The sequence below is a fragment of the Flavobacterium sp. KH_035 genome (assembly GCF_057839565.1).
Genome location: NZ_CM174492.1, coordinates 4,670,178 through 4,727,848 on the forward strand (window position 1 = coordinate 4,670,178; position 57,671 = coordinate 4,727,848).

At 35.5% G+C, this 57,671-nt stretch carries 33 protein-coding genes, 2 tRNA genes and 3 rRNA genes (2 of these 38 cut by a window edge); 14 read left to right on the top strand and 24 right to left on the bottom strand.

Going from position 1 to position 57,671, the window contains the following annotated elements:
• Window positions 1-389, top strand: partial view of a hypothetical protein gene (locus AC3IS6_RS19005; RefSeq protein WP_489161688.1) — the 3' portion only. Its footprint begins 160 nt before the window's first position; 389 of the gene's 549 nt are visible here — the last part of the coding sequence; its start codon lies off the left edge, out of view; the stop codon is at window positions 387-389.
• Between the two features lie 95 nt (window positions 390-484).
• Here the strand turns inward: AC3IS6_RS19005 and AC3IS6_RS19010 are convergent, their stop codons facing one another.
• The 5 genes from AC3IS6_RS19010 to AC3IS6_RS19030 form a co-directional block, all read right to left on the bottom strand.
• Window positions 485-1,246, bottom strand: coding sequence for a hypothetical protein (locus tag AC3IS6_RS19010; RefSeq protein WP_489161690.1), 762 nt, complete (start codon window positions 1,244-1,246; stop codon window positions 485-487).
• Window positions 1,247-1,369: 123 nt separating this feature from the next.
• Complete coding sequence (locus AC3IS6_RS19015; RefSeq protein WP_489161692.1) at window positions 1,370-2,401, bottom strand: oxidoreductase; 1,032 nt, start codon at window positions 2,399-2,401, stop codon at window positions 1,370-1,372.
• Window positions 2,402-2,594: 193 nt separating this feature from the next.
• The gene (locus tag AC3IS6_RS19020) at window positions 2,595-3,341 is read right to left on the bottom strand and encodes a hypothetical protein (RefSeq protein ID WP_489161694.1); all 747 of its coding nucleotides are present in this window, start codon (window positions 3,339-3,341) and stop codon (window positions 2,595-2,597) included.
• A 91-nt stretch (window positions 3,342-3,432) separates the two neighbouring features.
• Window positions 3,433-4,512, bottom strand: a complete 1,080-nt coding sequence (locus tag AC3IS6_RS19025; RefSeq protein ID WP_489161696.1) for a hypothetical protein — start codon at window positions 4,510-4,512, stop codon at window positions 3,433-3,435.
• Between the two features lie 89 nt (window positions 4,513-4,601).
• The gene (locus AC3IS6_RS19030) at window positions 4,602-4,910 is read right to left on the bottom strand and encodes a hypothetical protein (RefSeq protein WP_489161698.1); all 309 of its coding nucleotides are present in this window, start codon (window positions 4,908-4,910) and stop codon (window positions 4,602-4,604) included.
• A gap of 391 nt (window positions 4,911-5,301) precedes the next feature.
• Between AC3IS6_RS19030 and AC3IS6_RS19035 the strand changes: the two genes are divergently transcribed.
• Together AC3IS6_RS19035 and AC3IS6_RS19040 are read left to right on the top strand one after the other, a co-directional pair.
• Window positions 5,302-7,023 carry a flavin monoamine oxidase family protein gene (locus AC3IS6_RS19035; RefSeq protein WP_489161700.1) on the top strand — a complete coding sequence of 574 codons (1,722 nt, stop codon included), beginning with the start codon at window positions 5,302-5,304 and terminating at the stop codon, window positions 7,021-7,023.
• Between the two features lies 1 nt (window position 7,024).
• Complete coding sequence (locus AC3IS6_RS19040; RefSeq protein ID WP_489161702.1) at window positions 7,025-8,785, top strand: alpha-keto acid decarboxylase family protein; 1,761 nt, start codon at window positions 7,025-7,027, stop codon at window positions 8,783-8,785.
• 175 nt (window positions 8,786-8,960) lie between these two features.
• On the opposite strand, the gene AC3IS6_RS19045 is transcribed toward AC3IS6_RS19040, so the two are convergent.
• Entirely contained in the window at window positions 8,961-11,774 is a 2,814-nt protein-coding gene (locus AC3IS6_RS19045; protein ID WP_489161704.1) for a Kelch repeat-containing protein, read from the bottom strand.
• Window positions 11,775-11,824: 50 nt separating this feature from the next.
• Window positions 11,825-13,522 carry a fascin domain-containing protein gene (locus tag AC3IS6_RS19050; RefSeq protein ID WP_489161706.1) on the bottom strand — a complete coding sequence of 566 codons (1,698 nt, stop codon included), beginning with the start codon at window positions 13,520-13,522 and terminating at the stop codon, window positions 11,825-11,827.
• A gap of 655 nt (window positions 13,523-14,177) precedes the next feature.
• Between AC3IS6_RS19050 and AC3IS6_RS19055 the strand changes: the two genes are divergently transcribed.
• On the top strand, window positions 14,178-14,936 hold the full coding sequence (locus AC3IS6_RS19055) for a class I SAM-dependent methyltransferase (protein ID WP_489161708.1): 759 nt from the start codon (window positions 14,178-14,180) through the stop codon (window positions 14,934-14,936).
• A 155-nt stretch (window positions 14,937-15,091) separates the two neighbouring features.
• Here the strand turns inward: AC3IS6_RS19055 and AC3IS6_RS19060 are convergent, their stop codons facing one another.
• The 3 genes from AC3IS6_RS19060 to AC3IS6_RS19070 form a co-directional block, all read right to left on the bottom strand.
• Complete coding sequence (locus tag AC3IS6_RS19060; protein ID WP_489161710.1) at window positions 15,092-16,147, bottom strand: hypothetical protein; 1,056 nt, start codon at window positions 16,145-16,147, stop codon at window positions 15,092-15,094.
• A gap of 71 nt (window positions 16,148-16,218) precedes the next feature.
• Window positions 16,219-17,085 carry a helix-turn-helix domain-containing protein gene (locus AC3IS6_RS19065; RefSeq protein ID WP_489161711.1) on the bottom strand — a complete coding sequence of 289 codons (867 nt, stop codon included), beginning with the start codon at window positions 17,083-17,085 and terminating at the stop codon, window positions 16,219-16,221.
• 290 nt (window positions 17,086-17,375) lie between these two features.
• Entirely contained in the window at window positions 17,376-19,376 is a 2,001-nt protein-coding gene (locus AC3IS6_RS19070; protein ID WP_489161713.1) for a S9 family peptidase, read from the bottom strand.
• Between the two features lie 142 nt (window positions 19,377-19,518).
• Between AC3IS6_RS19070 and AC3IS6_RS19075 the strand changes: the two genes are divergently transcribed.
• Entirely contained in the window at window positions 19,519-20,871 is a 1,353-nt protein-coding gene (locus AC3IS6_RS19075; protein WP_489161715.1) for a sensor histidine kinase, read from the top strand.
• Window positions 20,861-21,544 (top strand): response regulator transcription factor, encoded by a 684-nt coding sequence (locus tag AC3IS6_RS19080; protein WP_489161717.1) that lies wholly within the window; start codon window positions 20,861-20,863, stop codon window positions 21,542-21,544. Before AC3IS6_RS19075 ends, AC3IS6_RS19080 begins: the two co-directional genes overlap by 11 nt.
• 224 nt (window positions 21,545-21,768) lie before the next feature.
• Here the strand turns inward: AC3IS6_RS19080 and AC3IS6_RS19085 are convergent, their stop codons facing one another.
• A complete protein-coding gene (locus AC3IS6_RS19085) occupies window positions 21,769-25,353 on the bottom strand; it encodes an ABC transporter permease/M1 family aminopeptidase (RefSeq protein ID WP_489161718.1) in 3,585 nt (1,194 codons plus the stop codon).
• Window positions 25,354-25,452: 99 nt separating this feature from the next.
• Window positions 25,453-26,325, bottom strand: coding sequence for an ABC transporter ATP-binding protein (locus tag AC3IS6_RS19090; protein WP_489161720.1), 873 nt, complete (start codon window positions 26,323-26,325; stop codon window positions 25,453-25,455).
• 155 nt (window positions 26,326-26,480) lie between these two features.
• On the opposite strand from AC3IS6_RS19090, the gene AC3IS6_RS19095 reads away from it, so the two are divergent.
• The 4 genes from AC3IS6_RS19095 (at window position 26,481) to AC3IS6_RS19110 (ending at window position 31,347) form a co-directional block, all read left to right on the top strand.
• Window positions 26,481-26,729: an HD domain-containing protein gene (locus AC3IS6_RS19095; RefSeq protein ID WP_489164930.1), complete on the top strand. Its 249-nt coding sequence runs from the start codon at window positions 26,481-26,483 to the stop codon at window positions 26,727-26,729.
• 122 nt (window positions 26,730-26,851) lie between these two features.
• A complete protein-coding gene (locus AC3IS6_RS19100; protein ID WP_489161721.1) occupies window positions 26,852-28,999 on the top strand; it encodes a TonB-dependent receptor in 2,148 nt (715 codons plus the stop codon).
• 609 nt (window positions 29,000-29,608) lie between these two features.
• Complete coding sequence (locus tag AC3IS6_RS19105; RefSeq protein ID WP_489161723.1) at window positions 29,609-30,910, top strand: hypothetical protein; 1,302 nt, start codon at window positions 29,609-29,611, stop codon at window positions 30,908-30,910.
• Window positions 30,911-30,927: 17 nt separating this feature from the next.
• Complete coding sequence (locus tag AC3IS6_RS19110) at window positions 30,928-31,347, top strand: hypothetical protein (protein ID WP_173968169.1); 420 nt, start codon at window positions 30,928-30,930, stop codon at window positions 31,345-31,347.
• A gap of 201 nt (window positions 31,348-31,548) precedes the next feature.
• Here AC3IS6_RS19110 and AC3IS6_RS19115 read toward each other — a convergent pair whose 3' ends face one another.
• Together AC3IS6_RS19115 and AC3IS6_RS19120 are read right to left on the bottom strand one after the other, a co-directional pair.
• Window positions 31,549-33,945 (bottom strand): TonB-dependent siderophore receptor, encoded by a 2,397-nt coding sequence (locus tag AC3IS6_RS19115; RefSeq protein ID WP_489161725.1) that lies wholly within the window; start codon window positions 33,943-33,945, stop codon window positions 31,549-31,551.
• A 594-nt stretch (window positions 33,946-34,539) separates the two neighbouring features.
• Window positions 34,540-35,016: a hypothetical protein gene (locus AC3IS6_RS19120; RefSeq protein ID WP_489161727.1), complete on the bottom strand. Its 477-nt coding sequence runs from the start codon at window positions 35,014-35,016 to the stop codon at window positions 34,540-34,542.
• A gap of 580 nt (window positions 35,017-35,596) precedes the next feature.
• On the opposite strand from AC3IS6_RS19120, the gene AC3IS6_RS19125 reads away from it, so the two are divergent.
• Window positions 35,597-35,839, top strand: coding sequence for a SymE family type I addiction module toxin (locus AC3IS6_RS19125; RefSeq protein WP_489164931.1), 243 nt, complete (start codon window positions 35,597-35,599; stop codon window positions 35,837-35,839).
• 507 nt (window positions 35,840-36,346) lie between these two features.
• Here AC3IS6_RS19125 and AC3IS6_RS19130 read toward each other — a convergent pair.
• Window positions 36,347-37,177 carry a M57 family metalloprotease gene (locus AC3IS6_RS19130; protein WP_489161729.1) on the bottom strand — a complete coding sequence of 277 codons (831 nt, stop codon included), beginning with the start codon at window positions 37,175-37,177 and terminating at the stop codon, window positions 36,347-36,349.
• Window positions 37,178-37,745: 568 nt separating this feature from the next.
• Here AC3IS6_RS19130 and AC3IS6_RS19135 point away from each other — a divergent pair.
• Entirely contained in the window at window positions 37,746-40,460 is a 2,715-nt protein-coding gene (locus AC3IS6_RS19135) for a S8 family serine peptidase (RefSeq protein WP_489161731.1), read from the top strand.
• Between the two features lie 75 nt (window positions 40,461-40,535).
• Here the strand turns inward: AC3IS6_RS19135 and AC3IS6_RS19140 are convergent, their stop codons facing one another.
• Window positions 40,536-41,558, bottom strand: a complete 1,023-nt coding sequence (locus AC3IS6_RS19140) for a DUF4377 domain-containing protein (protein ID WP_489161733.1) — start codon at window positions 41,556-41,558, stop codon at window positions 40,536-40,538.
• 703 nt (window positions 41,559-42,261) lie between these two features.
• On the opposite strand from AC3IS6_RS19140, the gene AC3IS6_RS19145 reads away from it, so the two are divergent.
• Window positions 42,262-42,621, top strand: coding sequence for a secretion protein (locus AC3IS6_RS19145; protein ID WP_489161735.1), 360 nt, complete (start codon window positions 42,262-42,264; stop codon window positions 42,619-42,621).
• 412 nt (window positions 42,622-43,033) lie between these two features.
• The gene (locus AC3IS6_RS19150) at window positions 43,034-44,113 is read left to right on the top strand and encodes a pentapeptide repeat-containing protein (RefSeq protein WP_489161736.1); all 1,080 of its coding nucleotides are present in this window, start codon (window positions 43,034-43,036) and stop codon (window positions 44,111-44,113) included.
• A 1,010-nt stretch (window positions 44,114-45,123) separates the two neighbouring features.
• Here AC3IS6_RS19150 and rrf read toward each other — a convergent pair.
• From rrf to AC3IS6_RS19190, 8 genes are all read right to left on the bottom strand, one after another.
• A 5S ribosomal RNA gene (gene rrf / locus AC3IS6_RS19155) occupies window positions 45,124-45,233 on the bottom strand.
• Window positions 45,234-45,395: 162 nt separating this feature from the next.
• Window positions 45,396-48,281: ribosomal RNA gene (locus AC3IS6_RS19160) — 23S ribosomal RNA — on the bottom strand.
• A 153-nt stretch (window positions 48,282-48,434) separates the two neighbouring features.
• A tRNA-Ala gene (locus AC3IS6_RS19165) sits at window positions 48,435-48,508 on the bottom strand.
• A gap of 168 nt (window positions 48,509-48,676) precedes the next feature.
• Window positions 48,677-48,750 (bottom strand) — tRNA-Ile (locus tag AC3IS6_RS19170).
• 127 nt (window positions 48,751-48,877) lie between these two features.
• A 16S ribosomal RNA gene (locus AC3IS6_RS19175) occupies window positions 48,878-50,391 on the bottom strand.
• Together the 16S, 23S and 5S rRNA genes with 2 tRNA genes alongside form the textbook arrangement of a ribosomal RNA operon.
• A gap of 977 nt (window positions 50,392-51,368) precedes the next feature.
• Window positions 51,369-52,337 carry a YheT family hydrolase gene (locus AC3IS6_RS19180; RefSeq protein ID WP_489161738.1) on the bottom strand — a complete coding sequence of 323 codons (969 nt, stop codon included), beginning with the start codon at window positions 52,335-52,337 and terminating at the stop codon, window positions 51,369-51,371.
• 306 nt (window positions 52,338-52,643) lie between these two features.
• Window positions 52,644-52,721, bottom strand: coding sequence for a sodium-dependent bicarbonate transport family permease (locus tag AC3IS6_RS19185; protein WP_489164932.1), 78 nt, complete (start codon window positions 52,719-52,721; stop codon window positions 52,644-52,646).
• Between the two features lie 313 nt (window positions 52,722-53,034).
• Window positions 53,035-57,671, bottom strand: partial view of a M43 family zinc metalloprotease gene (locus tag AC3IS6_RS19190; RefSeq protein ID WP_489161739.1) — the 3' portion only. The gene runs 667 nt beyond the window's last position; 4,637 of the gene's 5,304 nt are visible here — the last part of the coding sequence; its start codon lies off the right edge, out of view; the stop codon is at window positions 53,035-53,037.

The following is a 57,671-nucleotide window of genomic DNA, read 5'->3' on the forward strand; positions in this document are numbered from 1 at the left end:
TAGCACGTTTAACATTGCCAATGGCCCTGTTCTTACCTGTAATCCTGACAATGGATATCATCAAACGGGTTATTGTCGCTGCCGAACAAAAATCAATCGAAGTGGCAATAGACCCTAAGCTGAATAAAAACAGATTTATAGCCAAACTATGTCTGATACACGGCATTATAACCAGTTTACTGGTATTAACAGTATTACTCGCTGCACAGCAGAGCCTAACGGTTCACTATAAATTAGATCCTACCCTTATGGCCATTCTTGATGCTATTCTTGCGGGTGTGCTTTCGATATTGTTTACGTATCTTCCCATATACAGGCTGAAAAAACATTTACACGCCCCTTTGCCAAAGGTGCAACTAAAGGAGAATGACCATTACCAGAAAGCTTAATATAGGCGCAGATAACTTACTGCATTGGAAGCAACTTTACAAAGATGGGCAGTGGCTTTTTTATCGTTTATGCTTTAAAATTACTATTGTCCGTATTAATTGGGGCCATCTATTATTGGCTTCGGATCTAATTTAAATTTATTTGTTTTTGCATTAAATGTAATGGTTAAATAACCACCCATTCTTCCAACATCATTCCAGACAATCAACTCTTTTTTCTTATTATCGGCTATTTCAACGTTATCGAAAATTATAGTTCTTATGTTACCGGTTAAGGTTTTTATTTTTGAAAAATCAATTATTTGAAAAACAGTATTGTCTTTTTTATGGATTATTTTCAGTTTGTCCATTTGTGCCTTATCGTGATTGCTCTTTTTGGAATATAAACCAATAAAATAGAATTCTGTTAAGGAACCGGCTTGCAAAATTTCAATATCGTTAAATTCATTTTCTTCTATTTGATCAATTAAAATAGAAGTATTGGTTAATTGTAACGACAAATGCTGATTTGTCGAAAGATTCGTCCAAACTCCAACACATTGCTCTTTAGAGAATCCAAACTCAAATGTAGCAGTGTATTTTTCATTACTGATTTCATATAATAAAATTTTATTCTTTTTAAAATCAATTACACCTTCAAGTCTGATTGGGTTGTTATGGTTGTCGTATTTATAAACACCAATAAGATTGAAGTCTTTTTTCTTTTTTTCTCCAAAATAGCCTTCCTTAATTTGGAAAGAAAGGGAAATAGGATATTTATCAATTTTACCTTTGTAGCTAAAACATTCGTACCAGCCTGCATAAGTTTTTGTTACGGCCATTATAACTATCAAAATTGCAAATATTGGTTTCTTCATATTCATTTTTTTTATTCTCTTTGACTTTATAGATTAGTACATCTGACGCTAAGCCCTACTTATTAGTAATTTTTCTTAATCTCGTCTACACTTCTATTGAAATCGAACATCTCAATACCCTTATTAATGACGATTGTCACATTGAATAAAAATCTCTTCATTTGATTTGTCAATAATTGAAATTTCCGGGCATCCAAAAGAAAAATATTCAAACCCAAAAACAACAGCCGGTTTATTTTTAAAAAGTTTTCCGGTCCACTGATTAATTTCGTTGTCCCCCTCTTCATAATTCAAAGGAGCGGGAGAAGTACCTTCACTTTGACTGTAAAGCTTTTCAATGATGGTGGCTTTCGTTTTAGCATCAGCCACTAAAAGACGTCTGGCATAAATTGTTTTATTAGCATCTAAATAGTCTTGCAAAAAATAGTGATACTCGGCTGTTTTAAACGCGTAAGTAGTACCCGTTAACTTGTTTTTTAACAAAGCACGATCTTCACTTTTTATTGGTTTTGACGGATATTCTTTACTGCTTACTTTTTTCCAGTTCATTGGCTTTAAACCTTCTTTCGAAAATGGGTTTTCTTTACCCACATATACGAATGCAGCTCTAAAATAGTCACTGAATCCGTTTAAATATTTCTTATTGATTTCAAATCCAATCATAAAATCATAGTTGTGATAAGGCCAGTCTCCCTCAGAAGAATATCCATTTAACATAGCAGCGGTTTTCAGGTTTTTCACAACAAACGAAACCAATTTGCGCTTCGCATAATCGAATATAAAAACAGAATCTGTTTCGGATATATTGGTTTTCGATAAAAATCTTTTTCGGTAGTTTTTATCAAAAGTAAAATACTGAGCATCGTATTTTCCCAGTTTTTCGATGTTAGGTAAAATAAGCGTGTCCTTTTCGTCATTCACAGGATAAATATCCGAAAGGGAAACAAAAGCAACATCACTGCTGTCTTTTGGAGTTAAAGTGAACAAATTGATATTTTCCTTTTTGAGAGCTCCTTCTTCTCCTTTTTGTATGGAATCGGTTTCAACCTGGGTATTTTCAGCTAAACCCGATTGGGCACTTTTAGGATTCTCTTTTTTATTGCAGGCAAAAAGTAAAAACAGTAAGCAGGCAGACAGTAGGCGGGTTATTTTCATTTCTAATTTTATTTAGGTGTTTTAAGATGAAATTTATACAAGTTTCAAATCTTGCAAGGTCTTCTTTTAGCCATATAGATGTCAAAGCAGTTTGAAGATCAGACCAACAAAATTTTAAAACCCTTAAAGGATTAAGAAAACCTGGGTTTTACAAATTTTTTATTTTTAAAAATTATCAGAGTGGCAAACGTTTTTATTTAAATTCATTAAGCTTATCGTTTGGCAAATCATATTCGTAAAGTTTATCCGTATCGCCGTCATAATACATCCATTGCATAATCGTAAAACGATTTTCAAACTCATAACCAATTCCCATAACTGTAAAATCCTTGTTTTCTCTTTTTTGATTTTCTATTGAATAACTAATTTGCTCTTTATTTTTGAGATGTAACAGCAGAAGTTCGTTTTTGGAGTTCGCAATGTAATATTCCGTCAGTAAATAAATCTTGTCTAAAAAACCTCTTGAATAGTCATTCTCTTTACTCCAATGGTATTTAAATTCTTTCTTATACTCTTTTCTCATTTTAGAAACATTTCCATCTTTAATTTTCCTAACCGAAATCAACCAATCCTCAAGCATTGGAGTTTCTCCATCACCCGCAACATAAATGGTGTCTTTCTTCCATTGAATTTCACAAATATCGCCTCTCAATAAACTCCTATCCTGATTTTTATCATTGACAAAACTATACAATTCATTTCCTTTTTTTGCAAAGAGAGAGGTGTAATCTCCATCGTCATTGTAATCTGCAAACTCAAAAACATGTTTAAAAACTTCTTCTTTAGCCTGAGCAATTTTAGAGTCCGTTTGTTTGGTATCCGATTTATGCTGATCTGTATTTTTTATCTCCTCTGCATTTTTTGCTTTGTTTTCACAGGATTGCAGAACAAAACTTAAGAAGATTATGATTGATAAAAATAAGCTCTGGTTATTTCTCATTGTTTTTCTTTTGGTTGTTGACGGAAGGTTTTTTTATTATTTCTTATTTGAGTTAAAGTATTGCCTAAGACTCGCGGATTTACTGAAGTTTTTATTTTACAAAAATTCCTGAGAACAGCTTGTCTTTGTCAAAATTCAAAGTTGTTTTGTAAGCTCCATTTTTAATTTCAATATAGTTTGCGAATTTTAATTCTTCATAGTCAATTATTGATTTTTTGTCAAATAATTTGACTACGTCATCGAATTTCATACCTACTTTCAATCCATTTTCAAATGAAATTTCAACTTTTCTGAAATCGTTTATAGCATACCCTGCAATTCGATTTTCTTTTTTATTCTCAGGATTAACTTTGCTGGCGGATAAATAAAAATAAAAATCATGATATTCATCCCGATACATAATTTCATTTACATTTCCGGTACTTCCATCAATTTCTTCCATTCGCTCAAAATTTTTGTTCGTCTGAGATTTTGCAAAATCGTCTTCGGTTGATTTTCCTGTAATTAGATTATTTACATTCCAATTTTTATCAATTTTTATAATGGGTTTGTTTTTAGTATCCTCCGGTTTGGTGCTGTTTTTTGTTAGTTCCATGGTGTATTTTTCACTATCGCAACCACCAAAATCAATGAGTCCGTTGAAAGTGTCCCAATAACAAGTAGTAGATAAATTGGTGTTGTTTAAGATAATCAGTCTGTCATAATCGGGTGCGAAAAAAATATATTTGTTTTCCTTTTTCAGATTCCAATATAAACCATTGTCCGTATTGGTATTTTTTGTGCCCTTACCGTATTTTAACTCTATTTTCTTTAGAATTTCCGATTTTAAACCCGGAGTTTTCATTTCTATTCTCAGTCCGTAAATTTTACTTTCTGCATTAAAATTGAGTAAAGTGTTCTTTAATTCGTCTTCATTTTTGATTGGTTTTAAATCAATATGACCGCCGCCAAATCTTGAAATACTATCTGTTTTGAGTTTTTCGGAGTTTATTTGAAAAAAGACTTTTTGCCCTTCCAGATCAATTCCTTCAAAACTATATTTTTCAGATTCTTCTACTTCAATCAACAAACAAAACGGATATTCAATAGTTTCAACGCCAATAAGCAAATTGTCATTGAAGTTTATTACATCTTTGATGGGTTCGTTTAGATTTAATTTTAGTAAATCCATCTTTTTTTGTCCCTTGCAAGAAATCATAAATGGTAAAATTATGAGCAGTACTAAAAGTTTTTTCATTTTTAATTGGGTTAATCATTGGGTTAAAAAATTCCATTGGCGTAAAATAAAGCAATAACCAAAAGGGTTATGAACAGACTGAAAATTATTGCTGCATTACGTAAATTATATTGTTGTCGTTTGTTAAACAGATAGATTTCTGCGAATAGAAATAGTAAAAATACAATTGAAAAAATCAAACTTAATTCAAAAATTCGATCAATTTCAGCAACAAAACTAAACCTGTCTTCTTGTAAATATGCTGATAAAGTATAATAAGCACCATTGTAAATTATTAGGAAAGCAATCAATACTATCGCAATTCTAATCAATATGAATTTGTGTATGCTCATAGGTTGCTATTTCTTATTCTTTATGGATGCCGATTCGTTTGTTTCGTTTTTAGTATTACTGCAATAGATGTTGGAATACAAATTTTAAAAAAAGATAACGCGAATGTAAGTTGATATAAATTCGTATCAAACAATTGAATATTCGTAAATATTCTTTATAAATCCGTATAAACCATTTCGGCTGTTACCTGTAATTTGGATACAAAACTTTATTACGCTGCTTTTTTGTCGGTTCAATAATGAAGGCTTCTGACCCCGGAGAATTAAAATTTCTGAATTCTACACTATAAAAACAGGTAGAATTACGCTTAAAAATCCCGATTTTACTGAGTTTATTTGTTACAGAATTTCATTCACCAAATGAATAAACCAAAAACTAAACTACCTGATTATGGAAAACTATTTACACGGCTTACTCGACGAAGACAAAGACCTTATTATCAAGAAATACTTAGAATACATTGACGAGGGAATCCCGCATACGGGTAAATCGAAAAATGTACTGATCATTGGCGCCGGAATGGCCGGAATGGTAGCCGCAAGTCTGTTAAAGCAAGCCGGTCATAAGGTTACGATAGTCGAATCAAACACCCGTGTTGGCGGCAGGATCAAGACTTTCAGGAATTCTAAACACAAAAAATATTTTGAAGACGACAATGTTTATGGCGAAGCCGGTGCGATGCGTATCCCGACCATACACAAGATGGTGCTCAAATACATTGATAAACTTGGACTCAAAACCGAGCCTTTTTATTATAAGTCTGTCGATAAAGAACAAGCAATCGCATATCAAGCAGGCTCAACTAAAAAGGAGCCGGATGTTACTAGAAATTCTCTTTTCTATGTTAACCGTAAACGTGTTGTCCAAAATGAATATATCCCAAAAGATACAACTACTAAGGTCGATGTAAACAAACTACTGGACTTTCATCTGGAAACCAGTGAAAACAGGCGTGCCGACGAGTTAATGGCCGATCTCATTAATCCGCTTAAGGATTTTATTGCAGAAAATCCTGAGGAAAACTGGCCTGTACTGATCGAGCGTTACGGAGAATATTCGATGCGTCGTTTCTTAAAGGAAAATTCAAAATATTCAGAGAATGCCATCGAGATGATTGGGGTCATGCAAAATCTGGAGTCCAGAATGGCCTATGATTTTATCCAGAGTTTCATTGAGCAAAATATCATTAAGGATTCTACCACTTTTCTGGAAATTGTTGGTGGAAGCGACTTACTGCCAAATGCCTTCTTTAAAGCGCATCACCTCGAAGAAAACACCTATTTTGATTGCAGAATGACCAAAATGATGCTTGTTAATAACAAGGTAAAGATAGAAGTGGATATTGAAGTAGAGCGTGACTTTCAGTTTTATGAAGACGCAGGATTCAAAGCCTTAAAAACACCTGTTGGTGATCTGGAATTTGATGAAGTGATTGTTACCATCCCCTTTTCCGCATTAAGACATGTGTACGTAACACCACAATTCGATCAGCCCAAACGAAAAGCAATCCGCGAACTACATTACGATTCTGCTACTAAAATATTGCTCGAATTCCGTGAGAAATGGTGGCAGGAAGCACCTTATAATATTGTTGGCGGCGGTACGATTACTGATTTTTCGAATCGTTTCACCTATTATCCAAGCAATGATTTGGGAAGCAAAGGACATGGTCTCATACTGGCTTCTTATTGCTGGTCTGACGAAGCAAGCCGCTGGGATTCAATGGATGATGACGACAGGTATTTTTATGCACTTAAAAACCTGGCCATCATGCACTCCGATGACAAGAAGGAACAGCAGCGTATTATCGACCTAGCCGTAATTACTTCGAGCATCAAGGACTATAAAAAGAAAGGCGGAAAATTAATTGGTGGTGCGACACAAAGCTGGATGCGCGATCCCTATGCCTATGGTGAGGCGGCAATATTTAATCCGGGGCAGTTAAACTTATTGCAGCGTCATATCATCTCAACCGAATGGGAAGGGAAAGCACATTTTGCCGGAGAGCATACTTCGCTGAAACATGCCTGGATTGAAGGCGCCATCGAGTCCGGAATTCGCACCGCACTGGAAGTCAACGAAAATACCGGTAACCTGAATAACCCCATTTAAGATGTCACAGAAAAAAATCACCGTTGCAAAATACCTGCAAATACGTCTGGAACAATTAGGACTTACCCATTTATTTGGAATTGCTGGTAATTATACCGCGCCGTTTCTAAATACAATTCACGAAGACAAAAATGCAAAAATTAAAATCGTTAACGATACGAATGAAATAAATGCCGGGCATTGTACCGATGCCTATGCACGTCAAAACGGTTTCGCCGCAGTAGCGGTAACCTATGGCGTGGGCGCATTTACACTGCTCAATTCGGTTGCAGGTTCGTATGTAGAGCACTGTCCCGTACTTGTCACTAATGGCGCTCCGACGAACAAAGACCAACAACGAAGCCTCGTTCAGGGTATGCTGGCATCGCATATGACGGGTGATATGTACAGCAACATAAATGTATTCCGAAACGTTACGGTTGCGGCAGAACAAATCACAGGTTCATCGGATGCTCCTTATAAAATTGATGCCGTGCTGAATGCCTGTATTTTATATGGAAGACCCGTTTATCTTGAGGTTTTTGAAGATGCTTGGCGAATGGAATGTGATCCGCCTGTCACTCCATTGGTAGAAAGAGAATCCTCTAAATGTCAAACAAGTGCACGCAAGGCTGCTCAAAGAGTAGCTGCAATGGCACGCGGAAAAGAAATTATTTTCTGGGGTGGTATCGAAATCCAGCGTTACGGTATTCAAGACGAATTCCTTGATCTGATCGAAACTACCGATACCGAATTTGTGACCTCTATACTCGGGAAATCAATCGTATCTGAAAACCATCCGAAGTTTAAAGGTGTTTTTAATGGCAAGGCATCGCCAAAAGATGTGAAAGAACAATTCGAAAAAGCTCAGCTAAAAATTGGTCTGGGTGTATGGACCACAGGCAAAAACCTGGGTGGTTTTGACGTTTGGAAAGAAGATACTGTACTTGCCAATCATAGCGGTGTAAGGATTGGTGCTTCTTATGTCGCCAATGTATCGCTAAGAGATTTTATCCTATTCCTGAAAGAAGAACTTACCAAAGTTACCTTTAGCGCTTACGAAATGTATGCTGCAAAGGAACTGTCGGAATCCTTTTTTCTAGCAGATGATAGCAGCACGAAAAGAGGGAAGCCGGCGCTTACTTATGATACTTTTTTCAAGCGAATCAATACTTTTATAGACGAAAGGCATATAGTGGTTGCCGATGCGGGTTTTCCTTTATTGGGTGCCCAGGGCATTCGTATTGCAGAACCTAACGGGTTCGTAGCGCAGGCATCATGGCTTTCGATAGGCTATTCTGTTCCTGCGGCAACCGGAATAAAATGTGCCAGACCTGATAAAAGACCGGTAGTTTTTGTTGGGGACGGTGCTTTTCAGGAAACCTGTCAGGCTATATCTACGCAGAATAAACTGAAACACGACACCATTGTTTTTGTTTTAGATAATGGTATTTATGGTATTGAACAAATGCTTGTTAATCCAAATCCGTTTCGTGGTGCAGACAAGGTAGAATACAGCATTCCCGATTTAAACGACGTTTATAATTACAACGAAATGCACCGTTGGAAATATGCGAAACTCGTTGATGTATTTGGAGGAAAAGGTTTTGAAGTCAGCACTCTTGACGAACTCGAGGAGGTTTTGAAACAGCTTGAGAGCATTACCGAAAATACCATTGTACATGTAAACATACCTAAAACCTCTATTCCCGAAGCAATTGCTTATAAAACAGAGGAGCCCGGAGAGGATGAATTTCTGGATAAAAACTGGAGTTTATGTTAGGTTTAAAATGGGTTAATTTTTAAAACATTCCGTCCGGATAAACCAAAAAGCCATCTCAGTTCTAATTCCTGAGATGGCTTTTTATAAAAGTGCCGAAATTTAAGCAAAGACAGTAATGAAAAAATCAAAGTTTTGTTTTAAACTTTACGTAAATCTTCACATAATTTACGACAATTTAGACTCCTGATATACTATGAGGACCTGAATATTGCCATAACGGATTCCAGTACGAAGTAATCAATTCATTTACAGCATCGATCCCTTCCACAATATAATCAACTTCAGAAAGATAACCAGGATAAAGATTATCTGATCCAACAACATATACCTGATCATCTACGATCATGATTTTAGCATGATTTCCCGGAGCAGACGGGACCTTAGAATAAATATAGCCACTCGCATTTATAACCGATAAAGCGGCACTACCAATCACACCATGTTCTGGTGGTTTTTGAGAAAGTGGTGGCTGTTTTAATGTAGCGGTATATCCTTCCTGACTAAGATCTGGCCACTTGTATGTATCTCCTTCAATTGTTTTATCCGCGGGCACTTTATCCGTATAATATAACGGGGCAACATGTAACCTTTTTAAAGCATTTGCTCTTGCTCCATTACTATCATCTAGTGGTGCATCAGTATTTACATCGTGTGTCATATAATACTTTAATAAATCAAATGTTCTTGAGGCACCTGACCCAAATGAATACTGATCTCCTTCAGCTCCGGCACCTGCATCTAATGGAGATACTACTATCTGAACTTCTAAATTGGGATTTGCAAGTAACGCTTCCAAAACCCACTGACAAACCTTATGATCTGACCAATTTTTTTTCCATGCACTTACAATATCCATTTGTGACATACGAATTGTATTTTTAGCCGCTTTAATAAGGGTTTCTTTCATTATTTCCGAGCCTTTTTTAAAATCTGTAATCTGGTCAGGTCCGTTCCAATATTTACCTAATGTCAGCATACGAGTAGCTTGTTTATATTCTGCAAAACCAGCGTAAGTGTTATACACAATACGTTCCTGAAACACTTCTAACTGCAAATCTGTAAGCGTTTGTAAATCTTGGTCCCTAATACCTGACGCAATTGGCAGTTCTCCACTTGGATAAACAGGATCTGTTCCAGTTTGTACACCTGACCGATGCATCGTTATAAGTGCAGATTGCTTTTCTTTTATATAAGCAAGAACATCAGCCTCTACCAACGGATCACCAGGCATATTACTGTCGCTATTGTAATTAACCCAGGTCAGGTTATCAATTCGCAATGACTCCTTTGCTAACAAATCAGTACCGCATACCCACATCTGGTTTAAAAAAAGCTGTGCCCCATATGCAGCTTCACCATGTACTACTATAGACACATCATGAACAGGAGGATAGCTTTTAAATAAATCCATATTTAAATTATGGCCGCCTACTAATGCCTCAGTTCCATCCATACTTATTATTTTAGTATGGTTCCAGGTCATTTTAGCATCCTCAGATCCAATGACCGCAGTTCCGAAAACTTGTAATTGGATAGCAGATAATATTCCACCGGCCAGGCGAGAAAATTTACCCATCCATATCTCAGGCATAACCTCCCATGAACTTGATCGAACTCTGCATAAACGAATGAGAGCTGCCTTAAAATCAACATAATTTGCAGGGTCTCCTAAAATACCTGTAGGTGTTATACCAAACAAAAATCTAAATTGAACCGGCTGAGTACGCCCCATTCGGGTTGTTAAACAGGTATCAATAGCCCCCATTATAGCTCTTACCCAATCAGGATCAGGACTATTTAGGGATGATATATCACAACGGTATTTTGTTTTTTGCACAATTTCCACAATAGCCCTTTCAAATTCGGCCTGACGAATTATTGCTTGCGACATAATTTCTTTACCAAAAGACATCCCCCAAACATGTGGTGTATCTAACATTCTAATATAAACACTTTCACTAAGATGATTAAAGTAATTTTTAACACCAGCCTGAACCGTATCAATAAATGTTTTCTCCGGTTTGAGTTGTACAACAAAATATTCAGTACCTCTTGTTGGTTCATTATTTACCATCCGTGTATTTCCTCCCATCAAATAAACGATACCCAGTTCGTCCTTTACGGTACAAGCAATACCTTCAAGAGCCTGTGCATAATTCAAATTCCCTCCATTTAATGTCGTCCATTGGTTTGTTGTTGTGTTAAAAAGATAACATTGATTATCATACGCACCCAATGTTTGACAAGCGCCAAATATATATATCCATCCTTCCATACCTATTGCGGCAGTTGTGCATGTCTCATAACTACCTGCAAAAAGAGGAGGACTTGGAACAGTGCTCCAGTTTGCTGTTGCAATATCAAAAACAAAACTTGCTCCGGAGCCTCCTACTGCATACAACTTATTCTCCCAAGCTACGCAAGCATGTTTACCCTTTGCCTGAGGCATCTGAGGAATGACGGACCATGTATTGTCTAAAGTATTTAATACTTCACAAGTTGCTATAGGACCGGCCCCCACACCCTGCGTAAAACTCCTACTGCCTGCCGGAAGATAACTGTTGCCGCCAACAACGTATATAAAATCTCCCACAGCAACACAAGCAGGGCCTACTCGCAATGTAGGCATTGGGCTAATGACACTCCATGTATTCGTTATGGTGTCATAACAGTGTACATCATCAGAAAAAGTCCCCTTTCCATACATCCCACCAAAAACGTATATTTTTTTTCCAACAACTGCACTCCCTACATATACGCTCGGTATTGGTAAATCTGCCAATACTTCCCATTTATCAGAAGATGGGGTAAATTGATCATTTAATTTTAATCGGAAAAAATTAGGAGTCTGCTCTCTTGGCCCCCTTGTCCCTCCTCCAACATAATAAACGTAGTTATCCACTATTGCCCCTGCGCCACAGTAACGAGGTTGTGGAAGTACGGGGGCCGCAAGATGTTGCTTAATTACAGGTGAGTACAGTTGAGACATATTTTATTTTTTTAGTTAAAAAAACTGAATTTTATTTTTTGAATTGTCTTTTATAAAAATTTCGATTTAACCCATCCGGCCTTTTCACGTTCAGAAGTTACCGGATAATTCATTTTATATGGCGGGTCTCCAACTACATCATCCATATAGTAATTGTCTAGCGGATTTATACTGTTAATAGAAGATACTCTTCGCACATAAAGTCTATTCGTAAGTACACTTGTTCTTGTTTCTCCACCTCCCATGACATCAAACTCTCTGTGATCTGTATTAATCTTTTGCCTAAGTGAAAGAACCCTTTCGGTTACTTCACTTTCTACTGGAAAAACAGTTCCCCATTGGGTCAAATAGGCTCTGGCCATTTTATAAATTAATTCAGGTACTGGAGCAACGGTTTCGCTTACATTTGTCGCCACATAATTCCCATCTGATGTTGAGTTACCTGCAACCGTACTATGTCTTCCCCGACATGCATATAGTTCGTAACCTTTGGGCTGCGGATCATTTCCGGGCATCAAAGGATCAGTAAGCTGGGCATTGTCCGCTATCGATTTCCACTTATTCCATGGAAACCAAGGATTATAAGGTGTAAAACTGTTGCTTTTTCCTGTCATCATACCATTAGGTCTTAGCACCAATGCCGTAAAAGGTAAGTCTTTGGGCTGTTTACACATATCCCAGGCATATACACCAACATAGCTTACTACATTTGGAGGTAATTGTGTCAATATTCCATACCATTCACCTGTACCAGGTACAGGGTCAATAGCAAATATATTAATAGGGATGTTCTTTACATTATCTGCCCCATAGAGATAGATAAACCATGCAGCCATTATACATTCAACCGCACCACGACTATGCCCAATAAAATTATATTGTTGTTTGCCACTATCAGCTGCTAAATTTGCAGCATGTAAGGCAAGCGCAGCTGCGGACCATCCATTTAATTGTGTTGCCGTTGAAAATTGATCACCACCCGAATAATTTTTAACATAAGAAAGAAGGTAGGAATCAACATTAAGAGGACTGTTAAATTGAAGAGGTTCACTATTGTTTCTTGGAACCGCCCAATCGTTTTCTCCTACACCCCTTATAGTTACACTTGGTGAAGTTACCGTTAGACTACCTGAAATTTCTTTGTGAATTCTAACGGGTATATACCCCGTTTTAGTGCAGTATATGTTTTTATCACTTTCAGGCCGTGTAACTTCTCCTTCATCTCTGGTACAGCCTGTACCGCTGAAACATACAGTATACACTGTTGGGTTTTCTACTATATTAAGCTTAAATGATTCTTCTAAGCTAGTGATTGAGATGCTGTCATTGGTAATTTTAGCAGGTTCAACTTTTTCCTCTAATGGCACAATCGCAAATGTATTCAGATCTGACAAGTTATCTGCCAGAGCCAGTAACGTATTTGATGACTGAACCAATTGAATGTATTTTTGGCTGGACGCAAATAGTACAATTTTATTATCCTCACCCCAGTCCTGCATAACAAACTTTTCAGTCTCCGTTACAGATTCACTGACAGCTGCAAGCGGACTAGCCCCATTTTGTAGATTAGATACATATTTTCCATTAGAAGCAATAATAGCAATTGTATTATCCTGCTCATAAGCTATTTGAAATTTCTCCGCACCTTCTAAAGTATCGCCTGTTGCCTGAATTATACCGGTCCCCTCAGCAATTGTTAAATATTTTCCATTACTTACTTTAAGAGATACTTTGATGGATGTTGTCATATTTTCTGTTTTTTTGTAGAGCACCAACTGGCAACTTTACTTCTATTTTTTTACTACACTCTAGCACCTAAAACTTCACAACTACATTAAAAAACAATTATGTAGACATTCTTTTTTTAAAGTATTAACTAAAAAAATGTCTTGTAAATATTTTCATTTCTATATAAAATTACTAGAATAGTATAAGACAAATTAAAAAAAGGTACGAGTGTCCGATTTTTATCCATGAGAGACCAAAACAATAGTATAAGATCGTTTTTTCCGATTTGGTATTTCAAAATTAAACTTCAAAAAACATTCTTGTTTTATAATAAAAATACCTGAAACAGCAATTTTATTTAAGATAACACGTACCTAAATGTATCAATCTAACGAATTCCGAACCCTACTTGTACAAAAGAAAATAATACGATTAAATTTTTGTGACTACTGTCATTCCTTTATAATTTCTTGTTATTTTGTAGATGGGCTAAAAACACAAATATTCATTGTTTGGAAACTAAAACATTTAAGGATCTCTACTATTTTTTCTTATATTTATTAAAGCAAAAAAGTATGATTTTGCTCATACTATCTATGTAAAAGCAAGGCTATGTATGACTTTATTATATAAACAAGTTAACGTCAATTGAAGAACAACATACCACGACAAAAAATGGACATTGTAAAACATAACAAATTAGCTTGGGACAATTACGTTGAAAAAAAAGACCGTTGGACAATTCCTGTTTCCGAACAAGAATTAGAAAATGCAAAAAATGGAAACTGGAATATTGTTTTGACACCTAGAAAAAGCGTCCCTCGCAATTGGTTTCCCGAACTGAAAGGTTTCAAAATTTTAGGACTTGCATCTGGTGGCGGACAACAAGGACCAATCCTTGCTACTTTGGGAGCAGACGTTACCATTTTTGATAATTCTAAAAAACAGTTGCAGCAAGACAAAACTTTAAGCGATAGATTTAGCCTTAACATAAAAATAGTCGAAGGTGATATGAAAGATCTATCTGTCTTTGCAGACAATTCTTTTGACCTCATTTTTAACCCCTGTTCAGTAGTCTTTGTTGACAATGTTTTGCCTGTTTGGCAGGAATGTTTCCGAGTTTTGAAACCAAACGGAATTTTAATGACAGGTTTAATCAATCCTATTTCATTTCAACTTGACGAAGAAAGTTTGAAGCTAATTTACAAGCAGCCATTTTCAGACCTGCACTCATTGCCGGCAGAAAAATTAAAAGAACTGAAAAAAAATAAGGAGGCTTTGATATTTGGACATAGTCTGACAGACCAAATTAATGGGCAATTAGAGGCCGGTTTTAGCTTGACCAATCTGTATGAGGACAATTGGGGCGAAGAAAACAAAATAGACGATTTTTTCCCCTCCTTCATAGCAACCAGAGCTGTAAAACTCATATAATAACCGACGCTACAAGTGTTTATACGTCAAACTAGCTGACGTAAAGCCCTTGTAGCGAAAGTTATTTTTGCATTCTCCACTTTACAAAATGATGATGCTGTTCAACTTCCTTGTTGAGATAGTTTCTTTATATTCTAAAACGAACGTTTCAAAGCTTATAGATCCTTTTTGAAAAGCCCTGCTTTTAGGTTTGAACCTATTGAACCTTCTGCTAATTGCAGGTAATTGCGTTTACTCTGATCTTTTTCAATTTTTACAGTTCCGGTAGTTTGTACATTTTCCATCTTTAAAAAGTCTGTTGATGTTGCATCGCTACCACTCAATGGGCCACTTCCATATCCTGCCAGATTGGTATAATCTGCAAAAAGGCAATCTGATGCTTTATACTGGCGCGTGCTTCCTTTTTCTCTTATCCATACCGTACTGCTGTTTGCTATTATGTTATGGTGAAAGTCGAAGTTGTCTCCATTTGTACTTTGTGTAGTCCAGACACCACTAAAATAACAACCATATACCAGTGAATAACGCATGACATTAGGGCTACCCGTTCCTCCATCGGTTTGCCAAAAAACAACCGGATTTTTACAATTGAAGAAAACACAATGATCGATAACCAGGCCATAACCATTGGCTATTACGCCCACATGTAAGGGCAGTACATCAACATTCCCTGCAAACAGACATTGTGTGACAAGCAAATCATCTAAACTTTTTCCATTACGCCATATCGGATAAGAACGACGCAAGTTGTTACCATCAACATAAGAGTAATCCGGACTGCCTGTAAATCGTAAACCTTCAATGGTTACATGACTTACCTCGGGCTGTATGCCTTTTGCTTCTTCCCCTCCCACTCCCGGTAAAAGCGGCACTGCCGTTACTACGACCGGCATTTTTTGAGGAGTCCAGTCAGCGTCGTCAGGCATAACAACCGCACGGATCACAAGACGGTTTTTAAAGCTATACTTGTCGTTTGTGAATACAACTGTTTCGGTTAACAGATGTACACCTTCTGAAAGAAAAATTGTAGTTGCGCCCTGTTCTTTGTTTGAATTTACGCGTCTGGCCGCCTCTGCAAGTGTTTTTAAAGGATGGGTTTTCAATCCGGAATTTGCATCGTGACCCGTCTGAGGATTAACGTAGAGCTGTTCTGCTTGTAAGCACAATACGCTCGCAAAAAACAATAGGAAACTAAGTGTGAATTTTATCATATTCTTTTTTTTTGTAAAATTAGAATATTCTCATCCTGCCAAAATGGTCATTTTATCTTTAAAAAGGTCATTTACATTTTCTTTCGATATTGTTGCGGTGTCGTCCCCGTAAATTTTTTAAAGAAACGGTTAAAATTGGATGGATCTGAAAATCCAAACTCGTACGAAATCTCTTTTACCGATTTGTTCTGACAAAGTTGTTTCTTTATTTCTGAAATTAGCTTGTAGTGAATCATTTGCTGCGCCGATAATCCGCTAAATTGCTTACAAATTTTATTAAGAAATCCTGAACTGACATTAAGCATTTTTGAATAGGCTTCCGTACTATGATTATCTGCAAATTTCTTTTCCAATAAAGATCGAAATCTATAAAAATCTAAATGCACATAAGTATCTCTTTGAACATTGTGAATCTCTGCATAATATCGATTGAGAAGGACCAGTAATTGGTATAGAAGTGACCGAATCAAATGACTGCTATCGTTCTGAAGCTGAACAAACTCCTGTTCGATTCCATATAACAATTCGAGACATTTTTCAAATGACGTCCCGGATAACTGCATCTCGGTTGGACGTGAATATTGGTGGAAATATTGAAAGCGATATAAAAATAGTTCATCCGAGAAAAAAAGGTGAAGAAAATCTTTCTCAAAGAAAAGGGTATAACCTCTTACCTCCTTCTCAATATCCCAACGGCGCACTTCTCCCGGACTTGTAAAAATAATAGTTCTTGGACTTATCAATATCTTATTTTCGTTCAATGTAATAGTACCTGTTCCTTCTTCAATAAAAAGGACTTCGTAAAAACTAAGCTGATGTAATGTATCATCTAATACAAAATTTTCCAATGTTTCGATACGTCCAATATCTAACAACAATTCAGAACCATATTTGTATGGAAGAAAATGATACGTTTTGATTTTGGGTACTACTGTCATTCCTTATATAATTTCCTGTTGTTTTGCAGAGGAGCTAAAAATATAAATTTTCATGGTTAAAGACAATACCTTTTTTGATGCAAAACCTTAAGACTACTTTTTGCTGCTTTTTCAATCCTTTCAAAAACTCATAAAACAAAAAACCTGTGAATCCAAAGACCCACAGATTTTTACTTTATGGCAGTTATGTAATTTTTAAAATCAAACGACTCTGCGTGACAGCATCGTGGCGCATTTGGATACAGCCTGAATTCCTGTAACTATTTTTTGACATTAGGAATGACAATGCTTTATTTATTGAAGTTTTCAGCAAAAAAACCTAACATGCATTTATAAAGTTCAATTCTGTTTTTTTCTTTTTTAAACCCATGTCCTTCGTCATATTTTACCATATAAGGCGTTTCAAATCCTTTGCTTCTGAGCGCTTTCACAATTTGATCCGATTCATTAATGTTGACTCTTGGGTCGTTTGCACCCTGAACAACAAATAATGGTTTTTTAATTTTATCTGTTTGAAATACCGGTGATACTTCTTTCGCTATTTTTGCTTCTTCCGGATCATCTAAATTATACCATATTTCTTTAACCTGTTCTCTTAAAGGTTTCCAATATTCAGGGAACGAGTCAAAAAAGGTAAAGATATTTGAAACTCCAACATAATCTACCCCACAAACGTATAAATCGGGAGTTTTAATAAGCCCCATTAAGGTAGCGTAACCACCATGGCTACCGCCGTAAATGGCAATTTTACTTTTATCTACCCAACCTTGTTCAATTGCATATTTTACTCCATCTTCAACATCATCCATCACTTTTCTCCCAATTTGTTTATAACCAATTTCCTGGAATTTTTTTCCATAACCTCCTGAAATTCTAAAGTTAACTTGTAACGTCGCATAACCTCTACTTGCAAATAATTGGGCCTCTTTATTATATCCCCAGGTATCTCTTATTCCTTGTGGACCACCATGTGGATTAACAATAAGCGGTACCTTTTCACCATTAAGTGCCGATTTTGGTAAAGTAATATATCCATATATAGTCAAACCATCTCTACTAGTGAATTGTATTGGACGCATTTCTGCCATATGTTCTTCTTTCAACTGCGGCATTAGGTCGTACAATAGTTTTATTTTTGTTGTTGCAACATCGTATGTATAATACCTTCCAAACAATTTATCACTGTTTACCAGTATTAGAAATGTTTTTTCATTTTTATCATGTGAAACTATGGAGAATTCTTTATCGCTAAACTCTTTTTTTAGCTTGTCGTGCATTTTTGTGTAAAACTTACTTATAGGAATTATTTCATGCTTAATTCCTTCGTAACCAACAAAATCAAGTTCATAATTTCGTTTTTTTCCTCCTATGCCCATTTCACTTAAATCAAATATAGGATTGCTATAGATCTCTTTTATAATGCTATTTTTTTTAAGATCATATAAAACAATTCTTGTCTTGTCACTGTTAAGATTTGTAGAAACATAAACTTCATCTTTATTAGCAGAATTATAATTAAATTCAATAATGCTAAAATTGCTTTTCCAATCTGTTTCATTCACAAGATTAAACTTTTTTGAATCTAAATCTTTGTAATACAATTGATCGACAACTCCATCTTTCAACTTGTAATATCCCCTTATATTACCGTCTCTGTCGAAAATATAGCTGCTGATAGGATCTTTAAGATCCTTATTTTCCATAAGCAGTGTTAACTCTCCGGTTTTATAGTTAATTTTAAATGGTTCGTTAATTTGTTTATTGTTTTTGTTCATTACAACAATTACATAATCCGATCCCTCTACGATCTCAAAAGACCTTACCTTAACACCATCAAAAGGGGTGATATCCTTAACAGTTCCATTTTTAATGTCTGCCACATTCACGTGCATATTTTCATCTCCACCTTTATCTTTAAAAAAATAAAGATGCTCATTATCAAACCAGTCATAAGCTTGAATTATATCGCCCTTTTCTTCAATTATACGGGACACTTTCTCCGTTTTTAAATTTTTCACATAAATATGATTTTTACCATCCTTATCTCTTTCTTTATAAGATAGAAATTTTCCATCAGGCGAAATTTTAAACGCAGATGCTTTGGGGTTTGCAAAATAATCTTCTACCTGGTATTTAAAACTCCCCTTATCAAAAGCAGTAATTTTTTGAAGATCAGCTTTTGAAGAGGGCAACTCTGAATTACCGCGAACTGTTTCGGTATTGTTTTGGGCATTCATTGCTGCCACTATAAGCAAAATGCCAATCGAGAAAATTTTTGATTTTAGTATCATGTTTTACATATTTTATTGAGCAAATTTCAGCATACTTTAAACCATAATGGGTTATCACAGGGTTACATAATGTTAAATAGTGTTAACCGATTTTATTTAGCCTGTTTTAGTCCGTAATTTTATACCTCACCAAATACAAATTATGCGAAGTTTCTTTTTCCGTTTCGACAAATACTTACTTGTTCTGACAATAGTAATTGTTTTAGCCTTTCAATGGTATTGGCTGCAAAACAGTTATCTCAATAAAAAAACGGAGATTCTTGAACAGACAAAGCTAGAAATACGACAAATTTTAGTAAATCAGTTTGTGAATAATTTATCCTTAAATCCAAAAATAGATTCTCTTTTAAATCACGTAAAAGTAGATTATGACAAAATAACTCAATCTCAGTCAGGTGCTACAGTATTAACTACGACCCCCTATAAAGAAGAGAAGTTTCAGGAAGTAAGTAAAAAAATATTGCTCTCCTACAATAAAGCAGATAGTCTGATTTACCATTCATTGAAAAAATTACATCCCGAGTTATTCAGCGAAAATGGAGTAACCATCTACCGACAAAACAGTAAAGGAACCACGACGTATCCTAAAAACCGTACTATTGAGAATAAAAATACCACAGAACCTGTCGCTAGTCTTATTATGAAAGAAAACATCACTTTCAGGGCTCATATAGACAACCTTTCAAGTATTATTATTTCGCAAATATGGAAATCTATCGCTTTTTCAATATTCTATATAATTCTTTTCATAGGTACTATAAGTTTGTTTATTCATAATATCACAATCAATCGAAAACTTCTTAAGAACAAAGAAATCTTCACGCAAAATATGACTCACGAGCTTAAAATTCCTATTTCGACTATAATGGTTGCCACAGATGGACTTGTAAAATATGATATTGCGAGTGAGCCTGAAGCAGCAAAAAAGTATGCGGGTATTATTCAACGAGCTGCGACCCAGCTATATTCTCTGGTTGAAACGATTCTACAAAATGCAAAAGCGGACAGCAACTATCAAAAACAAATCCTCAGCCAGGTCAATTTAGTAGCTTTGATCGAAGAAGTAGTCGAAACAATATCAGGTATTATCCTGAAAAAAGAAGCTAAAGTTATATTCGATGAAGTTGATGAAAAAATAATTTTAAAAGGAAACGCAGATCAGTTGAAACAAATTTTTCTAAACCTGATGGATAACTCATTAAAATATTCAGACAATATGCCAATCATTATTATTTCTGCGAAACAAATTCAAAATAGAGTTTTAATCTACATTAAAGACAATGGAATAGGGATTCCGGATAAGTATGCAGAAGAAATTTTTGAACCTTATTTCAGAATCTCCGAAAACGACCTCCATGATAGGAAAGGCTTTGGTCTTGGGCTTAGCTTTGCAAGAAATTCATTAAAAAATCAGGGAGGATCCATTAAAGTAATAAAATCTCATCTTGAAACTGGTACATTAATTGAAATCAATATGCCTTCTTATGAATCGTAAACCTAAAATATTATATCTTGAAGATGATCCAAATTTGGGCGAAATTACAACTGATATGCTCTTCCGGGCAGGCTTTAAAGTACAGTGGGTAACTAACGGTGAAGAAGGTTTAGAAGCACTTAACAATCAAATCTTTGATATTGCTGTTGCAGATATTATGATGCCAAAGTTAGATGGATACACTTTCATAAAAACGCTTCGCGAAAAAGGTAATCAAATGCCAATTATACTTCTTTCGGCTAGAGTTTTAACCGAAGATGTTTTAAAAGGTTTTGAAATAGGAGCTGACGATTATGTAAGGAAACCGTTCAGTATAGAAGAATTGATTGCGAGAGTAAACAGATTATTAAAAGATAAATCTTCTCAAACAAATGAAAATAATTTTCAATTGGGCGATTACAAGTACAATCACCACAATTATGAACTAAATTATAATGGCGAATCAATTTATTTATCTTCAAGATCGGGACAAATTCTTTATCAATTTTTAACAAATAAAGACGGTATCCTTTCCAGAAAAGAAGTGCTTCTGGATCTTTGGGGTGATGACAGTTTTTTCAACGGAAGAAGTTTAGATGTTTTTATTTCAAAACTGCGACGTCATCTTGCCTCCGATCCCAAAATTTCGATCATAAACATGAGAGGAGTTGGCTATCGCTTAATCATTGTCTAATTGCCCTTTAAATTATCCTGCGATTGCTATAAACTCTTTTTGCGAAACAAAAATGATTCCGATAAAGGCAAAAATTCTGAGTTTTAAAAGAGGAAAACTTTTGCAGGATTATCTCCCACAAAAGTTTTCCTCTTTTATAAAACTATTTAGATTATTCTTCTTATCACTTTCTTTCCCAGAAATTCCTTAATGAAACGAATGTCTTAGAAATTCAGTTAAAAATTTTAGTCTTCTACTTTCTTCAAATTGTCGTCCGGAATTCGATCAATCAAATAGTTGTAGGGATCGATACCCGCTTCAAAAGGTTTCTCCTTAGTCTTGAAAACATAAACATTGTTCTTTTTTGTTATTTTCAGTCTTTTGTAAACCAAAACCTTACCCAAACCGGAATCGTTTTTTGGTTCTGCAAAAACAGCAATATCAATATAATCGGCAACAGGTATTTGAGTTTCTTTTCCAAGTGCATCCGATCTGAATTTTTCGGAAGTCGTTTTTAAAGTGATTTCATACTCAGAACCTACTTTTTTATATTTGGCTTCCAACATTCGGTTTGAAAACAATGTAATGTTCTCAAACATATCAGAAATCAAATACTGTAAACTATCCGGAGTTACTTTCCTTAATTCACTTACCACGCCTATCGAAGTTGGAAATGGCGGGTTTTTATAGGCATAAGTATCAACCAAATTTTTCAAAGCCTGATTTACCTTTTTCTCTCCAATCATTTCTTTTAAATAATACATGACCACACTTGCTTTTTGATAGTGGATGTATTGTTGGTGCTCGGTTTTCATCAAAGGCTGCTCTCCTTCAAGCTCAGAACTACGGCCACTTAAATAACGATCCATCTCATACTTCAGGAATTTTTTCATTTTGTCTTTTCCGTATTCTTTTTCCATGACCATCAAAGCAGAATATTGAGCAAAACCTTCACTAAACATTTCACTTCCCTGCATATTGGCACCAGAAACCTGATGTGCCCAGTACTGATGCCCCATTTCGTGTGCCGTGACATAATAAACCTGGTCAATATCATCTTTCTTTACATCACTTAAATCAATGATAAAACCGATACCTTCGCTAAAAGGCATAGTACCAGGAAAAGCTTGTGCAAAACTTTGGTATCTTGGAAACTCAATAATTCTACATTGTTTATGATAATATGGCCCAAAGTTTTTAGTATAATATTCTAATGATTTCTGCATGCTTTTGAGCATATTCGGAACATTATAGGCATGCTCTTTGTCGTAATAAACTTCGAGATCTATGCCGTTCCATTTTTTACGGGCTATTTCATACTTTGCAGAAATAAAGGAATAAAAGTTCAATGATTTTTGATCCAATTTATAATTGAAATACTTTCTTCCATTAGCTTCCCACGTTTTTAATAGTGACCCTGGAGCAATGGCAGTTTGGTCCGGCGCCGTACTTATCGTCGTATTCACCTCAACCCAATCCGAATCATTTGCAAGGTACGTGTTGCCCCTGGCCGAAAGATTGTTCTCGTCCAGTTTTGGCATTCTTTCTCTCTTCGGTAATTTCAGTTTGATTCGTTTGTTTTTATCTGAAACCTCCATGCCATTATTGTATCCCAGAGATGGTACAATATCATAATTATTGAAGAACGTTCCGTTTTGAGTCAGCTGTGTAAAACTGACTTCGTTTTCGAATCCTTTTGTCAATTTCCATAAATCGATATTAATTTTAATGGAATCATTGGGCAATAAAGGTTTGTTTAATTCATAAATCTCATAATTTAAACGGGAATCTTTTAATTTCAATTTTGCTCCGGCAATACTCATTTTTAAACTATCAGATACTTCTGGCATCGTAAAATGGAGTTCTCGTATCGCTACATTAGATTTGTTTTTTGCCCAAGCTTCTATTTTTGCAGTCATATTTCGTTCTTCGGGCATAAGATCAATAGTGTAATTGAATTTATAAAAACGAGGCTGTACCAGATGTTCGAATTTTTTATATTTTTTCTCATAATCCACTTGCTTGTTCTCCTGTTCTTTTGAAGAATCGTAAGTGTTTAAGACTTTAGTATTATAATAAACAAAACTACTGCAAAGTGCAAATGCAACTAAGGTGATCGCTATGCCAATCTTATTTTCTCCAAATTGTTTTTTTGCATTTATCCATCTGTATTTAAATTGCTGTTCTTTACCACGAACGTAAAATGCGTTAATAACAAAACACAAGATCAAACAAAACAGCGCCCAGTACACATTGAACCAAATGGTAGAGGAGACAAAAGGACCAAACCCATTCATGTCCGAGTAAGTAATGGCTGGTGTGTTACCAAAATTCAACATATTACTATTGATTTCGAGTACCCCCCAAATGAAATTATTAACGATTATAAAAGTGACAAAAGCAAAATAGGCAATATATCGGTTATTGATTAAATAATGGAATAACAAGGAAATCACCGCCATAAAAGAATAGCTCAACAAAGATACTACCATTATTGATTTTAGATAAACATCCAATTTGTAATTGTAATATCCATGAGCTGTTTGTGACATAATCCCAACTATTATCGTTAGGGCAAAAACAATGGCTAAAGCAATAATGAGGGCCACCAATTTAGAGGAGAATAAAACACCTGTTTTGATCGGTGTGGCATCTTGAATTTCATTGATTTTGGCATCACGTTCTTTCCAAACTAAAACACCAGTGTAAAAAGTAATAAATCCGATCATAAAAATGCCAAAAGCCCCTTTTATAGTATCGATTACATCATAAGTAACAGGATATTGAGCAGTTCCATAACGGCCTGTAAAACTTATAAGGCTCGCAATCAAATTAATCATTCCAATGGCCACAATGATAATAAAAGTGGGGTTTTTGATGATCGATTTAGTTTCAAATTTTACTAAACTCCAAAAGGTACTTATCGAAAAAACATTGGCTTTTGTTGTTTCGAATACCACATTGGAAACAACAACAGGACTTTCAGATACTTTTGATTTTTTACTCTCTTTCTTTTTTTCTTTTTTAGCATTAAAAGAAAATTTAAAATAAACTGCCAATAAAATAACCAAACTGATTCCTATCCAAATCAAACGATTGGTCAGTAAATCGCCATGTAAGGAGACTGCGCTTAGATTTTTTTCAGCAACAGTGGCGTATTTGGTCATAATCTTAAAAGGACGAATCCCAAAAGGATCAAGCAAATTGGCTAACCATTCTTTCTGAATATCTTTGGTAAATCCAGACGAGACAATATAGAATACCAAAATAAGCATAGCACCTATAAAAGATACAATATTGCTTCTAAAAATAATAGCTAAAGCAAATAATAAAACCCCTGAGATAATCACATTTGGAATCCCAAAAACCAATAAACCCTGTAAATGCCCAGACCAAATGATTTCGCCAAATCTTTCCGCTGGACACATATTAAAAATTGGTGCTAATACCGGAGCAATCAAAACACCTAAAGAAATTCCAAGTAAAGGAATTACGGAGACGATCGCTGCTCCAATAAATTTCCCGAAATAATAGTCCCTTTTTTTGATTGGGGAGGAGAATATAAATTGATACATTCCACTTTGAAAATCACGGTTGGCCGTGGCGTTCATAAAAGCTGTAGTCATCAGTAAACAAATTACCGAAAGTATACCGTAGAATTGTTCTACGACAAAAGGTGCATTTTTGTGTATATTACCAATGCTTTCGCCAATGGTAACCTGCTCAGATCCAACCGCAAAAAAAACGATCAGGGTATTAATGAATAAAAAGATCCATATCATTGGTGTCTGTAACCAATATTTTAATTCATATCGTATAAATTTCCACATAATTTTTTATTTAAAAAGAGCTAAAAGATTGACGTTATTTGATACTGAGATTTTATCAGCCTAAGTTTCTAAAATCTTAGTAATTCAGTATCTTTTTTCTTAAACTAATTCGTTTAATTTCGCAAAAAACACATCTTCGAGATTTTCCTCTGCCGGACTAAATCCATCATTCAAATGAGTATTCGAAAAAACGTGAATCAAAGGTTGTCCACCAACTAATTTATTCGAAATAACTTTGTAGCCTTTTTGGTATTCAGGTAATTCCAGTTTGGTTACTTTTTTCTCCCAAACTTTGCTTTTCACTTGCAGTAAAGCATCATCAGTATTACCGCTAAATAGCACTTTTCCCTGGTTCATTATCGCCATTTCTGTGCAAAGTTCGCGAACATCCTGAACAATATGAGTGGAAAGGATAACAACTGTGTTTTCTCCTATTTCACTCAAAATATTATAAAAACGATTTCTTTCACCAGGATCCAATCCCGCAGTCGGTTCATCTACAATAACCAATTGCGGATTTCCAATTAAACATTGTGCTATTCCAAAACGCTGGCGCATTCCTCCACTGTAACTCCCCACAGCGTTTTTTCGATGTTCCCAAAGATTGACTTTAACTAGTAATTGTTCTATGATTTGTTTACGGTCTGATTTTTTATCAAACCCTTTCAGTAATGCCAAATGATCCAAAAGTTCTACAGCTGAAGTTCTTGGATACACGCCAAATTCTTGTGGCAAATAACCCAGAACTTTACGAACCGCTTCTTTGTTATTCAAGACGTCAATATCTCCAAGAGTTACTGAACCGCTGTCAACATCCTGCAAAGTAGCCAGTGTTCGCATCAAAGAAGATTTTCCAGCTCCATTTGGCCCAAGTAATCCAAACATTCCTTTTTTAATGTGAAGTGAAACATCGTTCAGTGCATGCACGCCATTACTGTATTTTTTGTCCAGGTTTTTAATAATTAATTCCATTTATATCTTTTAGTTTTTGATTGGTTATAAATACGTAAGACGTTACTTAAAATTAATAGTTACAGTATTGATACAAAATTTATTTTTAATTTGAGATAATACAGCTCTCTATACCAGGAAACTCCAGTAAAAATTATAAGAATTACTTACGCAGAATTTACAATCTTTGGTATGACTTTGAGAACAAAGTAAGTAACGAATCAAAAGTTGCTAATACTTTAGATAAACTAGAAGCTCAGATTCAACATAATGAAGTAGATATCGACACTTGGCTTGATATTAAGAAGGAAATACTTTTCATGGTGGATAAACATGTAAATTTTAACGATTTCCTCACCATTTTGAAAGATGCAATTGTTCAGGAAGGAGTAACAAAACTTAAATCAGCCGAATTAAGTAACTAACCCCAACGAAACTAAATAATAAAATAGAAAGGCAGCACTACTTTAGCTGCTTTTCTCCTATTATTCTTCTAATAGATTCTCTATATTTGTTGCTATTTTAATTAAATCTAAATAAGCTAAATATGCGAATTTATTCTTTGCTGATGGTGTTCTTTACTATAAGTTCACTTTCCGCACAACAAGCTTCTAAAACAAATCCTCAAAGTCAAGATAGTGTTTTGCCTGACAAATCAAAATCTGACAATGAATTAAAAGAAATTGTTATTTCTGCCACAAGACAAGTCGAAAGTTTAAACGAAGTTCCTTCTTCAGTAACCATACTTTCAAAGAAACAATTACAACAACAATTAAGTATAAGCTCCAATTTAAGTGATATTCTGGGTACAACAGTTCCGGGCTTAGGCTTTACTACTAATAGAACTCAGAATTTAGGTCAGACTTTACGTGGTCGCCGCGTATTGGTAATGATTGATGGTATTCCACAATCTACACCTTTAAGAGACGGAGCAAAAGACATGCGTTCTCTCGATCCTACAGTGCTGGATCGCGTTGAAGTTATTAAAGGCGCTACCGCAATTTACGGTAACGGTGCTGATGGTGGTTTGATCAATTACATTACAAAAAAACCAACTACCGATAAAGCAATAAGCGGATCAACAGAGGCTGGGACAGCTTTCTCACTGATTAAACCTAAAGAAACTGCCGGTTTCTTTATATCACAGCAGTTCAACGGGAAAATTAAGAAGTTCGATTATGTAGTTAGTGGCCGTTATGAAGAAACGGGGCTTTATCGCGATGCAAAAGGACGTGTCCTTTCACCGGAATATGGAATGAACGATCTTAGAAACTGGAATGCTTTTGCTAAAATTGGATATGATTTTAACGCTAACAATCGTCTGGAATTAATGTACAATTATTTCAAAAGCACACAACACACTGATTATATTGCCAAAGCCGGAGTGTATGGAAATTTTGATAGGCCTACTACCGGAATCAAAGGGTCACGTCCCGGAGAACCGGAAGGAACGCCTTATAACCACAATGCCGCTTTAAGTTATATTGGGGAGAATATTATTGGAAATACAGATATTAATGCTACTCTCTATTTTCAAGATTATCTTACACTTATTAACTATAGCGACTTTTTTGAAAACAAAGGACAACCTGCTACACAAAGTAAAAAATTTGGTTTTCGTTTGAATTTAAACAGTCCGTACGAAATTAATTCTCTTATATCCGGTAATGTTACTTATGGAGTGGATATTCTTTCAGATATTACCGATACTCATCTTACTGATAACAGATTGGTAATTCCGGAAATGAGTATGACCAATTTGGCTCCTTACTTTCAAATTAAGAACATGTTTGGACCAAACTTGGTCTTTAAAACCGGTTTGAGACTTGAAAATGTAAACATTGACGTTCCTAACTATACCACCATTGGTATTCGTAATTATGTAAACGGAACTTACGTAGGTGGAGGTGTCGCAGTAAACGGCGGGGCATTACATTTTAATGCACTAATGTTCAATGCCGGATTGCGTTATACAAAATGGAATTTGTTTAAACCTTTTGTAAGCTTTTCTCAAAGTTTCAGTGTAGCCGACTTAGGTTTAGTATTACGTGCAGCAAAAGAAAATACCGTTAACAATACTTCAATAAAAGCAGTTACTGCCAATAATTATGAATTTGGATTCTCCGGAGCTGTAGATCGATTATCTTATGAAGCAGCTGTTTATTACAGTACTTCCAAATTAGGTGCTTCTTATGTTTATATCGACGGTAATCCACAGATTTCCCGTTCACCAGAAAAGATCTATGGTTTTGAGTTATCAGCAAAATACCGTCTTCATTCCAAAATAGATATCGGAGCCAGTTATTCTTTTACAGAAGGGAAACGTGAACTTACTGACAAAAAAGTGTATTTAGGAGGTGATCGCATCAATCCGCCAAAAATAACGGCTTATACTGTATTTAGGCCTATCGAAGATTGGTCCATTTTTCTGCAAATGATCAATACACCGGGAAGAGACCGATTTGAGCCTGTTAATGGAGCTTATACGTATGGAACAGGACCAATAAAATCATTCACCGCTTTTAATCTTTCGTCCGGTTATACTTTTATGAAAAAAAGTACGATTCGTTTAGGTGTTGAGAATTTATTCAATAGGGACTACTATACGGTTATCTCACAATGGCAATCGAACAATATGAATTATGTTAAAGAAAATGGTACACGACTAACCTTAAGCTTTACACAAGCATTCTAATTACATCACAAGTCATCAACAAAAAAAGGCTGCCCTAAAATAATAAGGACAGCCTCCTCTTTTTCTTTTACAGACTCTTTTAAAATCTTTTTGATAAAATTTAGTATTAATTCAAAATAATAAATAAACAGAACAAAGCCAATTGCAGTTAAGTAACTACCAAATGAAATATTTGAAAACACAATGATCGGTTTAATATCGCTTTGATCCACTAATAACAACAAACAACTAAACTAATTTGAGTTCATCTATTATTCAAATAAAATCAAATTCATTTTTATCAAAGAAAGTATAAATTGAAGATTATTATAAAAACTAACCGTCCTAATCAGTCTATTATTATGAAAAATATCGGCTAAGGGTTGGTGAATAAAATTACCAAAATAGTACTTAATAAAACCTTCATTTCGAATACACTATTCTGACCTAATCTACATAAAAAACAATTATTCAAAATGTTTTTTTTTGTAAGAAAAAACAACTATCTTTACTATAAACATATACTACTATACATATATATTTCTGAAAAAACCTATTGAACTGAATAAATACTCTTAAATAACAAGTTTAAATTCATTGTAAAATATGATACAAAAAACAAAAAATATATTGAATCTACTAGTACTAACATACGTAAGTACGTTTATGACCGGCTGCCAAAGCGATGAAATAAAAACTACGGTCATAAATCCTGATATAACTGCAGTAAAAGAATGGTTTGACAATAACAGTCCAAATCTAGAATCACTAAAGTATACAAAAAAAATAGATTGGGAAAATGCAAGAATATCTATTGAAGGTGATGCTAAAACGATAGAAATTCCTCTTATGCTGTTTAACAATACATCAACAAATGTTATTGACGATACCGATTATAGAACCTATATGTCATTATTATTCATTTTAAATGAAAATGAAGAATATCAGATCTTTAATATTATTTACACTACAAAGAATAAAATTATAAATAACAGTAAAGAGTTTAATCTCTATAAAACTGATTCCATATATTCGGGATATATAACAATACAAAACAGTAAAAACAAAATTATTTATTCTGGAGAATTTCAAAACGGTCAGCATATTAGATATCATAACAGAGCTCCCATACAGAACGTCACTTCAAAATACATATGCACCTACTACGTTACAGTTGGTCCCATTACAACTTGTAGTAATTGGAGTTGGGTACCTGACAATATACCAGTGCCTGGAGTTCCCTATTTCCCAGGAGGTCCATCCTTTCCTGGTGGTCAGCCACCTCCAGTTATAAAATTAGATCCCTGTGCACAAGCCACAAAAATGTCTATTGACGGAAAAGACCCAGTTTTTCTATCCGCAAAAAAAAATATTCTTAATGCTAACCCAAAAATAGAGCATAGTATTACTTTAACTAGACGGAATAATCAATTGGGACAGATAGCTATGAATAGTGGTGGCACTTCTAGTGTAAAAGTAAACACAAACTGGCATGGATCTTTTGCCGCCTTGCACAACCACCCAAATAATACGCCACTGTCTGCAGGCGACATTTACGCTGGCATAACGTTAAATGTAGACAATCGTAATTTTACAACTTCGTACATTCTAACGGGAGGAGAAGTATATGCAATTGTTATAACCGATTTGCAAGCAGCAAAAGATTTTACTGCTGCTTATCCTGCTGATCAAATAGCAGGTTACAATCCCGAATTTCCAGACGTTCTTTTTGACCAACTGCAAAATTTAGTCACTACCTTTGGTTCTTCTATTGATGGCAGGACTGAAGCAATGTCAGTAATTTTAAATAAATATAATGCAGGAGTCACTTTGATGAAACAAGATTCTGAAGGGCAATTCAAACCGTTTAATACTAAAGAATCTATACTCCCAAATGGCAACAAGTCTTACACCTCAATACCTTGTAATTAACAAATAATTCAAAAAAAATGAAAAAGCTATTAAAAACATTTATACTTCTGTTATTATTAATTAACTATAGCTGCAAAGCACAGCAATTGGTACAAACTCCTAATGATATATTTAAATTAAAAACAAATGAACAGCAGTTTCTCAATAAGCCTCTGAAAAGCCTCCTAAAAGAAATAAAACCTGAAATAAAAACTGCTTTTGCTACCACTGATAGTCCTTCATTTTTTACTTTTAAATTTTTGAGTCCTTCGGAAATTAATCAAAAAGTTGTTGGACGAAAAAACATAAGCTTTTATGTCTATGTAAAGGAACCTGTTGATTGGAGTGATGATAAAAGATCTAAAGGAAAGGAATATATATGGACACCACAAGATGTCGAGAAGTATGGTAACCTAACAATAATCAGGATTAAAGTAATTGAATGGATAGAGAACTAAATATATAACTAAGAACAAATCCTATTTTAAATTGTATTAACCGTCGATATTTCCCATTTTTCAATAATGAATTATGTTAAAGAAAATGGTACACAACTAACCTTAAGCTTTATACAAGCATTCTAATTACATCACAAGTCATCAACAAAAAAGGCTCGAACATTACGTTCGAGCCTTTTTATATTCAGTATTCTAAAAAAACTAAAATTTATAAGTTAAACTACCCATAACGGTACGTGGAGCCTGGACATTTATTGTCGTATAACCATTAAAATACAATTGGTCTGTTAAGTTATTTACTTTTAAAGACACTCTGTATTTCGGCTGATCGTAGTACAAAGCAGTATTAACCACAGCATATGACGGAAGCTCAAAAGTTTGACCAGGTCCGTTATTGTAAATGTAGGTAGCATCTCCGTAATTCCCTCCAAATCCTAAACCTAATCCTTTAAGTTTGGTTCTTTGAAGATTATAACTAAACCAGTAGTTGATTAAATTTTCTGGTCCTGCAGTTACAGGTCTTAAATTATTTAATTTAGAGTTATTATTAGAGTACCCCACAAGAAGGTTCAATCCCGGAATTGGGTTAGCTGTAAGCTCTACTTCAAAACCTTTACTATATTGTGTTCCGTTTTGTATACTCGCATTTGGAAGATTCGGATCTGCAATTACAATATTGTCAACTTTGATATCATAATAGCTAAAGGTTGCGCTTACTTTATTCTGGAAAGCATTTACTTTCACACCAACTTCAAGCTGATTTGCTTTTTCAGGATCAAACTGTTTCATTTCAAGTTTCCCTCCAACATTAGCATTTAAGAATCCTTTATTGGTAAAGCTATTTTGGTAATTTCCAAAAACAGATACCTGATCTTTTACGATTTGATACACGGCACCAAATTTTGGTGAGAAAGCATTTTGAGAAAAATTGTCCGCTTTTGTATTCGAAGCAGGATCAAATGATCCTTTATTTTGAAAATGATCAAAACGTACCGCTGCCGAAAGAATTAATCTTTCTGTAATGTTGATTGCATCTGCTACATAAACACTGTATGTCGCTATAGAACTATTAGTAGTATAAGGAGGATTCCCTTTTCCGGTAAGTGCATCCTTTACATTTGTTGGGTTAAAGTCGTAATAATTAGTAACCGCTCCTGTATACTTTATAGTGTCGAACGGCGCATAACCCGGTAAACTTTGGTACACTAATTTATTTGAACCGTAATAGATATCGCCACCTACCAAGAAGCGGTTTCTCATTGATCCAATTTTGAAATCTCCATTAAAGTTTTGTTGGAATTCGATCGCATTATCTTTTCCATTTGCATCCCAGGCGTTTCTTGAGAATTCCTGATCTTTCAAAAGGTAAAACCATGTCTGTAAACCACTTGCTTTATTAGAACTGCTGCTGAATACCGTTTGAGAAGTCCATTCGTCTGAAATTTGATAAAGAGCCTGTGCAAAAACGTTTAATGTTTTCGTGTTGGTCATAAATTCATCTCCTAAAAATGATCTTTTGAAATTAACATCCAAATTCTTAGCATTATTAACTCCTAAGTCAGCAATAGAAACTCCAAAAGGAAGATAAATTAAAGGCATACCAGAGTTGTCCTGATTTCCAATTTCGGCATCGATAGAGATGGTTAGTTTATCGTTTACTTTATAAGCAAAAGACGGCGCTACGAAGAAACTCTTTGAGTAACCGAAATCCTGAAAAGTATTCGCATTTCCAAAAGCAGCATTCAATCTGAACAAAGCCGTATGGTCATCATTAATTGGAGTATTGATATCGGCCGTTAAACGGTTAAAACCATAACTTCCGTTTTGATATGAAATTTCTCCACCAAAATTATCATAAGGTTTTTTAGTTACACGGTTGATTAATCCACCGTAAGAAGAAACCACATTTCCAAAAAGTGTAGCTGATGGTCCTTTTATCACTTCGATTCTTTCTAAGTTTACCGCATCAGTGTTACTGTTTACTTTTCCGGCAAGACCATTTCTCACTAAACTCTGAGTAGTAAATCCACGTAAGGAATACCATGAAGCTCCGTCACCGGCACGATTGGTAGCTGCCCATAATTGATATAAACCCGGTACATTTTTTAATGCTTCATCCTGATTGGTTACCAACTGATCTTTGATCAACTCTTTAGTAACGACATTATATACTTGTGAATTTTCAAGGTTTTTAATCGTCATTCTCGATACATACTGACTTTCTGATTTAGTATACTTATTTGCATTCCCTTTTACAAATACTTCCGTAAGTGCCTCAGAAGTGGTAAGCAGTGTGAAATTTTCGACAAGATCACTTCCTGCTGAAACTGCAACATTTTTTTCTTTAGATGAAAACCCAATTACCGAAACCTTCAGAATATAATTTCCGGGTCTGATGTTCTTGATCTCATAATTTCCCTGAGCATCAGTAGTAGTTCCAATCTTTGTTCCTTTAAGAGTTACAGAAATATTATCCGCTGCTTCATCATTAGATAATGAAACCGTTCCTTTTATTGTACCAGTCTGTGCAAACGATGCAGAAGCCGTAAGCATCATCATCAAACAGCCCAAAAGTCGCAATAGTACTTTTACTTTCATGTTATTTAGAATTATTTTTAATAGTGCAAATGTATTATTTGTATCAAATCAAACCAAATTATTTTGAATTATTCTAGATAACAACCCTGTTTTGATACTTTTAAGTACTATTTTTCATTCTTTTAGTAGAAAAAAAGCAATATTCATTTTTTATATTAAAATTAACCCGTTGGGTGTAATTGCTTTTAACACATAGTAACATGGAGATGGCTAGTACGATCTCTGCACTAGAACGAACATCTGATATATTATCTGTTCGTCACATTAAAACGTACTCTTTTTATAGGGAATCACGCTCTAAATGTCTTCACAAACCCCGACCTAAAGTTACTCCCTCTAATTCGCCTTTGTGGCAATTGGCTACAAGAAGCCAGATTCATAATCGATCAGCATTTGACCATTACCAAAATGAAAAATATGCTAATAACAAAACCAACAAAAGAAGTATAAAACTCATTAAAAAAAGTAATACAACCTTTTATATACAACAAAACCCACTAAAATTTTAGCGGGTTTTATGTTTAGTTATATGTAAACTTTTTTCACTACAAGACAAGGGAGGAATAAAAGCTAAAATCGTTATACTATAAAAGTTTATTTTACCTTGTCAATTCTTACATCTTCTGGACCTCCATAATATGCAGCATCCTCTCCTCTACCACTTTTACTTCTTTCTGTTTGCAATTTTAAAGTAAAAGAAATTTGTAATTTTTCACTGCTCTTTATTTTATTACCTTCATTGTCATAAAAAATTACATCCTGCATCGTAAAAGTTTCCGGAGTGTAAAATTCATTTTTTCCTTCGCCGTCCTCTATCGGAAAATGACCAATTATTACTCCTTTTCCGTTAGGTTGTTCATAAAATTTGATATAAGGAGTTGTTTTTATACTTGTTTTTATATCACTATCAATAAAAGGATATCCAACTATACTAAATCGTTTTCCGTTATTCTCTTCTATTTTATTTAAATCTTCATATTCCTTGGTTGTTACAAGTTTGCCTATTTCGCTATTTGAATTACCACAGGAAAACATTGCTAAAGCCAATGCTGTAATTAGATTTTTTTTCATTGTTTAATATTTAATGTTTATTATTAGGTTTTCTATTTTATATTCTTTGCGCCACATGAAAGGATTCGTGCGGGAGCGGGCTAAAATTTTTCTATTTCTTTGTTCCTAACTAATTTTGACATGCAACATGCCTGAACTTGATGACAGCAAATTTTTTATTGGTTATGTTTAATTCATTTATACATCTCTTTATCCTCCTACTAAAACATTTACAAAAAATATCTGCCGAATTTCAAAGAGTCCCAAAAAATTGAATCTCAAAAGTAGTTGATTTTTCTCTCAATTAAAAAAATGATTACAACGCTTTTTTTCTTTTTTCGCTGCAAAACACAAAAATACTTTTAGTACTTTTGCCCCGACTTACATTTTTTCGGAGGCGAGTTTACTCGCTATGAACATTGCGGGCTTTTTTTATGCCCGTACATGTCACTATACGCGGTTTCAGTACCCCCGTGTGGTGCGTTAATGCGCCCACTGCCTCCGAGAAGGTGTAAGTCAACGGGAAAGGCTGGAACCGTATTTTTTTTGCCATTAAAAATTTCTGAAAATGACTTACACAGAAAAAACAAACAACTCGGAGATGGTAAGCACGATCTCTGCACTAGAACGGACATCTGATATATTATCTGTTCGTCACATTAAAACGTATTCTTTTCATAGGGAATCACGCTCTAAATGTCTTCACAAACCCCGACCTAAGGTACTCCCACTAATTCGTCTTTGTGGCAATTGGTTACAAGAAGCGGGATTCATAATCGATCAAGATTTAACCATTACTGCAATGAAAGATATGCTCATTATCAGACCAGCAAAAGAAGTGTAAAATTGATAAAAAAGTGATCAAATATTTATTCTACAAAAAAGAGGAAGTCTCAATACAATGAAACTTCCTCTTTTTGTTTTTTAGTTAACAGAAAACATTAAAAAATAAACCTTTTTAATATTAAAAATTTAGTACTGCTTTTTATGATAAAATAGATTTTTATAATTCTTTGGATTTTTCAACAACGATGTCTTTAACACTATCATCATCATGATTAGGCATCACTCCTAATTCTTTTAATTTTGTAACTTCACTTCTTACTTCCATTATTTACATTGAATTAATGTTAGTTCACCTTTTTAAACTTACCATTATTTTCATAAAACTCCATTAGCTTATCTAATGAGTTGTTATATTTATTACCTGTAATATTCTTGCAGTAAACTAATTCTAGATTGTTAATTTAAAAGACCTGACGATTTATAACCAACATACAATACAAAAGAGGCTGTTTCAAATAATGAAACAGCCTCTTATATTTTGTAAAGAGAGCCCCTAATTTAAATTTTAATATAAATAATTAAGAGCTGTAACATCGTTAGCATTGAAAGCTCCAGTTTCACTTGAACTGAAACATGCTCTCATATAAGATGTTGAATCATAACCTGTAGGTGTTCCTGGGATATGAATTGCTCCAACACCAGCAGCTCCTTCGTTTGAATTTTGTCCACAGCTTTGACGGCTGAAATAATCTGTGTGGCGTAAACCAATACAGTGGCCAATTTCGTGTGCAGCTACGTGTGCATTTACATTAACTGAATAAGTATCTAATCCAGAATACAATGTAACGGAATTAAAAGGATTCCCTCCTGAAGGAAAACCTGCTACTCCACCAGCACCTCCGGTTTGTCTTTTTACAACTATATTTGCACCTGTAGTACTTGAACTAAAAGTTAGTGTAAAGTTAATAGACAAACCTAAATTATTGTATCTATTTACTGCAGCTTGTAATCCAGCTTTCATATTTGCGCTTAAAGCTGTTGTTCCAGTCCCGGATAATCCAACAATTTTAATAGTTTTTGGAGTAGATACTAAATTAGTAGTACGGTATTGTTCTGTAGTAATACCACCATGAATATTCATTTTATTTAATTGCTCCTCAGTCATGATAATGTCACCTTCTATCAGGAAAGCATCCTCAGTGGTTCCATCTAACTTCGTGTTTTTAATCACTTGAACATCTTTATTATTTAGTGCAAGTGCACTAATTTTATTCAACACATCTTGTGTTACTTGAAGAGATCCTTCTTTTGGTTGATCCGCTTGATCATCTTTATTACAAGATAACACCATTAGTGCCACAAATGACAAGGCTAAAATTGATTTCATTTTTTTCATAAACAGGTTTTTTTTGGTTGTTAAAAAAGTTTGGTAAACGGGGATCTTTACAAAATATTAATAATACTTATCTCCAAACTTAACTATTTTTTTATATTAAAATACTTATAAAACAGTTATTTAACAATTTTAACATTTTTTGTTAAATAATTTCTTTATGATTTTTTAATCCTAATTATCTGATTATTACGCTAAGCCCAGTAAAATCAATAATTAAATACAAATCAGATTGTTATCTATAAAAATATGATTTCAATATTCAACTTATGTTACTTTTGCTAAAATGTGATTCTACAATTTGATACCTAATTTAAAATATAAAAAGTATACTGAAATTAAAATCACAGATGCGATATATTTTGAAGGTGCTGCATGAAATAAAAACTCGTACTTTTTTTACAAATAATTTAATAACTTTGATTACCTACAACGGATAAATATTTCACTTATAAATCATTAAACATAAATCTATACCTAGTTTTATCTAAATTTAGAAGTGATAAACCATTGTAAAATTCATTTTATGCCATTGGAATCAATGTTTATAACGGCCCTAACCTCTTAGTAAATGAAGACACAAATTACTTTCCTTCTCTATATGATCACGACAATTAGTCTCGCGCAAAGCCCAGAAAAATGGGAGCACTACATAAAAAAGGAAAATGAAAGCAAATTTGAAAAATACTATTTTACATCTTTAGAAAATGCACACCACCACAACTATAATATTGTTAAAAAACTTGACAGTACTTTTTGTATTGTTGAAAATAAAAATTTAAAATCGAATCGGACTTTAAACAAAATTATCCCGGTTAATAATTTATGGAAACTACCTTCTGATTTTTCGAATCACACAGAAAGTAAACAGTATATAATTGCAACAGACTCAATCAAAACCTTACTTACTGACTTAAAATCAATTAATATTTCTACTATCAAAATACTGGATAATCACCTTGTAGTCATAAAAAGTGATTCAAAAAAAATTATTGATACCATTATATCTTTGAGTAGTGTAACTTCAATTTCGCAGGAATCACTGCAACCAAAAGCTGAATCTAAAATAATAGATCAAAATTTTAGTATCAACTCTATAAATAAAGCCAATATAAATTTTCCTCTTCTAACTGGCGAAAATCAAATTGTCGCGATCAAAGATGATTTTTTTGATGTAAATGATATTGATTTATTGAATAAAAACATTCCTTCCTCAATACAATCCACTATTGTATCAAACCATGCAACAGCAATGGCGACTATAGCTTCGGGATTAGGAAACAGTTCTTTATTAGGAAAAGGTGTTGCTCCAAAATCTAAGATACAATCATCTGATTTTTCGAATATCTTTCCCGATGAAATAGCCCATTTACAAGGTGCTACCACTCAAAATCATTCCTATGGCACAGTGATTGAGAATTTTTATGGTTCACTCGCCAATGCTTATGACGCTCAACTATTCTCAAATCCTAATTTGACACACTGTTTTTCCTCAGGAAATATTGGGCTTCAGGGTTATAAATCGATTACCGGTAATTTCAAGCAATCAAAAAATAGCATCGTATTGGGATGCATTGACCAAAACGGAATAATTATGCCCTTTTCTTCAAAAGGTCCGGCCTATGACGGTCGAATAAAACCAGAGTTAGTAGCTTATAGCACACAAGGAACTTCAAATTCTACAGCATTGGCTACAGGAATTATCACTCTTATGAAACAACATTATAAAACGATACACAATATCCCTTTGACTAATACCCAGACAAAAGCAATTTTAATTAATAGTGCAAAAGATTTAGGTAATCCGGGTCCCGATTTTACCTATGGTTATGGCAACATCAATGCTGATAAAAGTTTAAAAACAATCAGCGAAAATAGAATATTATCCGGTACTTTGACGTCCGGCCAGACAACTTCACATCTTATTGCTCTTCCGGAAAATGCAAAAAACTTAAAAATCACATTAGTCTGGAACGATTTGCCTGCTGCAATCAATAGTAATATCAGTTTGGTAAACGATTTAGACCTCGAAGTTGTTTCAGCCGACAAAACTACTATTCTACCCTGGATTCTTAATCCTGGCGCTCCACAACAGCAAGCTACAAGAGGAAAAGACAAAATAAATACCATAGAGCAAGTGACTATTGAAAACCCCGCATCCGGATCTTATACTGTTAATGTTATTGGTTCATATGTTTCAAATACTTCACAAGAATACAGCATCGCTTACGAATATGAATTACAAAATCGATTTGAATGGAATTACCCTGTTCATAATGATAATTTCCCCTATGATGGTAAGATTATTTCTCCTTTTAAGTGGAATTCGTCATTTTCCGGTAGTCCTGGACAATTGTCTATAAGCTACAATAATGGGCTAAACTGGGAAATTATTGCAAATGATATAAATCTAAACAGTGAACAATTCACTTATATCCCAAAAGATCAAAAATTTTCAAAAGCAAAATTAAAAATGACCATTGATAACACCGATTATATCTCTGACAGTTTTACGATTTCTTATGATTTAAATATTCGTGCCAGCTTAGTTTGTGATGGTACAACCGAAATTAACTGGGACAAACCTGCTGATGTTTCATCCTTTAATATTTATCAGCTCAAGGAAGATCATTTAGAATTTAAAGAACAGACAACAAACAATACTTACACTTATACCGATGGGAAAATTTATACCGTTATTCCTCTATTTAACAATAACGAAGGAATAAAAAGTGAGTCGACATTACAGTATGCGCAAAACTCAAATTGCTATTTCGAGTTTGCTTTGGCAGAAGTTTATGAAGAAGATAAAATAAAAATTAACACCAGTCTTTTCAGCTTATACAATATCAAAAGAATCGAGTTGGTAAAAATGATCAACAATACCGAAGCTGTTATTAGTACAACAAACGATATCAATTCAAAAACGCTCTCATTTTTAGATCTAACTCCTGTAAAGGGCCGTAATAAATATAAGATAAACATTCTTTTAAAAAACAATACCGTAATAAGTTCTCTAATTGTTGATGCCAATTATTTAGGTGATGATTTGTTTCTGGTTCACCCCACGCTACTAAGCAAAAATGAAGACTTAAATATTGAAGCCAAAAAAGAGGGAAACGCCATTTTCTACTTGTACAATGTCAGTGGACAAAATACTAATACTTTTTCGTTACTTTCGAAAACCAATAACATTACTCTGAAAAATATTGCCTCCGGAATTTATTTCTATAAAATAATTACCAGCTCAGGCGAAATACAATCGGGAAAAATTGCAGTTTTTTAGTCTATTATACCTCTATATACTAAAAAGCCTGACGATATTCGTCAGGCTTTTTAGTTCTTATATGCAGTGAAAAATTTACTTTGTAATTCCAAACATCATTACAAGTTTGTCATTAAGATAAAAATTCAGAGTCTGATCTGCCACGTCAAAACGCAGGTCTTTATTGTTTAGATAAGATACTATTTTTTGTTCCGTTTTATTAGCTTCTTCACCAATACATGCCATTGCTGTAATTCTTACATTATTAAAAACAACACGATCAGCTTTACTTTTATAAGTACCTCCAAAATTGTTACAACCTGTATTACCACTCACTTGTTTTTTTGTTGTATCAAATTTAATAAAAGCACGACCATAATCCTGTCCCACATTTTCAAGCATAATTAACTTCCAGTTGTTCTTACCAATATAACTCCAAAGCTCATTTTGAGTTGGTATAGCAAACTCCAAAATAGTCTTGTTCTTTAAATTTTTAAACTGTACTTTATTGTTTTTCTTTACAATTTTAAATTTCTTATCCTTTATAGCTTCACTAAATTCATGCTCTAATTTCATACTCTTCTCATCACAAGCCATTAAAGTTCCAAAAGGAGCATCGGTTTTGATCTGATTTTTTGCAGCAAGCTTTGTATATTTTACATTAAAGTTATTGCAGCCGTTTTTACCACTGATTGTACCTGCTTCTTTGTTTATGGTAATAAATGCTTTACCATTATTTATCTTTTTCCCATTCAACTGGGTCAAGATCATTTTTGTATTGTAAATCCCTTTCGCTTCTTTTACTGCCGTTTTCGAAATAATACTTTTCAGTTTATATTCGTATAAAGAAGCATCGGCAGGAACAACACCCTGTCTTTTTGTTCTGGTCACCATAATCTCATATCGGTTTCCTTGTTCAAAATTGAAACCGTCAATATGATTATAAAAAAACTGCCACTCTTTGTCATTGTCATACTTTACCTGTAAACATTCCATTGGAGCAACACCCTGACATGGAACTTTATTTTCTCTTACAAACATTCTTAAATTCTCCTGACCATATGTAATTGATGATAATAACACGATCATAAAAACATACATACCTTTAAATCTTCTCATTCTTTTTAAATTTTGTAATACTTCATTAAGTATTCTGATTATACTATATTTCCTTCGTTAGCATTAACTGTGCCATTTGAACAATGGAGTCTGTTTTTAACTTTTTTTTATACCTCCGGTTAAGCCTTATTTTACGGGAGTTTTTATCTGTTACATCCTATTTTTCAAGGCTATATTACAACTAACTATACTACAAACCGACTAGTTACCCCACACTGCGGCCTTCTTTTATAAGCTAAAAATGTACTACCGCTCAACCTATCATAAATTCTCTGCCACTGCCACTAATCACAGCCTTTTGGCTCAGATCATTTTTTTATTGCACTCTAAAAAAATGGTTTTCTCTAAATATTATAGTTCACTGATTCTTTTTTTAGCAGCTGATTGACACATTTGATTTAAAAATAATCGATCCGGAATACTTTTAAAGGCATTTTTGGATCGTAAAATTTCGAAATAGCAAATTCTGTATTAAAAGTACAATTTTTTTAATGCTAATAAACTGACAATCAATTTCTTTTTTTATAAGAAGTATAAAAAGAAACTCGAACAATTGCATTTTTACCACATAATTTAATATAAACACCAAAATATCTATAATTCAGCAATTTACCGCTATAAAAATAAGATTTTTTTGAATAAAACTTAATTTATTTTCTAATTTTGCGCCTCAATTTTATTTGACTATCAAACGATTAAAAGAATGACACAATTTAGTAAAACAGTATTTATTGGAGATATATTATTGTCGTCGATTTATACTTATGCTGATGAAAGTACGCGCAATTATACTTTGACTATAGCAACCGGAAATCAAAAAGCAATAAACTTTATACTGGATGCTGCCGAAAGTTCATCTTTCAATATTTATGATCAAAATCGAACTTTAATTTACTCCAGAGAGTCGGAAATAAACAAACTAGAAATATCAACAACAATTAGTTTAGAAGGATGTTCGTCCGATTTTTATTTCTTAGAGATAATAGAAAATGGTAAGGTTATGACACACAAAATAAAAGTTACAGCCAAAGCTGTAAGTGAGAGTCTTTCTTTACAATATTAATTTTTTGCCCCCACAATCAGAACAACTCTATTTTGAGTTGATTAAGAGCAGTTCAGAATTGAGCTGTTTTTTTTTACTTCAAACAAAACTGTAAGCATTTATCAGCTCCCACGATTTCCATTTTAAAAAAATATTAGATTGATATTTTTTATATTGAGCAAAAAAAAGTGACAAGATATCTTTTTACATAAGTGTATCGAAATCAGATCTTACATTTAGTAACAACAACACAAGAAATAATCCATAATTACGATTTCGGAGCCTTCACAAACAAAAACTCATCTATACTACCTGTAGTTGTCAAATAGCAACCAAAAGTAGCCTAAATACAACTATAAGTTTTTGTTTTTTTTTGATTCTAAAAATGCATCCAAATACCTTTGCATTATCTAAAAACAAAAAAAATAATACCATGTTAAATACTAAAATGATCGGCAACAAAATTGCCGTAGCACGAAAAAAAATAAACTTATCTCAGGCACAGCTTGCCGAACATCTATTTATTAGTTCACAAGCTGTTGGAAAATGGGAACGTGGAGAATCAATGTCCGATATAACAACTTTTAATCGTCTGGCCGAAGTTCTGGGTGTTGATCTTAATTACTTCTCTGAAAATTTTCAATCCGAAACTAGTAAAACCACACCAATTGAACCATTAGCAAATCAATCTGATGAATTGTTATCGATAAAGCAAAAGAAGAAACTTAGCTGGGATATGTCAAATGGAAATTGGGTAGACGCTGATTTTTCGGGATTGAAAAATCTAAGCCAAAAATTTGGTTCCTCCAATATGCAACGTTGCTTATTTATTGAATCAGATATATCGGGGCTTATTCTAAAAAACAATAATGTAAATGGCTGCGACTTCACAAATTCCAACATTAGTAACAGTAATATCCAGAGCTCAAACCTAACACATAATATATTCAAAAATTGTTCTTTACAAGAAACTGAATTTTCCAGAAACTATCTCAAAGATTGTGATTTCACTGGCGCCAATTTTATTGGAGTAAATTTTATAAAGAATAATCATCTTGACAATTGCGATTTTTCAGGCTCTGATATTAGAAAAGGTCAGCTTCAAAATTCCAGTTTAAACAAAAATACATTTAAAAATTGTTTACTAAAAGAAGCTCTTTTTTTCAAAAGTCACATCAAAGACTGTGATTTCTCTGACGCTAATTTTACCGAAGCAGAATTCAAATCTGGAGTTTTTATAAACAATCCGGTAGTAAATGCAATATGGAATCATACATCGTTTATTGAAATGCAAATTAACGATATCACTTTTGAAGGAACATTGGAGGATTGTTATTTTGAAAACTGTGAATTCAAAAAAGTAATATTTCAAAATTCCATACTTACAGGTACTTTTTTCAAAAACAATAACTTGAAACGGGTTCAATTCATCAATTGTCAAACCGATAAAATTACCTACGAATTCTTAAAGAATAATAAAGCAGACTTAACTGGTATTACATTTTTGCCGTAGTAGCAAAGAAAATGAATAACGCCAAAAAATATTCCTCATCAGTCAACACCATTTAACATCACTGATATAAAAGTAATTCTCAGGATCATCACAACATTATTAAAATCCAAAAAAATAATAAAACAATGATAGCACATATAATAACTTTTTATTTAGCTCTAGGCAAATTAATACTATACTTCTTTACAAATAATAAAAACTAATACCCTTTAAAGTCAGATACAACTAAATAACCCGTTAAAAAGTAATTTAGTTGTATTCTTGTGATAACCTTAGAATAATTGTCACAATGTATTATAAAACTATTTGCAGTACCTGCCGTATTACATTTACAATATTATTTAGCTCAAATGTCGTTTCGAGTAATAACTTTACATACAACAAAAAATAGCTAATGAAGTTTTTTTTGCAACCATTACACCCATCTAAAACTTCAAAGATTTAAGAATATTCTACTCTTCCTTTTCAGCCATCGAAAGTTATACAAAACTCAATATTTACCTGAAATACAAACACAATACTACAAATATTGTCAACGGTTTCAACCGTTAGGACACAATACGTCGCAACAATACCAACCCCACACTTGAAATCGTGAGTTATAATTCACACAAGAGAAAATTTTTGATTTTTTTAACATCAAGTTCTTTCTTTTCAGAGATTAGGGATTACGTACAATCTTATTCAGGGCGTTTCCCTTCGGGTCGGGCTGTACGCTAAATCTTTTGCGATAGAAGTTTTAACTGATTTAAGAAAATGTTTGCTAAACTTTTCTTTTGCTCTCCAAGTCACAAAGACGCGAAGTTCATTTCAATCAGATGCTGTTAAACTTTTTAAAGTAACTCCGCTAGGAGTCTAATATTGGTAACCACAGGTAACACTCACAACCTGCCCATCATAAAGGTGTCCCGTAGGGACTACACTATCAAGTAGCATAAAAAAAACCTCAAGGAATCTCTCAAAATACATAAAACAAAAAACCCTATCCGATTTGGATAGGGTTTTTAAAAGAAAGGCGACGACATACTCTCCCACATAACTGCAGTACCATCTGCGCAGGCGGGCTTAACTACTCTGTTCGGGATGGGAAGAGGTGAGCCCCGCCGCAATAACCACCTTAAGAAGTTATAATTGCTTTGGGCAATTTTTTTTAATTAATAATTGATAATTCACAATTCATAATTAAAATAATATCTTAACATACTGAGATAAAGAAAAGTACTTTTATTTACTATTTTAGAAAGTTTCTTCTCTCCCGATTTGCATCGGGAGAGAAAAGGGTGTACATAAGCTTACGGATTATTAGTACTACTCGACTATGACATTACTGCCTTTACATCTATAGCCTATCAACGTGGTCATCTTCCACGATCCTTAAAAGAAATCTCATCTTGTGGTGGGTTTCGCGCTTATATGCTTTCAGCGCTTATCCCTTCCAAACGTAGCTACTCTGCGGTGCCCCTGGCGGGACAACAGATACACTAGAGGTTTGTCCAATTCGGTCCTCTCGTACTAGAATCAGATCCACTCAAATTTCTAACGCCCACAGTAGATAGAGACCGAACTGTCTCACGACGTTCTGAACCCAGCTCGCGTGCCACTTTAATGGGCGAACAGCCCAACCCTTGGGACCTTCTCCAGCCCCAGGATGTGACGAGCCGACATCGAGGTGCCAAACCCCCCCGTCGATATGAGCTCTTGGGGGAGATCAGCCTGTTATCCCCGGCGTACCTTTTATCCTTTGAGCGATGGCCCTTCCATGCGGAACCACCGGATCACTATGCTCTACTTTCGTACCTGATCGACCTGTATGTCTCTCAGTCAAGCTCCCTTATGCCATTGCACTCTACGCACGGTTACCAAGCGTACTGAGGGAACCTTTAGAAGCCTCCGTTACTCTTTTGGAGGCGACCACCCCAGTCAAACTACCCACCAAGCAATGTCCCCCACAACGCGGGGTTAGGCTTCAGATAAACAAAGGGTTGTATTTCAACAATGACTCCACAACGCCTGGCGACGCCACTTCACAGTCTCCAACCTATCCTACACATCATTTATCCAAAGTCAATACTAAGCTATAGTAAAGGTGCACAGGGTCTTTTCGTCCCACTGCGGGTAAACGGCATCTTCACCGTTACTACAATTTCACCGAGCTCATGGCTGAGACAGTGTCCAGATCGTTACACCATTCGTGCAGGTCGGAACTTACCCGACAAGGAATTTCGCTACCTTAGGACCGTTATAGTTACGGCCGCCGTTTACTGGGGCTTCAATTCAATGCTTCTCCGAAGATAACATCTCCTCTTAACCTTCCAGCACCGGGCAGGTGTCAGGCCCTATACTTCATCTTACGATTTTGCAGAGCCCTGTGTTTTTGATAAACAGTCGCCTGGACCTCTTCACTGCGGCCCTGTATTACTACAGGGCGACCCTTCTCCCGAAGTTACGGGTCTATTTTGCCTAATTCCTTAGCCATGAATCTCTCGAGCACCTTAGGATTCTCTCCTCAACTACCTGTGTCGGTTTACGGTACTGGTACTAATTACCTGAAGTTTAGAGGTTTTTCTTGGAAGCCCTTAGGCGCACTATCTCTTTGTCCGAAGACGCCGAGTACTATCGTATTTCCCCAAGCCGTGTGGATTTGCCTGCACAGCTTATAGGTAGGTACTTCAACGAACTATTCCGTCAGTTCGCGGCGCTTTCATCACTCCGTCACCCCATCACAGTAATTAGTAGTACGGGAATATTAACCCGTTAGCCATCGACTGTCCCTTTCGGGTTCGCCTTAGGACCAGACTAACCCACAGCTGATTAGCATAGCTGTGGAAACCTTAGTTTTTCGGTGTGCGGGTTTCTCGCCCGCATTATCGTTACTTATGCCTACATTTTCTTTTCTAACCAGTCCAGCATACCTGACGATACACCTTCAACCCTGTTAGAATGCTCCCCTACCACTTAGAGTAAACTCTAAATCCATAGCTTCGGTAATACACTTATGCCCGATTATTATCCATGCTCGTCCGCTCGACTAGTGAGCTGTTACGCACTCTTTAAATGAATGGCTGCTTCCAAGCCAACATCCTAGCTGTCTGGGCAGACAAACCTCGTTCTTTCAACTTAGCGTATATTTGGGGACCTTAGCTGATGGTCTGGGTTCTTTCCCTCTCGGACTTGGACCTTAGCACCCAAGCCCTCACTGCTGAGAAACATTATATAGCATTCGGAGTTTGTCAGGAATTGGTAGGCGGTGAAGCCCCCGCATCCAATCAGTAGCTCTACCTCTATATAACTTTACGCTCAGCGCTGCACCTAAATGCATTTCGGGGAGTACGAGCTATTTCCGAGTTTGATTGGCCTTTCACCCCTACCCACAGGTCATCCGAAGACTTTTCAACGTCAACCGGTTCGGTCCTCCACTGTGTGTTACCACAGCTTCAACCTGCCCATGGGTAGATCACACGGTTTCGCGTCTAACACTACTGACTAAAGCGCCCTATTCAGACTCGCTTTCGCTACGGATCCGTGGCTTAACCACTTAACCTTGCCAGCAACGTTAACTCGTAGGCTCATTATGCAAAAGGCACGCCGTCACCCCACGAAAGGGCTCCGACCGCTTGTAAGCGTATGGTTTCAGGATCTATTTCACTCCGTTATTCACGGTTCTTTTCACCTTTCCCTCACGGTACTGGTTCACTATCGGTCTCTCAGGAGTATTTAGCCTTAGCGGATGGTCCCGCCAAATTCAGACAGGGTTTCACGTGCCCCGCCCTACTCAGGATACCACTATCTATTATACTCGTTACCCATACGGGGCTATCACCCTCTTTGGCTCGACTTTCCAGTCAATTCCGGTTCCTTGTACATAAAATATCGTGGTCCTACAACCCCAACATTGCCGTAACAACATTGGTTTGGGCTAATCCGCGTTCGCTCGCCACTACTTACGGAATCACTTTTGTTTTCTTCTCCTCCGCCTACTTAGATGTTTCAGTTCAGCGGGTTTGCCCACCTATCGGTGTACTATGTCTTCAACATAGTGGGTTGCCCCATTCAGGTATCTACGGATCAATCGGTGTGTGCCCGTCCCCGTAGCTTTTCGCAGCTTATCACGCCTTTCATCGCCTCTGAGAGCCTAGGCATCCCCCATACGCCCTTATTTTGCTTATTGTACCAATCTTGTTACTTAAAACAAGACCGTTTTTTTTTGTCTTTTACAATAAATTGTAAAAAACGCTTTCTACTTTTTATTATTTTCTTATCTCAATATGTCAATGAACTTTAACAATTAATAATTATCAATTGATAATTGTCAATTATTTCGTGGAGAATAACGGAGTCGAACCGTTGACCTCCTGCGTGCAAGGCAGGCGCTCTAGCCAGCTGAGCTAATCCCCCATTTCTTAAATCTTAGATTGTAGAATTCAGATTTTAGATTTCTTTTTTCTTCTCTAATTTCTTTTGGTGAATTCCAACTTCCAGAATTTCCTTTTTTAAGCTAACAGTCTTTTTTATTTCCTTAATCTTTAAATAGTTTAATACTTAAAGCTTTCAATCTTTAAAAAGTAGTCCCGGGCAGACTCGAACTGCCGACCCCTACATTATCAGTGTAGTACTCTAACCAGCTGAGCTACGAGACTCTGTTTTACTTAATTTTCATTATTTTTTAAATTAACAGCAAGAGTAAGTGAATGTTGTGATTCAGAACCTTCTAAATTAACATCTTTTTTCCTCAACGTGTGTTTCCACTAACATTTGAGGCTCTAGAAAGGAGGTGTTCCAGCCGCACCTTCCGGTACGGCTACCTTGTTACGACTTAGCCCTAGTTACCAGTTTTACCCTAGGCAGCTCCTTGCGGTCACCGACTTCAGGCACCCCCAGCTTCCATGGCTTGACGGGCGGTGTGTACAAGGCCCGGGAACGTATTCACCGGATCATGGCTGATATCCGATTACTAGCGATTCCAGCTTCACGGAGTCGAGTTGCAGACTCCGATCCGAACTGTGACCGGTTTTATAGATTCGCTCCTGGTCGCCCAGTGGCTGCTCTCTGTACCGGCCATTGTAGCACGTGTGTAGCCCAAGGCGTAAGGGCCGTGATGATTTGACGTCATCCCCACCTTCCTCACAGTTTGCACTGGCAGTCTTGTTAGAGTTCCCGACATGACTCGCTGGCAACTAACAACAGGGGTTGCGCTCGTTATAGGACTTAACCTGACACCTCACGGCACGAGCTGACGACAACCATGCAGCACCTTGTAAATTGTCTTGCGAAAGATCTGTTTCCAAACCGGTCAATCTACATTTAAGCCTTGGTAAGGTTCCTCGCGTATCATCGAATTAAACCACATGCTCCACCGCTTGTGCGGGCCCCCGTCAATTCCTTTGAGTTTCATTCTTGCGAACGTACTCCCCAGGTGGGATACTTATCACTTTCGCTTAGCCACTGAAATTGCTTCCAACAGCTAGTATCCATCGTTTACGGCGTGGACTACCAGGGTATCTAATCCTGTTCGCTACCCACGCTTTCGTCCATCAGCGTCAATCCATTAGTAGTAACCTGCCTTCGCAATTGGTATTCCATGTAATCTCTAAGCATTTCACCGCTACACTACATATTCTAGTTACTTCCTAATAATTCAAGTTTAACAGTATCAATGGCCGTTCCACCGTTGAGCGATGGGCTTTCACCACTGACTTATTAAACCGCCTACGGACCCTTTAAACCCAATGATTCCGGATAACGCTTGGATCCTCCGTATTACCGCGGCTGCTGGCACGGAGTTAGCCGATCCTTATTCTTACGATACCGTCAAGCTGCTTCACGAAGCAGTGTTTCTTCTCGTATAAAAGCAGTTTACAATCCATAGGACCGTCATCCTGCACGCGGCATGGCTGGATCAGGCTTGCGCCCATTGTCCAATATTCCTCACTGCTGCCTCCCGTAGGAGTCTGGTCCGTGTCTCAGTACCAGTGTGGGGGATCTCCCTCTCAGGACCCCTACCCATCGTAGCCTTGGTAAGCCGTTACCTTACCAACTAGCTAATGGGACGCATGCTCATCTTTTACCGTTGTGACTTTAATAGTGATCTCATGCGAGACTGCTATGCTATGAGGTATTAATCCAAATTTCTCTGGGCTATCCCTCTGTAAAAGGTAGATTGCATACGCGTTACGCACCCGTGCGCCGGTCTCAAGTTCCGAAGAACTCTACCCCTCGACTTGCATGTGTTAAGCCTGCCGCTAGCGTTCATCCTGAGCCAGGATCAAACTCTTCATCGTATATTTTTTATATTATATTGCGATGCTTTATCTATCGGTTCTTTTCAAATCTCTCGATTCATTTACTCTTATTCTTTTGTTTTAACATCTCTGTTAAAACGGCTGTCAATTCAATATGTCTACGAACGTGTATTTCTTTTTATTGTCTCGCCTGTATCTCAAAGCGGGTGCAAAAGTAAAAAACTTATTTCTAAATGGCAAGAGTTTTTTGAAGTTTTTTTTAAGAAAATTTAATTTCCTTTTTCCTTCTTTCTCCTTCCAATCTCTCAATGAGCTTCCCGTGTTTTGCGGGGTGCAAATGTAATATCCATTTTCAAATCTCACAAGCTTTTTCGAATCTTTTTTTGAAAATCTCTTTTCGCTTTTATTCCTTTGCTTGTCAGTATTTCAGTGAACGTCTATCGCTGTTGCGGGTGCAAAAGTAGACACTTTATCCACTTAAACAATAGCTTTTTTAAACTATTTTTAATCTTTTTTTCAAGTTGCTGATATGACAGCTTTTACAACGGAAAGTTTTTTGCTTCTTTTGCTTGTTTTGATCATTTGAGGCCGTTTTGGCCGTTTTGCCATGAAGATACTAAGACGCGAAGGTCCTATTTACTGGTTTCTTTTTAATCTCGCAAAGGCGCAAAGACGCCAAGTTTTACTTTTTCGCCTTATTTTCTTTTGAAAACCTCCACCCTAGCCCCGATAGAAGTGTAAATCCTTTTGCTTTTTCCTTTAAAAAGCAAAAGATTGAAACGCATAGCGGGAGAAAGCTCCTAAATATTCCAAATACCAAACTTGAAAGCTTCGACTTTACTTTGCTTGATAAAATGACTCCTTATATAATAAGAACAGAAACTACAAACCCGACAGGTTTTAAAACCTGTCGGGTTGTGGAGCGGTATTCTTCCTTATATATAGGTAGTGTGAATTTCTACTTATATATGTATACTAATTTAAACTATCAATTACACCTTATGCAATACTAAATACTATGCAAGACCTTTAAAGGATTCAAAAAACTCATATGCCCTTGTCTCTACATAGGAGTACGTTGAATTACGCAGTGGAAAAGCGCAGTGCCCTCCATATTTTGGAGTTTCCAAATAAACATACGCGCTATCCTGAGCTATAGCCCTGGGATAACATCTTTCTCCTAAAAAAGGATCATCTAATGAATTAATAATTAAGACCGGAATGGTAATGTTTTGAAGAGAAAATTCCGGAGAAACACGCTGGTAATAGTCATCCCGGCTTGCAAATCCATGAAGTGGTGCTGTAAAATACTGATCGACCTCATCAAACGAAGAAATTTTATCAATCTGATCGCGGTTTATAAAATCGGGAAACTGTGCAGCCTTGTGTTTTAGCTTTCTTTTAATATCAATTGTAAAGTTCTTTAAATAGACTCTGTTAAAACCTTGCTTAAGTACAGCAGCACTTGTTGCTATATGAGTTGGAACAGAAATAGAAACTGCTGCTTTTATTCGTTCGTCGATTTTTGTCCACCCTAAATAATTCAGGAGCTGAACACCGCCCATTGAATATCCAATTAAGTAAACATCTTTGAATTCTTTTTGTAAAACAAACTGTACTACTTCGTCAAGATCATCTACCGCACCGTGATGATAAAGTCTGGGAAGACGATTCATCTCTCCTCCACAAGTACGATTGTTCCATGCAAAAACGGAGAATCCTTTTTCCAGAAAGTAAGCGGCACAGCTATTATTATATGTTCTGCGCGAATCTCCTTCTAAACCATGGCATAGAATAACTGCTTTTTTGGAGTCATTTATAATAAAATCGATATTTATAAAATCTCCGTCACTTAGCTCATGTTTCGCTCTCGTATATTCGGGAACATCATACCTTTTAAACAAGGCAGCATAAATAGTAGAAATATGCCTGTTGCGATGAATAATCGAAGGTAAATTATATTCTGATTGTTCAATTAGTGGCATGATTAGCTAGTTTTATGGTATCATACAAATCTAAGAAATCAATCACCATTAAATTTAATACTACCTATTTTATTTCTCTTTTAAAAATAACGAATTAAAAGAAGCTATGCTGCAAAAGGTAAAATCAGAGCATTCAACCTAATGTACTACCAAGAAACTGAAATTTATTCTATAGGGAATTAATGGGTTTGCGTTTTTTTTATAAACCTTTACAAACATAATGTGTAACATCTGCAAGTAAAATACTTATTTAAAACAGGTTAACTAGCTCGCCCTATAATCCCCATAAACTAGTGAAAGCTAATTTTAAAAAATTTGTATAATTAGAAAATAAAGCGGAAGCCCTATTGTAATATTGATAGGAAAAGTGACACCTAGAGCCATTGGTAAAAAAAAGTCTCATAGGTGAGGCTTTAATGTTTAAAATTATAAAAGGCTCTTGAATCTATTACCTAAAAAAAGAGGCTGTCAAATTTTATCTGACAACCTCTCTTTAGGTTAAAAAGTACTTTTAAAATAGAATACCCCAATATTGATAATAAACAAAAACTAATCCTCAACCAATTAAAAGCAAAACAATTGATTTCTTAAGCTCAATATATTTATCGTAAACAAAAATGCATCTATTAGTTTACAGTATCTTTATTATCTAAGCATTTTAGTTTACTTCAAATGATTTCATCTAATGGGTTAAAATTTAATATTTTATTATCTTTTTAACTGACTGAACTTTACCATCTACCGTCACTTTTAAGAAGTAGAAACCAGTGGTAAAATTACTGCCATCAATAGTTATCGCATCAGCAGACTCATCATATGATTTAGTGAACATGTTTTGCCCTAAATTATTATAGATCAACACTTGCACTTTTTTTCCTAAAAATGAAGCAGAGCTAATGTTTATTGCCTCATTGAACGGGTTGGGATATTGGGCATAGCTAACTTTAGTTTCAAAATCGACAGTGCCCAAAGTAGGAAAAGTAAAAGTATTAACTATAGCAGGCGTTGTAATTAAAGCCTGCGGTCCTGCACTATATGCATATCGTATTACTGCAAAACTTTTCCCGTCTGTACTTACGGCCGCTTCAAAATAACCAAAGTAAGAAATGCCATTTTTAACAAATGTAAACCCTATGAATCCCGTTTTTCCATTCCAGTTATTGTAAGCAGGACTACTAATCATTGCATTTCCGGATGAATTCCAGTTATTGGTTCCTCCAATTTTCTGATTGGTTCCAATGAAACTAATTGAATTTGTTCCTGTTTCACTTACTAAGCCGTTATTGGTCAAAAATTTCAAACCATCTTCATCATACTGTAGCTTAAATTCAGTCTCATTTCCATCGACCTCCGCAGTAATCCTAAAGGATCCTGAAGGATTTGAAGCCGATACTATAATAGGGCTTGGCAAATCTACTTTAACTACGTTATAAGCATTTGTAAAAGTAAATCCGGTAGTAAACGATTTATTTTCTAAAACAGCTACTCCACCGGTAATGGCTGCATCCAAAAAGGTTATTGTGGCTACAGTTGCATTAGAAAACTCATTTTCTATGGCTTTGCCAATATAAGTTACCTGAACCGCAGTATTATTTACTAAGCTGATCTGAGCGGTTAATCCTGCCGGTAAACCTGTTATGGCAAAATCTGTTCCTTCGACTAAACTTCCTGAGCTTTTTGTAAAAGTCCCGCCATTTGTCGTTAATCTTACATCAATAGCAGTCAAAAATCGACCATCATTTGTTGGCGCATCTTCAGCAATTACAGCCGGAGTATTGGTCAGCTTCACCAAACCTAATTGAATAGGTGTGGTAATCGTAGCATTAGGAGCGGTATTGTAAGCATATTTACTTATCGAATAGCTCTGACCGTCTGCACTCACAACAGCTTCAAAGTAGCCATAATAAGGAACTCCGTTTTTAGCATATTTAAAACCGATGAAACCTGTTTTACCATCCCAAACTGTATAAGAACCGCTTCTTAAGGCAGGAACTCTTGTCCCGTTCCAATTGTTAGTTCCATCAATTGTAGTATTATACCCCAAATAGGAAATATTATTGCCTCCGGATTCACAAACTAACTCTTTATTATATGTTTCCAGTTTTAAACTACTCCCTTCAACAAACAATCCATAATCGGCATTATCTGCATCTGCTGTAGTTCTGAAAAAATTCCATGTAGTTCCTCCAACAGCTACTGTTAACGGGGCTAGCAAATCGACATAAATAATTTTATACGCATCGATATAAGTAAAATTAGTAGTAAAATGAGCTACATCCAGTTTAGCTATTCCGCCTGTAATGGCAGGATCTAAAAACGTAACGGTTACTGTGCCTGCATTTAGTACTTCATTTGATACCGCTTTACCGGAATAAGTTACCTGCGCTGTTGTACTGCTTGTTATATTGATGCTAGCTGTTAAACCTGAAGGTAAACCCGCTATAGTATAATCAGTACCTTCAACCAAATTGCCCTGGTTTTTTGCAAAAGTTCCGCCATCGATTGTCAATGCCACAGTAGTACTAAAGGTACCGTTGTTACTGGACACATCTTCAGAAATGCCGGACGGTATATTAGAAATATGGGCAAATAAAGCCGGAGTTGTGATAGAACCTCCCGGTGCTGTATTGTAAGCGTACTTATCGATTGTATAACTCTGACCGTCTGCACTTACAGCGGTTTCAAAATAACCATAATAAGAATGTCCATCTTTTGTATATTTAAATCCGATATATCCTTTTTTGCCGTCCCAGGCGGTATAAGCACTGCTTCTTAAAGTAGGAACTCTTGTTCCGTTCCAATTGCTCGCTCCACTAATTGTAACATTATACCCCAGGTACGAAATGTTATTAATTCCGGACTCGCAAACTAAATCTTTATTATAATTTTCTAATTTTAAATCGCTGCCCTCAACAAATAAACCATAACTGGCATTGTCTGCTTCAGCTGAGATATTAAATGGAATCCATTTCGAACCTGTAACCGATACAGTTAAAGGAGTCGGCAAATCGACATAAATAATTTTATACGCATTCTTAAAATTAAACTTAGTCGTAAAATTATCACTATCCAAAATAGCAGCCCCTCCGGTAATTGCAGGATTTAGAAAAGTAATAGTTGTAGTGCTTGTATTTGCCGCTTCGTTAGCTGTAGCTTTACCCGTATAACTTAACTCCGCTGTTGTACTGTTTAGTATCGTAATTTCAGCGGTTAAACCTGCCGGTAATCCTGTTACCGTAAAATCTGTTCCCTGAACCAGGCTTCCTGAACTTTTTGTAAAAGTCCCGCCGTTAGTCGTAAGCTGAATGACTACTTTTGTTTCGAAGCTTCCGTCATTACTCAAAGTATTTTCATTGATCTCATCTGGTGTATTGGCTAAATGAACCGAAAGATCTACCGGAATATCTTCTGTGTTGATACCCGCTCCAGGCTCAGTATTATAGGCATATTCTAATAAAGTATAAGACGTTCCTTTAGCATTTACTTTTACTTTAAACCAGCCGTAACAAGCCTCTCCCCCAATTGTAAAGGTAAAACCAATATAGCCGGTTTTTCCATCCCATGATTTATAAGAAGCATTTCTTAAAGTGTGCAGATTAGGATAACTGCCTCCTTCAACAAAGTTACTGCTGCCATTGATAAGCTGATTCGCTCCAATCAAAGTCATATTTAAAGAGTTCCCCTCACAAACAATAGATTTTGTGTAGGTTTCTAATTTAAGATCGCCTTTATCAACAAAAACCCCGTAATCCTGTTGGTCAGCATCTGCTGTAATTCTAAAGAATTTCCAGGTATTTGCTGCGTCTACTGTATAATTCAGGTCTTTTACGTGAACAATGGCATAGGGATCTCTGAAATTAATTTTGACAGAGGTACCCGAACTAGACAAGCTTGCTACCCCTCCGGTAATGGCCGGATTTAAAAATGTTATAGCAATTGTGGTACTATTCTCTTTCAGATGAGCAACAGCATTTCCGGTAAAAGCCAATTGTACTTCGGTATTACTAATAACATTTAATTTAGCACTTAAACCTGCCGGAACACCACTAATCGTATAATCGACTCCGGGAGTTAATTCTCCTGAATTTTTAACAAAAGTTCCGTTATTGGTCGTTAACTTAAAAGATGAAGTCTGCGAAACACTTCCATTGTTGACAGCTGCTTCAGAAAGAACAGCCGGGGAAACACTTAACGCGACTTTATCCGTCATTCCTGTATAAATTGTTCCACCCGGTTGTGTGTTATAAGCATATTCTACAATACTGTATCCCGAACCATCTGCGGCAACAACGGCTTTTAACCAACCATAACATTTTTCACCATCAATTGTATATTCAAATCCAAAATAATCCGTTTTACCATCCCAAATCGTATAAGACGAAGTTCTAAGATCTAATTGATTTGGATACGCTCCCGGTGCCGTAAAATTACTGCTTGCATTAATTGCGGTGTTAAAACCAAGAGGGGTAATATTCTTTGTTCCTGTATTGGTTAGCAGCCTTTTTCCGTAAGTTTCTACTTTTAAATGGTTGGCTGCAAATCGCCATACGCCATACTTTGGATCATCTCCTTTTTCAACCGTAAAATATTTCCAGGTAGATGTTGGTGTAACCGTCATGTCAGGAATATCAACAAAGAAAATACCATACGGATCTCTAAATTTAAAGTTCCAGCTCAATCCGTCGCAAAGCATACCACTTACTCCTCCGGTCAAAGCAGGAGTTAACAAAGTGATTCCGCCTGTAGTGCTATTACTTGCATTATGACCTGTTGCAGTTCCGGTTATTGTAACCGTAGCCTGGTTGCTGCTATTGATTGTAATCGTCGCACTTAAACCAGCCGGTAAATTAGCGCTAAAATCAACACCCGAAGTTAACGTTCCCGTCGACTTGGCAAAGGTGGTTCCATTTAACGTAATGTTGGCGCTACCGGAAATCGTTCCGTTATTAGCAACATCTTCTTTAAAACTTGTAATATCAGAAACCAAACTGCCTCCCGTGGTATTAACACCGGTAGCCGTCAAATTTTGTGCCGTCCATAATGTTCTTCTTGCCGGATGCTGTAATGCGGCCAGCATTCTTGCTACCTGTCCTTGTGTAAACATTTTACTGCATCCTTGTGCAGCATTGTATCCCATATAGTTTTCAATATTTACTTTATCACCGTCACAATTTGTTCCCGGCACACAGCCTAAAGAGTGTTTTCCATCTTCTTTTGGAGTATCGTCTACCTCATCGGTTCCTGAACAACCACCGTCAAAAGTGTGAATCAGATTCAAGAAATGTCCGAACTCATGCGTAAGTACCGCTGCAAATTCTTTATTGGTGTTCTCCC

Coding starts and splice junctions, on each gene's coding strand:
- AC3IS6_RS19010 (WP_489161690.1), bottom strand. CDS start 1,246: ATGAAGAAACCAATATTTGCAATTTTGATAGTTATAATGGCCGTAACA.
- AC3IS6_RS19015 (WP_489161692.1), bottom strand. CDS start 2,401: ATGAAAATAACCCGCCTACTGTCTGCCTGCTTACTGTTTTTACTTTTT.
- AC3IS6_RS19020 (WP_489161694.1), bottom strand. CDS start 3,341: ATGAGAAATAACCAGAGCTTATTTTTATCAATCATAATCTTCTTAAGT.
- AC3IS6_RS19025 (WP_489161696.1), bottom strand. CDS start 4,512: ATGGATTTACTAAAATTAAATCTAAACGAACCCATCAAAGATGTAATA.
- AC3IS6_RS19030 (WP_489161698.1), bottom strand. CDS start 4,910: ATGAGCATACACAAATTCATATTGATTAGAATTGCGATAGTATTGATT.
- AC3IS6_RS19035 (WP_489161700.1), top strand. CDS start 5,302: ATGGAAAACTATTTACACGGCTTACTCGACGAAGACAAAGACCTTATT.
- AC3IS6_RS19040 (WP_489161702.1), top strand. CDS start 7,025: ATGTCACAGAAAAAAATCACCGTTGCAAAATACCTGCAAATACGTCTG.
- AC3IS6_RS19045 (WP_489161704.1), bottom strand. CDS start 11,774: ATGTCTCAACTGTACTCACCTGTAATTAAGCAACATCTTGCGGCCCCC.
- AC3IS6_RS19050 (WP_489161706.1), bottom strand. CDS start 13,522: ATGACAACATCCATCAAAGTATCTCTTAAAGTAAGTAATGGAAAATAT.
- AC3IS6_RS19055 (WP_489161708.1), top strand. CDS start 14,178: ATGGACATTGTAAAACATAACAAATTAGCTTGGGACAATTACGTTGAA.
- AC3IS6_RS19060 (WP_489161710.1), bottom strand. CDS start 16,147: ATGATAAAATTCACACTTAGTTTCCTATTGTTTTTTGCGAGCGTATTG.
- AC3IS6_RS19065 (WP_489161711.1), bottom strand. CDS start 17,085: ATGACAGTAGTACCCAAAATCAAAACGTATCATTTTCTTCCATACAAA.
- AC3IS6_RS19070 (WP_489161713.1), bottom strand. CDS start 19,376: ATGATACTAAAATCAAAAATTTTCTCGATTGGCATTTTGCTTATAGTG.
- AC3IS6_RS19075 (WP_489161715.1), top strand. CDS start 19,519: ATGCGAAGTTTCTTTTTCCGTTTCGACAAATACTTACTTGTTCTGACA.
- AC3IS6_RS19080 (WP_489161717.1), top strand. CDS start 20,861: ATGAATCGTAAACCTAAAATATTATATCTTGAAGATGATCCAAATTTG.
- AC3IS6_RS19085 (WP_489161718.1), bottom strand. CDS start 25,353: ATGTGGAAATTTATACGATATGAATTAAAATATTGGTTACAGACACCA.
- AC3IS6_RS19090 (WP_489161720.1), bottom strand. CDS start 26,325: ATGGAATTAATTATTAAAAACCTGGACAAAAAATACAGTAATGGCGTG.
- AC3IS6_RS19100 (WP_489161721.1), top strand. CDS start 26,852: ATGCGAATTTATTCTTTGCTGATGGTGTTCTTTACTATAAGTTCACTT.
- AC3IS6_RS19110 (WP_173968169.1), top strand. CDS start 30,928: ATGAAAAAGCTATTAAAAACATTTATACTTCTGTTATTATTAATTAAC.
- AC3IS6_RS19115 (WP_489161725.1), bottom strand. CDS start 33,945: ATGAAAGTAAAAGTACTATTGCGACTTTTGGGCTGTTTGATGATGATG.
- AC3IS6_RS19120 (WP_489161727.1), bottom strand. CDS start 35,016: ATGAAAAAAAATCTAATTACAGCATTGGCTTTAGCAATGTTTTCCTGT.
- AC3IS6_RS19125 (WP_489164931.1), top strand. CDS start 35,597: ATGGTAAGCACGATCTCTGCACTAGAACGGACATCTGATATATTATCT.
- AC3IS6_RS19130 (WP_489161729.1), bottom strand. CDS start 37,177: ATGAAAAAAATGAAATCAATTTTAGCCTTGTCATTTGTGGCACTAATG.
- AC3IS6_RS19135 (WP_489161731.1), top strand. CDS start 37,746: ATGAAGACACAAATTACTTTCCTTCTCTATATGATCACGACAATTAGT.
- AC3IS6_RS19140 (WP_489161733.1), bottom strand. CDS start 41,558: ATGAGAAGATTTAAAGGTATGTATGTTTTTATGATCGTGTTATTATCA.
- AC3IS6_RS19145 (WP_489161735.1), top strand. CDS start 42,262: ATGACACAATTTAGTAAAACAGTATTTATTGGAGATATATTATTGTCG.
- AC3IS6_RS19150 (WP_489161736.1), top strand. CDS start 43,034: ATGTTAAATACTAAAATGATCGGCAACAAAATTGCCGTAGCACGAAAA.
- AC3IS6_RS19180 (WP_489161738.1), bottom strand. CDS start 52,337: ATGCCACTAATTGAACAATCAGAATATAATTTACCTTCGATTATTCAT.
- AC3IS6_RS19185 (WP_489164932.1), bottom strand. CDS start 52,721: ATGGCTCTAGGTGTCACTTTTCCTATCAATATTACAATAGGGCTTCCG.